Below are 54,587 nucleotides of genomic sequence, written 5' to 3'. Positions count from 1 at the left end.
CTTGGCCCGGTGGACATCCTGGTGAACAACGCCGGCGTCACCCACCTGCCAACCCCGCTGGACGAGGTGTCCGAGGAGGACTTCGACCGGGTCTACGCGGTGAACATGAAAGCCATCTACCTGGCCTCGAAGATCATCGTGCCCGGCATGAAGGCGCGCGGCTCGGGCGCCATCTGCAATATCTCCTCGACCGCGGGCATCTCTCCGCGTCCGAACCTGACCTGGTACAATGCCTCGAAGGGCTGGGTGAACACTGCCACCCGTTCGATGGCGGTCGAGCTCGCCCCCCAGGGCATCCGCGTCAACGCGGTGAACCCGGTGGCGGGCGAGACGCCGCTGCTGACCAGCTTCATGGGCGAGGACACCCCCGAGATCCGCTCGAAGTTCCTGTCGACCATCCCCATGGGCCGTTTCACCACGCCCAAGGACATCGCCGATGCGACGCTCTTCCTCTGCTCCGAGGAAGCCGGCATGGTCACCGGCATGTGCATGACCGTCGACGGCGGCCGCTGCATCTGATCGGGCAGGGGGGCGCTGCCCCCCGCGCTTTGCGCTCCCCCCGCAGTATTTTCAGCCGTCGGATAGATACAAGAGCCCCTTGCTTACATCCGATGGCCAAAAATACTGCGGGGGAGTCAGGCGCAGCCTGGCGGGGGCAGAGCCCCCCCTCCCCGGCGGCAATCCATCGCCTGCCTTGATATGGGCCATCACCGCAATACCCTTTCAAGCCAAGCGAACATGGGGTATGCACCCCCGTCCCGATTGAAAGGAGTCTTTACTCATGGGCTATAAAGTCGTCGTCGCAGGTGCCACCGGCAACGTGGGCCGCGAAATGCTGAACATCCTGGCCGAGCGCCACTTCCCGGTGGACGAGATTGCCGTGCTCGCATCCCGGAAGTCGCTGGGGACCGAAGTCAGCTTTGGCGACAAGACCCTGAAGACCCAGGACCTTGCCACCTTCGATTTCACCGGCTGGGACATGGCGCTCTTTGCCGTGGGCTCGGGCCCGACCAAGGAGTTCGCCCCCAAGGCCGCCGCCGCGGGCTGCATCGTGATCGATAACTCGTCGCTCTACCGCTACGACCCGGACGTGCCGCTGGTGGTGCCGGAAGTGAACGCGGACGCGGTGCTGGGCTATTCCAAGAAGAACATCATCGCCAACCCGAACTGCTCGACCGCGCAGATGGTGGTGGCGCTGAAGCCGCTGCATGACCGCGCCAAGATCAAGCGCGTCGTGGTCTCGACCTACCAGGCCGTGTCCGGCTCGGGCAAGGACGCCATCGACGAGCTCTGGGACCAGACCAAGTCGATCTACAACCCGACCGACGATTACGAGGCCAAGGTCTATCCCAAGCAGATCGCCTTCAACGTGATCCCCCATATCGACGTCTTCCTGGATTCCGGCGACACCAAGGAAGAGTGGAAGATGGTCACCGAGACCAAGAAGATCCTCGACCCCTCGGTCAAGGTCACCGCGACCTGCGTGCGCGTGCCGGTCTTCGTCGGCCATTCGGAATCGATCAACATCGAGTTCGAGGACTTCCTGGACGAGGACGAGGCCCGTGACATCCTGCGCGAAGCGCCGGGCATCATGGTGATCGACAAGCGCGAGGACGGTGGCTACGTCACCCCGATCGAATGCGTCGGCGACTTCGCCACCTTCATCAGCCGCATCCGCCAGGACGTGACCGTCGAGAACGGCATCAACCTGTGGTGCGTTTCGGACAACCTGCGCAAGGGCGCGGCCCTGAACGCCGTGCAGATCGCCGAGACCCTGGGTCAGAAGGTGCTGAAGAAGGGCTGAGCTCTCACTTCATCGTGAATGGCAAACGGCGCGGAGATCCCGCGCCGTTTCGCGTTTCCGGGGGGAACCCGCTCATGGCGGGGGTTTTCGGCGGCGCCCCGCCGGTGCGCGGCGCGGCGCGGGAAATGAACGAGAAGTTCACTTGGACTCGCCGCGCCAATGGGTTTCCCTTTTGGTCAAGCACCCAAGGAGGACCGTATGCGCCGCATCACCCATATCTCGACCCTCGCCCTTGTCGCCGCCATGGCCGGCACCACGGCCTGGGCGGATGTTTTCCCCACCGACAGCGCCGTCACCGCCGCCACGCTCTACCCGCAGGGCGCCACCATCCAGCGTTCCGCCAGCTTCGACCTGCCCGCCGGGCGGCACCAGGTGGTGCTGACCGGCATGCCGCTGATCGACATCGACACCCTGCGCCTGCAGGCCGAGGGGCTGGTGATCGGCACGATTTCCTACCGCGACCGCGCCGTGCCGCCCTCGGGCGCCGAGGAATCCCCCGAGATCGCCGCCGCCCGCCAGGCCGTGCGCGAGGTCGAGGCGCAGCTGCAGGCGGTCGAGGACCGCGCCCGCGCCGCCGAGCTGAAGGCGGAAGCCGCCCGCGACCGTATCGACTTCCTGACCCGCCTCGGCGGCACCGAGGCCGCCGGCAGCGCCGATGCCGACCGCCTGGAAGAGCTGCTGGACCTCGTGGGCGGCGAAGGCCTGAAGGCCCGCGAAGCCGCCCTGGCCGCAGAGCAGGAGGCCCGCGCCATCCGCGAGGAACGCCGCCCGCTGGAGGAGGACCTGGAAGAGGCGCAGGCCGCGCTGGAGGCGCTGCTGACCGCCTCGGAGGAGCAATCGGTGCTGGTGATCGAGGTCGAGGCCCCCGAGGCCGCCTCGGGCGAGCTGACGCTCAGCTACGCCAGCTGGCAGGCCTCCTGGCGGCCCGCCTATGACGCCTATCTGACCACCGGCGACGCGCCCGCGCTGGCGCTGGCGCGCGGGGCCTATCTGCAGCAGTCGACCGGAGAGGACTGGCAGGATGTGGCGGTGACCTTCTCGACCGCGCGGCCGGCAGGGCAGATCGCTCCGGGGCAGGTGATGGGCGACAGGCTGAGCATCTTCGATCCCGACGAGATGCCGCGCCCGGTGCCGCAGCCGCGTCCGATGGCCCGTGCCGAGGGCGCGGACATGGCGCTGATGGCCGAGCCCGTGATGGAGGAGAAGGCCGTGGCGGGCTTCGACGGCATCAACGTGACCTATGCCGCGCCGCAGCCGGTGACCGTCGCCAATGGCGCCGACGCGGTGAAGATCTCGCTCGGGCAGGTGGAGCTTTCGCCCGAGGTCTTCGCCCGTGCCGTGCCGCTCTATGACGACAGCGCCTTCCTGGTGGCCAGCCTGACCAATGACAGCGGCGAGCTGCTGCTGCCGGGCATGGCGCAGCTCTTCCGGGATGGCACCTACGTCGGCCGCAGCCATATCGAGCTGGTGCCGGCGGGCGAGGAGACGGAATGGAGCTTCGGCCCCATCGACGGGCTGCGCCTCAGCCGGCAGAAAGACCGCATGGAGGGCGACCGCGGGGTGATCTCGCGCTCCAACACCCGGCAGGAAGCGGTGACCCTGCGGGTCGAGAACCGCACCGACCAGGCCTGGGACCTGCGCCTGCTGGACCGGGTGCCCTATTCCGAGCAGGAGGACCTGCAGATCGAATGGAGCGCCGACCTGGAGCCCGACGTGGTCGATTTCGACGACCGCAAGGGCGTGCTGGAATGGCAGTTCACGCTGGACGCCGGGGCCGAGCAGGAGATCCGGCTGGAGCACGAGGTCACCTGGCCCGATGGCAAGGTGCTGCGCTGAGCCATCACGGCCCGAAGCTTTGGGCCGCCTGCTCCCTACAGAAACTGGCCCCTGAAGGAAAATGCCCGCCGGAGACCTCCGGCGGGCATTGCTTTTCCAGGTCGGGCGCAGGGCCGGATCAGATCGGGCTGAAGGCCTTCTCGGTGGCCAGGTATTGTTCCAGCGCGCCATTGGCGATGTCGTGCCAGAGACCATGGACCGAGAGCTCTCCGGCCTCGACGCGGTCGCGCACGAAGGGGAAGGTCATCAGGTTCTCGAGCGAGACCAGCACCGCCTCGCGCTCGAGCGCTGCGCGCTGCGCGGGCTCGCCCTCGATATCCTTGATGCGCTCGTAACCGGGGCGCAGAATGTCCATCCAGCGACCGACGAAGCTGGATTTCTCCTCCAGCTCGGGGGCCTGGCCCGAGCACATGGCATGGCAACCCGCCACGCCCCCGCAGGAGGAATGGCCCATCACCACCACATGCGCCACCTTCAGCGCGTTGACCGCGTATTCCACCGCCGCCGAGGTGCCGTGCTGGTTGCCGTCGGGCTCGTAGGGGGGGACCAGGTTGGCGATGTTGCGGTGGATGAAGAACTCTCCCTGGTCGGCGCCGAACAGCGAGGTGACATGCACCCGGCTATCGCAGCAGGAGATGAGCATCGTCTTCGGGCGCTGTCCCTCTTCGGCCAGGCGTCGATACCAGCTCTTGTTCTCGGCAAAGGTGGTGGCCTTCCAGCCGTGGTAGCGCTGGACCAGCAGGTTTGGCAGGGGCTTGGCTCGATGCATCCGGGACTCCGCTGATGATTTTACGTTTCGGCGAATATAGGCGGACAGGCGGGCGCGGCAAACGGGAATGGGTCGATTGACGGCGAATTGAAGGAAAATGCCTGAAGCTTTCCCGGCAGTTCGTGACGCCAAAGCGCACCGGATCAAGGATTTAGGAACTTCCACGGGCGATTGTGCCCTCTGCCGTGGGGGCAATGGTGGAAGGGGGTGAGATCGTGGACCAGATCCTGGTTCTGACGCAGGAGGAGCCGGTCCGGCTTGATGCGGACAGGCTGAGGGACCTGTACATGCGGCTTGGCGACGTGGGCGCCGAGGATGTCGTCTGTCGCGCGATGGAGGAGATCGCGGTGCGGCTGTCGCATACGGAACGGCTTTACCGGCAGGACCGGATGGTCGACATGCGCAAATCGGCGCGGTCTCTGGTGGCGATTTCCGAGCAGGTGGGGATGCGGGCGCTCTGCGCCGTGGCCGAGGACGTGACAGGCTGCATCGACGCTGGTGACCAGGTGGCGCTGGCGGCCACGCTGTCGCGGCTGCTGCGGGTGGGAGAGCGCTCTCTCACCGCGATCTGGGACCTGCAGGACGCGACACTCTAGCGGGGTCACGCCGAGACAGCCATGGATTGCACTTGCGGGCACGGCGCGCTGGACTAGGCTGGGGCAAAGCTGACCTTTCCAAGAGTATTCCGATGACCCCCGACATCATGACCTTCCTGCCGTCCGAGACCGAGGCCCTGCCGCTCTATCTTGTCGAGGCCGAGGGGCTCGAGGCGCTCTTGCAGGACAAGCCCGAGGCCGCGGCCTGGGCCAGCGCCATGGGTTTCACCGGCGCGCTTGGCCAGGCCCTGGTGGTGCCGGGCGAGGGCGGGGCCCCCGCGCTGGCGCTGGCCGGATATGGCGACGGCGCCGCGCGTCTGCGGGGGCGCTTCTGGCTGGCCGCCGCCGCGGCGCAGCTGCCCGCCGGGGCCTATCGGCTGCACAGCGATCTCTCCCATGAGCAACTCGAGGTCGAAGCCCTGGGCTGGCTTCTGGGCAGTTATACCTTCGACCGCTACCGCACCCAGCCGGCCAGGGGCGCGCGTCTCGTGGCGCCCGAGGGTATCGACGCCGCGCGGGTCGAGGCGATTGCCGCCGGCGAAGCCCTGACCCGCGACCTGATCAACATCCCCGCCGAGGACATGGGCCCCGCCGACCTGGAAGCGGCGGCCCGCAAGCTGGCCGAGAGCCATGGCGCCAGCATCGAGGTCACCGGCAGCGAGGCGCTGCTGGAGCAGAACTTCCCGCTGATCCATACCGTCGGCCGTGCAGCCGCGCCGGATCGCGCGCCGCGGCTGATCGATATCCGCTGGGGCGATGATGGCCCGGCGTTGACCCTGGTCGGCAAGGGCGTCTGCTTCGACACCGGCGGGCTGAACCTGAAGCCCGGCGCCTCGATGGGGTTGATGAAGAAGGACATGGGCGGCGCGGCCAACGTGCTGGGCCTGGCCTCGATCATCATGGCGCGCGGGCTGCCGATCCGGCTGCGGGTGCTGATCCCGGCGGTCGAGAATGCCGTTGCGGGCCCCGCCTTCCGTCCCGGGGACATCCTGACCGCCCGCAATGGCCTGACCGTCGAGATCAACAACACCGATGCCGAGGGGCGGCTGGTGCTGGCCGATGCCCTGGCCTACGGGGCCGAGGAAGAGCCTGACCTGATGATCTCCTTCGCCACGCTGACCGGCGCGGCGCGGGTGGCCGTGGGGCCTGACCTCTCGCCCTTCTTCACCGATGACATCAATGTCGCGCATGGGCTGGAGGCCGCCGCCGGGGTAGTGGCCGATCCGGTCTGGCGCCTGCCCTTCCACGAGCCCTACGAGACCATGATCGAACCCGGCATCGCCGATCTCGACAATGCGCCGAAGGGTGGTTTCGCCGGGGCGATCACCGCGGCGCTCTTCCTGCGCCGCTTCGCCGGGCAGGGCACGCGCTACACGCATTTCGACATCTACGGCTGGGTGCCCTCGCCCCTGCCGGGCCGGCCCAAGGGCGGCGCGGGCATGGGCATCCGGGCGCTGCACGCCGCCCTGCCGGGCCTGCTGAGCCTGTGAGCGCGGCGCGCGACCGCCGCTGGCCCGCCAACGCCCGTGTCGCCGCCGAGCGGCTGCGCGGGCAGGCGGGGGACGTGACCTACCTGCAGGGCGAGGCCCGCCTGCTGGGCGCCGAGGCCGCCGATCTGCTGGATGCGCCGGGCGGTGCCCGCGACCGGCAGCTGCTGCGCGGTGCGGCGCTGCGGGTCTACGAGTTCCACCAGGGCTTTGCCTTCGTCGAGGCCGAGGCCGACGGCTACACCGGCTATCTGGACACCGCGGCGCTGGCGCCCGCCGTCCAGCCCGCCCCCAATGCAAGCGTGGCCTGCCGCGAGACCCTGGTCTGGGAGGCGCCGAACGCGCGCTCCATGGCGCGGTCCCGGCTGAGCTTCGGTGCCGGGGTGCATGTGCTGGAGGAGGCGAAGGGCTGGGCGCGCTGCGACATCGGCCATATCCCCGCCAATCACCTGAACATCGGGCGCCGCCCGCAGACGGACCCGGTCGAGGTCGCCGAGAGGCTGCTGGGGATGCCCTATCTCTGGGGCGCGAACGGGGCCGGGGGGATCGATTGTTCCGGCCTCGTGCAGCTGGCCTGCCATGCCTGCGGCATCGCCTGTCCGGGCGACAGCGACATGCAGGCGGCGGAGCTGGGTCAGGCCCTGCCCGAAAGCGCCCGCCTGCAACGCGGAGACCTGCTTTTCTGGAAGGGCCACGTGGCCTGGGTCAGCGGGCCGGACCAGATCCTGCACGCCAATGGCTACAGCATGAACGTCGCCTACGAGGGTCTCTCGGCGGCGATGGCGCGCATGGACGACGCGGTCATCGCGCGGCGCCGGCTCTAGTCCTCGACCGAGCGGATCAGCTTGCGTTCCAGCACCCGCAGCACGGTCTTCAGGTCATGCCCCCGGCGCAGCACCTGCCCATCCATGCCCACCACCGCGTACATGCCCTGCTTGTTGCGCAGCTTCGGGCGTTTCTCGATCCGGTAGAGGGGGAATTCTGCAGAGCGGCGGAAGACCGAGAAGACGGCCATCTCGCGCAGCGAGGAGATCCCATAGTCACGCCACTCGCCCGCGGCCACGAAACGACCGTAGAGAGAGAGGATCACGCTCAGCTCGGTGCGGTGAAAGGCCACCTGGTCGGCCGAGACCCCCGGTATCGGGGCTTGGGGCTGCATGTTCATGGGTCAAGCCTGCGCCTGCCGAAGGGCAAAATCAAGGTGGTTTTGCCGGGCCGGGTACGGCGGTTTCCCGGTCGGGGATTTCTCGGGCAGCTGGCCCGTCCATCGGCGGATGCTTACCGAAAAAGGCTGAACAATTCGTGATACGTCAACAGCCCGCTTGGCGGATAGGCTTGCGGCAGTAGTCTATGAACAGATCGCAACGTGGAGCATTTCCAATGAAGCTAAGACTTGCAGCAATTATCGCCGTGTGCGGCATTACCGGCACGGCATTCGCCCATGCCGAGGTGACCAACGAGGTGGTCAAGGAACGCATGGAGCTCATGGGCACCATCCGCGCCAATTTCGCCGTGATCGGTGGCATGGTGCAGGGCAAGGTCGATTTCGACGCCGCCAAGGCAGGCGAGGCACAGGCGGCCCTGGCCGCCGCCGCCGCCATGATCCCCGAGAAGTTCGAGGCCAACGAGACCGACCCCGAATCCGAGGCCTCGCCGGCGATCTGGGACAACTGGGACGAGTTCACCGGCTTCGCCGCCAACCTTGAAACGGCCGCGCTGGCGCTTGAGACCGACAGTGTCGACAGCCTGAAGGCCGGCTTCGGCGGTATCGGTGGCGCCTGCGGCGCCTGCCACAAGGCCTATCGCGTGGATTGATCCGCGGGACGCGGCGGGTCCCTGGGGGCCTGCCGCTCTCTGGGTCAGCCGCAACGCAGCTGGCTGACCCGTCCCTCGTCATCGAGGTGGATGTTCAGCCGCGCCGGGCGGTGATCCATGGTCGCCACGCTGCCGGGGCGCAGAACCCGCACCGGGGCGTCACGCTCGGGCAGCAACTTATCGGACCATTGCTGGCCCACGAGGTCTTCGTAGAGATCCGCGCCACAGGGCGTTTCGGGCGCGCGGGACATGGCTGCCAGCGCCATGAGCAGCGCAGCGGGCAGGATAAGGCGTTTCATCAGCTTTCCTTTTTCGGACCATAGCGGGCCAGGAAGGTCTCGACCGCCTCGCGGGCGACCAGCTCGGCTTCGGCCTCGGGGACGTGGTCGATAATGCCGAACAGCAGCTTGGGCATCAGCCCGGCCTTGCAGAGTTCGGCGAATTGCGCCGCCGCCATCTCGGGGTTGGCGATGTCCAGATCGCCGCGCTCGGCGGCGCCGCAGAGATAGGAGGTCAGCATCCGCTGCGCCAGCTGCGGCCCGTTGGCGTAGAATTCCTTCGCCAGCTCGGGGAAGCGCCCTGCCTCGGCGGCGGCGACGCGGAACATCGAGATCATCATCGGAGAGCCGAGGTTGCCGACGATCTTGCGCGCCGCGCCCATGAGCAGGGCCTCGACGGGAAGATCCGGCACCACCACCCCCTGCGAGGCTTCGGCCTGGCGGGAACATTCGCTGCGGGCGATCTCGAAGAACAGCAGGCGCTTGTCGGGGAAGTAGCTGTAGAGCGTGGCCTTCGACACCCCCGCCTCGCGGGCGATCTCGTCGACGTTGGCATTGTCGAACCCGTCCTTCAGGAAGACGCGCCGCGCCCCTTCGAGAACCTGGTCATATTTGCGCCCGCGCCGTGTCGGCGCTGTCTGGGTGTCCATGTGGCCTCCGCCAAGATACGGACGGATAATGCAGCCTGGACGGCGGCGCGGCAAGGGGGGGCCATTGACGCCCCCGTGCGACCTGCGATGATCGCCGCCGCACTACGGAGGAGGCCCCCATGTACAGCACAGGCAAGATCGCCTACGAGCCGCTGCCCCTGCCCGCACGGGAGGAAAAGAGCGACGCCCAGATGCTGGAGGCCGCCCAGGCCTTCCACGCGCTGATGAAGACCCGGCACACGATCCGCGATTTCAGCGACCGCCCCGTCGATGCGGAGGTCATCCGCGAATGCATCGCGGCCGCCGGTCTCGCCCCCTCGGGTGCCAACCACCAGCCCTGGCATTTCTCGGCCATCGCCGCGCCTGCGCTGAAGGCGCAGATCCGCGCCGCCGCCGAGGCCGAGGAAGAGAAATTCTACGCCGGCGGTGCCGGGGACGAGTGGCTGCAGGCGCTGGAGCCCATCGGGACCGGCGTCGACAAGCCCCACCTGGAAGAGGCCCCCTGGCTGATCGTCATCTTCGCGCAGCGCTACGGGCTGACCGAGGATGGCGTGCGCTACAAGAATTACTACGTCCCCGAGAGCGTCGGCATTGCCACGGGCTTCCTGATCACCGCGCTGCACAACGCGGGCCTCAGCTGCCTGACCCATACCCCCAATCCGATGCGCTTTCTCAACGAGCTCTGCGACCGCCCCGAGCATGAAAAGCCGGTGATGATCCTGGCCGTGGGCCATCCCTCGCCCACGGCGACGATCCCGGCGGTGGCAAAGATCAAGAAGCCGCTGGACGATATCCTGACGATGCTGACATGACCGCCATCTACATCGACGCCGATGCCTGCCCGGTGAAGACCGAAGCCGAGACCGTGGCCACCCGTCACAAGGTGACGGTCTGGATGGTCTCGAACGGCGGGTTGCGGCCCTCGCAGAACCCCTATGTGCGGCACCAGATCGTCGACGCGGGGCCGGACGAGGCCGACAAGTGGATCGCGGAACGCGCCGGGCCGGCGGACGTTGTGGTGACGGGTGACATTCCGCTGGCGGCCAAATGCGTCGCCGCGGGGGCCACCTGCCTGCGCCACAACGGCGAGAGGTTCACCGAGGCGAACATCGGCCAGCAGCTTGCCATGCGCGATCTGATGGCGGACCTGCGCGCCGCCAATCCTCTGGGCGCCGGCGGCGGGGGCAAGGGCTTTACAAAGGCCGACCGCTCTCGTTTTCTGAGCGCTCTGGAAACCGCACTGCGCAGCGCTGCGAAAAAGGGAAACTGATCTTTCAATGACGCAAGCCCCCATCAAGGCAGTGGTCTTCGACATCGGCAACGTGCTGGTCGAATGGCATCCCGAAGCGCATTACGACCGGAAATTCGGCGAAGAGCGGCGGCGCGAGATCTTCGCCAATGTCGATCTGCACGCGATGAACGACCGCGTCGATCGCGGCGGCGACCTGGAGGAGCTGGCCGCCCGGCTGGCCGAGGATCACCCCGAGTACCGCGAAGAGATCCTGACCTGGCACGCCGACTGGCTGACCATGTGCGCCCCGCCGATCCCCCACAGCTGGCGTCTGCTGCGCGCGCTCCGGGCCAAGGGCATCCCGGTTTTCTCGCTGACCAATTTCGGCAAGGGCACCTACCGGACCGCCGCCGCCGAATATGAGGTGCTGAACGAATTCGACCAGGATTACATCTCTGGTCACATGGAGGTCATCAAGCCCGATCCCCGCATCTACGAGATGCTGGAAGAGGGCTCTGGCCTGTCGGGGGCCTCGCTCATCTTCACCGATGACCGGGCCGACAATATCGCCGCCGCCGCCGCGCGTGGCTGGCGCACCCATCTCTTCGAGGGCCCCGAAGGCTGGGCCGCGCGCCTTGTCGCCGAAGGGTTGCTGACCGAAGAAGAGGCCGCATGAGCATTCCCCAGATCTCCTTCGACGAGGGCGAAAAGATCCTCGACTGGCTGAAGCTGACCGATGCGCTGGCCGCAGCGCATGAGCTGCCCAGGGCCGAGATCGGGGATACCTTCCTCTACCGGCGCGACGACACGCTGCTGACCCGCTCGGCCTGGATCGACGGGCTGGGCGTGGCGGTGAAGGCGGCGACGATCTTTCCCGGCAACAAGGCGCAGGGCCTGCCCGCGGTGAACGGCGCGGTGAACCTGATGTCGGACAGCACGGGCCAGCTCGAGGCCATCGTGGATTTCCACCTGGTCACCAAGTGGAAGACCGCCGGGGACAGCCTGCTGGCCGCGCGCCGCCTGGCCCGCCCCGACAGCCGCGTCATCCTGATCGTCGGCGCGGGCACCGTCGCCGCCTCGCTGCGCGAGGCCTATGGCGCGGCCTTCCCCAATGCCGAGTTCCTGGTCTGGAACCGCACGCCGGCCGGGGCCGAGGCCCTGGCCGCCCGCTATCCGGGCATCGAGGTCGTGGCGGATCTGGCCGAGGCCGTGGGTCGCGCCGATATCGTCACCTGTGCCACCATGTCGACCGAGCCGGTGCTGAAGGGCGAATGGCTGCGCGCCGGCCAGCACGTGGACCTCATCGGCGCCTATCGCCCCGACATGCGCGAGGCCGACGACACGGCGCTCGAGCGTGCCCGTATCTTCGTCGACAGCTTCGACACCACCGTGGGCCATATCGGCGAGATCCAGATCCCGCTCGACAGCGGCGCGATCACCCGAGACGATCTGGTGGCGGATTACTACGGGCTGAAGGACTTCATCCGCGCGCCCGAGGACATCACGCTCTTCAAGAACGGCGGCGGGGCGCACCTGGACCTGATGGTCTCGCGCTACATCTTCGACGCCTGGCGCGCGGCGCAGTGAGCGCGGCGCCGCTGCTCTGGCTGCTCTGCGCGGGCGGAGCGGCGGCCTGGGGGCCCTTCCTGCGCGAGGACATGCGGCCCAAGGTCAGTGAGCGGCGGGCGCAGACACCCGGCGAGATCGCCGAGCTGCCGCAGGGCCGCACCCATTTCCGCTGGTACGGAGAGCCGGGCAACCCGGTGCTGGTCTGCGTCCACGGGCTGACCACCCCCGGCTATGTCTGGTCCCGCGCGGCCCCTCTGCTGGCGGACATGGGCTATCACGTGCTGACCTACGACCTGTTGGGGCGGGGCTGGTCCGACCGGCCCATGGGGGCCCAGGACGCGCAGTTCTTCACCACCCAGTTTTCGGATCTGCTGGAGGCGCTGGATATCGAGGGGCCGGTGACGCTCTTCGGCTATTCCATGGGCGCGGCCATCGCCAGCGCCTTTGCCGCCGAACGGCCCGAGCGGATCGAGAAGCTGGTGCTGGTGGCGCCTGCGGGCATGGGCGGCTACCCCACCGGGCTGATCCGCTGGATGCGCGACGCGGGCGTGAGCGGCAAGTGGCTTTTCAACCTGCTGTACCCCTGGCTGCATGGGCGCACGGCCCGTGGCGGCATCGCCGAAGGCGTGCCCGAGGCCAAGGCCCGGATGCAGGCGCAGGAGCCCATGTGGCGCGGCTTCACCCCCGCCGTGCTGGCCGCCCTGCGCGGCATCCTGCGCGATCCGCAGGAGCTGGAGCATCGCAAGATCGCCAAGGCCGGGCTGCCGCTGCTGTCGATCTGGGCCGAAGAGGACCAGGCCATCCCGCTGGATGGCATGGGGGTGCTGTCGCGCTGGAACCGGGCCTCGGTCAGCAAGCAGGTGCCGGGGGCGGGCCACTGGCTGCCGCTCTCGCATCCCGAAGAGCTGGTACGGGCCTACCGCAGCTGGCTCTGGGAAGACGGAGAGATCTAGGCCGCCAGCGGGCGCTCGCTGCGATCCTCGCGTACCGGCAGGTGAATCAGGGCCGAGAAGGCGCCGACACCGACGCCAATCCACCAGACCAGCGTGTAATCGCCGTGGATGTCGTACATCTTGCCGCCCAGCCAGACCCCCATGAAGCCGCCGATCTGGTGGCTGAGGAAGACGATGCCATAGAGCGTGCCCATGTAGCGCATGCCGTAGATATGCGCGATCAGACCGCTCGTCAGCGGCACCGTTGCCAGCCAGAGCCCACCCATCAGGGCGGAGAACAACAGCACGGAACCGGGCGTGATCGGCATCAGGATGAAGACCCCCGCCACGATGGTGCGCAGGGTGTAGATGCCTGCCAGCAGGTACTTCTTGGGCAGCGTCTTGCCCAGGTAGCCCGCCAGCAGCGTGCCGCCGATGTTGAACACCCCGATCAGCGAGATGGCGATGGCGCCGAGCGCCGAGGTGGTCTCGATCCCGATGTTGGCCAGGATGCTGCCCGAGGCAATGGGGCCGCAGAGCTCGGTCACGAAGGCGGGGAAGTGGGCGGTGATGAAGGCCAGCTGGTAGCCGCAGGAGAAGAAGCCGAGGAATATCATCGCGAAGGTCGGGTCCTTGCCGGCGCGCAGCAGGATCTGGCCCAGGCTCTCTTCCAGCTCTGCCTTGGAGGCAGGCGGCGTCTGGGTGCGCATCATCGGCAGCAGCAGAAGCACCGCCAGGATCGCGGCGGCGAAGACCAGGAAGACGTTCTGCCAGGGCATCATGCCCAGCAGGAATTCCGCCACCGGCGCGCCGACGACCTGGCCCGCGCTGCCCGCCGCCGTGGCGATGGCCAGCGACATGGATCGGTTCTCGGCCGAAGAGGCGCGGCCCACCACCGCGAGGATGACGCCGAAACCGGTGCCGGCGATGCCGAAGCCCACCAGGATCTCGAGGCCCCAATGCGCCTCGGGCGTCACCGCGAAGGAGGACAGCACGAGGCCTACGGAGTAGATCAGCGCGCCCAGGATGATTGCCAGCCGGTCGCCCAGCTTTTCAGCGAAGGCACCGAAGAGCGGCTGGCCGATGCCCCAGGCCAGGTTCTGGATGGCGATGGCCAGGCTGAAGTCGGCGCGCATCCAGTTGAACTCTTCCGCGATCGGGATCTGGAAGACGCCGAAACTGGCGCGGATGGCGAAATTGACGAGGATGATCAGACAGCCCGCGATCAGCACGGGGGTGAAAAGGCGAGCTGAGGCTTGCATTGGGGGTCCTCCGAAGGTTGCGGGCAGATTAGGCAGGAATGCTGCCACGTCAATTCAGCCTTTGTGAAAGCCGCCATTCCGCATTGTGCGCTTTCCCGGCGGGCGGTGGCGTATTATCACCGCCGCATGAAGCGCCTTTCCGACCTCTACCACGCCCGTGTCGCCAGCGGAGAGATCCGCCCCGATCCCGCGCAGGAGCATGTCCTGCCCGAGTTCGACCGTATCGCCGAAGGGCTGAAGGCCCCGGTGAAGCGCGGCTTCTTCGGGCGCAGGAAAGCCCCCGAGGCGCCGAAGGGCCTCTACCTGTGGGGCGGTGTCGGGCGCGGCAAGTCGATGCTGATGGATCTCTTCGTCGAGGGGCTGGACGTGCCGGTGCGCCGGGTCCACTTCCACGCCTTCATGCAGGAGATCCACGAGGGCATGCATGCCGCCCGCAAGGCCGGCGTCGAGGACAGCCTGAAGCCGGTGGTCGACAAGATCACCGCCGAGCTGCGCGTGCTGGCCTTCGACGAGATGCAGATCACCGACATCACCGATGCAATGATCGTCGGTCGCCTCTTCGAGGCGCTCTTTGCCGCCGGCGTGGTGGTGGTGACCACCTCGAACCGGGTGCCGGATGATCTCTACAAGAACGGGCTGAACCGTCAGCTCTTCCTGCCCTTCATCGCGCTGATCAAGGAGCAGCTGGTGGTGCATGAGCTGGCCAGTCCGCATGACTACCGCCAGCACCGGCTCTCGGGCGCGCAGGTCTATTTCCACCCCGCCAACAAGGCGGCGCGGGAACAGCTGGATGCCTATTGGCACGACCTGACCGGAGAGCAGGGCGCGGGGGAGCCATTGGTGCTGAAGATCAAGGGCCGCGAGGTGGTGCTGCCGGCCTATCGCTCGGGCGTGGGCCGGGCGCGGTTCCATGACCTCTGCGGGGCCATGCTGGGGCCGGGCGACTACCTGGCGATTGCCGAGGCGGTCGAGGTGCTGATCCTCGAGGACATCCCCTGCCTCGGGCGCAGCAATTTCAACGAGGCCAAGCGTTTCGTGACGCTGGTCGATGCGCTCTACGAGGCGAAGGTGCGGCTGATCTGTTCCGCCGCCGATGAGCCCGAAAGCCTCTACCTGGAGGGCGAGGGTGTGTTCGAGTTCGAGCGTACCGCCAGCCGTCTGCGCGAGATGCAGGACAAGGATTGGGGCGCCGAGGAGGCGTAGCGTCGGAAGGTGGGTTGGCGGGGTGAACCCCGTCCTTCGAGCCGCCCCCGAAATGCAATGGGTCGAAACTGCAAAGGTCCGAAAATGCAGAAGGGGGCCGTTCTAGCGACCCCCATGGTTCTGCCCGATAGATCCCAAGCCTGCGACATGGTGCGAAACGCGGTGATAGGCTGCTGTGCGGCCCGTACCATGCGGATGAATGCCTGATCTAAAAGGACTTTATGCGAATCATCTCGAATCGGTCAATGGCAAACGAATCAGGTTTCCGGCACTTTTGACTGGCCGGTCAACTGGCGATTCGGAAAGGTGATTCGGATCAACCCTTTACGAGTCGCTCTTCATGTGCGGAAAAAACGCCCAACCAGCGCTCAACCCTGCGCTGAAAGGGCCTCGTCGTCCCGTCGCAGCACGTGACCGGCGAAATAGAGCGATCCGCAGAAGAGGATACGCGCCGCGGGCTCCTTTGCCACAATGGCGGCCAGGGCCTCTTCGACGCTGCTGCCCTCATGGGTCTCATGGCCGCTTTCGTACGCCTTTGCGGCGAGTTCGGCGGCCGTGACGGCGGCGGGCTCATCGGGGATGGTCAGCGTGGTCAGGCTGGCGGCATGGGGGGCGAGGGGGCGCAGGTAGCCGCCCGCGTCCTTGGTGTTGATCATGCCGCAGATCAGATGCGTGGGCCGCTCGGGCAGGCTGCCGAGGAACTCGGCCAGCGCCTCGCCCGCAGAGGGGTTGTGACCGCCATCCAGCCAGAGTTCTGCCTCGGGCGCCAGACGGGCCAGGCGGCCCTCGGTCAGGCGCTGCAGGCGGGCGGGCCATTCGGCATCGGTCATCGCCGCCTCGCAGGCGGTGTCGTCGAAGCCGAGCGCGCGCAGGGCGGCCAGCGCCGCACCGGCGTTCTGGATCTGGTGCGGGCCGCGCAGGGCGGGCAGGGGCAGATCCAGCAGGCCGTTCTCGTCCTGGAAGACGAGGCGTCCGCGCTCTTCGCTGACATGCCAGTGCTGGCCATAGACCAGCAGCGGGGCGCCAAGGCGGTTGGCGGTTTCTTCGATCACTTCCAGCGCCTCTTCGGGCTGGGGGCCGACGACGCAGGGCACGCCGCGCTTGATGATCCCGGCCTTCGACCAGGCGATCTTGGCCAGCGTATCGCCAAGGAAGCCTTCGTGGTCCTTGGAGATCGGGGTGATGATGGTCATCGCGGGCTGATCGACCACATTGGTGGAATCGTAGATCCCGCCCAGGCCGGTTTCCAGCAGCACGTAGTCCGCGGGCTGGCGGGCATAGGCCAGGAAGGCGGCGGCATTGGTGATCTCGAAGAAGGTGATCGGCTCGCCGGCGTTGGTGTCCAGCACCTCTTGCAGCAGCGAGGTCAGCGCCTCTTCCGAGATCAGCTTGCCGGACAGGCGAATGCGCTCGTGGAAGCTGACCAGGTGCGGCGAGGTATAGGCATGGATGCTTTGCCCCGCGCCCTCGATACCCGCGCGCAGCATGGCCAGGGTCGAGCCCTTGCCATTGGTGCCCGCCAGGTGGATCACCGGCGGCAGGCTGGCCTCGGGATGGCCCAGCTGGCCCAGCAGGGTGCGGATACGGTCAAGCGAAAGGTCGATGACCTTGGGATGCAGCTGCATCATGCGCGCCAGAAGCGCGTCGGAACCGGTCTGGGTCACTTTTTCTCAGGGCTTTCCTGGGGCGCCTCACCGGGCGCGGCTTCGGAGGCGGTCTTTTCTGCTCCGGCCTCGGGGGTCTCGGGCAGCTCGTCGACCATGGAGGCCGGGGGCGGCAGATCGCCCATGACCGCCGGAGGCAGACCCAGCAGCATGCGGGTGATGGTGATCAGCTCTTCGCGCATCTTGGGGCGCGGGGTCACGCGGTCCAGCATGCCGTGGTCCAGCAGGTACTCGGCGCGCTGGAAGCCCTCGGGCAGCTGCTCGCGGATGGTCTGCTCGATGACGCGCGGACCGGCGAAGCAGATGAGCGCATTGGGCTCGGCGATCTGCACGTCGCCCAGCATCGCGTAGGAGGCCGTCACGCCACCGGTGGTGGGGTGGGTCAGCACGACGATATAGGGCAGGCCCGCTTCCTTCAGCATCTGCACCGCCACCGTGGTGCGGGGCATCTGCATCAGCGACAGGATGCCTTCCTGCATCCGCGCGCCACCGGCGGCGGAGAACAGGATCAGCGGGCATTTCTTCATCACCGCGCGCTCGGCGGCGGCGATGATCGCATTGCCCACGTACATCCCCATGGAACCGCCCATGAAGCTGAAGTCCTGCGCGGCGGCGACGATATGCGTGCGGCCGATCTCGCCTTCGGCAACCAGCATGGCTTCATGCTCGGCCGTCTTGCGGCGGGCCTCGCGCATGCGGTCGGGGTATTTCTTCTGGTCACGGAAGTGCAGCGGGTCGGCGACCGGCTCGGGCACTTCGACCTGGGTGAAGATGCCGCCGTCGAAGAGCGACTTGAAGCGGGCGCGCGGAGAGATCCCCATGTGATGCCCGCAGGAGGTGCAGACGTTCAGGTTCTCTTTCAGCTCCCGGTGGAACAGCATCGTCCCGCAGCTGTCGCATTTGGACCAGAGGTTCTCGGGCACTTCCCTGCGAGAGAAGATCGAGTTGATCCGCGGCCGGACGTAATTGCTGATCCAGTTCATCGTGGGCTCTTTTTGGCGTTTCCGTCGCGCCCTGAGATATGCGGGCTTGAGGCAGAATGCAATCAGCGCCTGACCGCAAGCCTTGCGGAAAGCCAGGCAAGGGCCAGGACGGCCAGCTCCATGAGCAGCTGGAGCGTGATGATCGGCCCGCCCGGATCGCCGCCGCCGGGGGCGTCCGGCATGTCGGGGATCTCGGGGAAGAGGAACAGCGCGAGGCCCGAGTCCATCCCGCGCACTTCGCCGAAGAATATGAAAGCAAAGGCATTATTGGCCAGGTGCAGCCCGATGGCCGTGACCAGCCGGCCCGAGCGCGCCACCAGGTCAGAGCAGGCCAGGCCGAAGCAGAAGGCCCAGATGACATATTGCCAGTTCTCGGCCCAGGTGGCGGTTTCGGACCAGTGGACGCTGGCGAAGACGATATTGGGCAGCACCATCCAGATGGCGGGATTGTCGAAGCGCGCGGCGATCTGGCTTTGCAGGTAGCCCCGGTAGAGCAGCTCTTCCGAACCGGTCTGCACCAGCAGCGCCAGCAGCCCGAAGGGCAGGGTAAGGGTCCAGGCCACGAGGCTGCGACGCTCTTCGACCGCGGCGAAATCGCCCCAGGGCGGCAGGAACTGGATGACGATGTAGAACAGCATCGCCCCGCCGAAGGCCCGGCGCAGCCACCAGCGGTTGCCGCCCTTGGGACCGAAGAGATCGCCTGCCTGGCGATCATGCAGCTTCTCGACCACGAAGAGCGTCGCCGCTCCGAGGAAGCCGTAGGAGGTCAGTTGCAGGATCAGCCCCAGGGGCGTGTCGCCGCGATAGATCTGGTCCGACAGCCGGGGCGAGAGCATCATCATCGCCTCGTCGAACCCGTAGATCGCCAGGGCGAAGGCGGCCTCGCAGATCGCCAGGCCCAGCACCAGCCGCCAGAGCTGGGCGCTGGCGCGGGCCGGGGCGATGAGCGCCTCGTAGGGCTCGTAGCCCTGCGGCGGCGGGGGCAGTTGCAGGCTTCTCATCTTCCGAGCGCCACCCGTCCGGCCAGCCAGAGCACTCCGGTCGAGGCCAGCTCGATGGGGATCATCTGCAACAGCGCCGGGTCATCGGAGGACAGCGGCAGGTGGAAAAGCGCCAGCCCGCCCAGTTCGTCGGGGAAGGACAGCAGGGTCAGGGCGATGGCATTGTTGAGGAAATGCAGCGCCAGTGCCGGGCCAAGCGTGCCGGCCCGCGCGGTCAGATCGCCCGCGGCGAGACCGAAGAGCGTGGCGTAGAGGACGAACCAGGGGGCGTTGTCTCCGGCAGAGAGGTCGAAGTGCAGGACGCCGAAGAGCAGCGCCGGCAGACCGATCCACAGGCCCCGGTGGCGGAAACGCGCCTGCAACCGGCTTTGCAGGTAGCCGCGGAAGAGGAATTCCTCGGCGGCGATCTGGATGGCGACCCCCAGGAGGGCCAGCGGCAGAAGCGACAGCCAGCGCCCGGTCTCGAGGTTGCGCGAGGGGGTGAAGGCCTCGGGCAGGGGCACCAGGGCCACCACCGCGATCACCGGCAGCACGTAGAGCGCCACCCGCAGCGCCTGCCGCAGAAGGAGGCCCGGCGCCCCCGCGACCGTGCCCGGTCCGCGCCCGTGCAGCAGCCACATCACCAGCGCCAGGGCCAGCAGCGCGGTGGCGAAGGAATAGAGCATCAGCAGGCTAAGCGCCTGCGGTCCGGGCAGCAGCCGGGCCAGCGGTGGCGTGGCGGCCACGAACCACAGCCCGATCAGCACCGAGTAGAGCACCGCGAAGAGGCAAAGCCCCGCGCCGGTACGCCAGAGGGCCGGTGGATCGTCTTGCCAGCGCGGCGCGGAGGTGGGGTCGTCGGGGCTCATGCGCCGCAAGCTAGCGCCGCGTCATCCTGCCCGCAATCGCCCATCGTTGCCGCAGGGGCGGGTGAGGAGTGATCGCCCACCCGATTGCCCGCCCGATTGCCTCGCCGTGTGTCGGCGCGCGCGTTCGGCCGCCCGGGACGGCGGCATTGCCCCGCGGCCACGGGCCGTGCAATCGCCGCCGTGCAATCGCCCTTGTGCGGCGCCCATGCGTCATTTATCCCCATGCCAGCCAAAAGATCTCGGGGGAGCCGCTTCCATGACGAAGTTCGACAAGTCCAAACTGCCCAGCCGTCACGTGACCGAAGGTCCGGCGCGGGCACCGCATCGGTCCTATCTCTATGCCATGGGCCTCTCGGAGGACGAGATTCACCGCCCCCTGATCGGTGTCGCCACCTGCTGGAACGAGGCCGCGCCCTGTAACATCGCGCTCAACCGCCAGGCCCAGGCCGTGAAGCTGGGCGTGAAGGCCGCAGAGGGCACGCCGCGCGAATTCACCACCATCACCGTCACCGACGGCATCGCCATGGGCCACGAGGGCATGCGCTCTTCGCTGGCTTCGCGCGAAGCCATCGCCGACACCGTCGAGCTGACCATGCGTGGCCACTGCTACGACGCCGTGGTGGGCCTGGCGGGCTGCGACAAGTCGCTGCCGGGCATGATGATGGCCATGGTGCGTCTGAACGTGCCTTCCGTCTTCATCTACGGTGGCTCGATCCTGCCGGGCAAGGCGCCCCAGGTCGACGAGATCCCCGAGGATTTCCGCACCCGTGACCTGACCGTCCAGGACATGTTCGAGGCCGTCGGCCGTCACCAGAACGAGCAGATGTCCTCTGCCGCGCTGGACATGCTCGAGCGCGTCGCCTGCCCCTCGTCCGGGGCCTGCGGTGGCCAGTTCACCGCCAACACCATGGCCTGCGTCTCCGAGGCCATCGGCCTGGCGCTGATGAACTCTTCCGGCATGCCCGCGCCCTACGAGAGCCGCGACCAGTATGGTGAGGCCTCTGGCCGAGCCGTGATGCACCTGATCGAGAAGAACATCCGCGCCCGTGACATCGTCACCAAGGAAAGCCTGATCAACGCGGCCCGCGTCGTGGCCTGCACCGGCGGTTCGACCAATGCCGGTCTGCACCTGCCGGCCATCGCGCATGAGGCCGGGATCGACTTCGACCTGACCGACGTCTGCGACATCTTCCGCGAGACCCCCTACTTCGTCGACCTGAAGCCCGGCGGCACCTATGTTGCCAAGGATCTCTTCGACGCCGGCGGCGTGCCCGTGGTGATGAAGGAGCTGCGCAAGGCCGGCCTGATCTACGAGGACTGCATGACCGCCTCGGGCCGCTCCCTTGGCGAAGAGCTGGACCTGATCACCCGCGAGGCCGACGGCCGCGTCATCTTCCCCATCGACAAGCCGATCACCAAGACCGGTGGCGTCGTGGGCCTGAAGGGCAACATCGCCCCCGAAGGCGCCATCGTGAAGGTGGCGGGCATGGCCGAGGACCAGCAGGTCTTCACCGGCCCGGCCCGCGTCTTTGAATGCGAGGAAGACGCCTTCGCCGCCGTGCAGAAGCGCGAGTACAAGGAAGGCGAAGTCATCGTCATCCGCAACGAGGGCCCCTCGGGCGGCCCCGGCATGCGCGAGATGCTGGCCACCACCGCGGCCCTCTCGGGCCAGGGCATGGGCAAGAAGGTGGCGCTGATCACCGACGGCCGTTTCTCGGGCGCGACCCGCGGCTTCTGCGTCGGTCACGTCGGCCCCGAAGCGGCCCATTGCGGCCCGATCGCCCTGCTGAAGGATGGCGACATGATCACCATCGACGCCATCAAGGGCGCCATCGACGTGGATCTGTCCGAAGCCGAGCTGGAAGCCCGCAAGGCCGAGTGGAAAGGCCCGCGCGACACCATCTATGCCTCTGGCGCGCTGTGGAAATACGCTCAGCAGGTGGGCAGCACCTACCTGGGCGCGGTGACCCACCCCGGCGGCAAGGCCGAGAAGCATGTCTATGCCGATCTCTGATCAGAACCGGGCCGGGCGCGAGAGCGCGCCGGCCCGTTTCCTGCCCGAAGCCATGGCCGGCCGCGAGAGCGCGCCGGCTCGTTTCGTGACCCGTCTGCGTGCGTTGCGTCCGGCGGCGCGGCCGCTTGCGGCGCTTGCGGCCTGTCTCGCTCTTTCCGGCTGCCTCGATACGCCCGGTGCGCCGGGCGGCGGGGCCTTCCGAAAGGTCGAGAACGGCGGCGGCCTTGGCATCTTCTCGTCGCTGCGCCGCCCCATGGGGCCGGTGCTGGTCACCGCCCAGGCGGCAAGTGGCAACGTGGTGATCCGCGGCCCCGAGGACTATTGCATCGAAGGCCGCAGCCTGAAGAGCGACAGCAAGCGCACCTTCGCGCTGCTGGCCCGCTGCGACATCCTCTCGGGCGGCGAGATGGGCAGCCCGGTGGCGCTGGCCCTGCTTACCGCCACCGTGACCCCCTTCGACGGAGAGCTCCCCGACGCCCAGGCGCTGGCCCGCGACATGGCGGCGCTCGAGGTGCTGGAATATCTCGACCGCGGCGAGGTGCGGCTTCTGCACCTGGGCCAGGGCGGCGATGCGCTGGTGCGCGGGGCCGACCCCCGGCAGTGGCGCGCGGTCTTCACCCTGAACGGCCAGGCGGTGACGCTGGCGGCCTATGGCCCCCAGGACAGCTCGGTCGCCGGGCTTGGCGGCCGGTCGCTGCTGCTGGCCATGGCGCGGGCGATCCGCGCCGCCAGCCCCGACGGGCCCGCCAACCAGGAGCTCACCGCCGCCGCGCCGGCGCTCGAGGATCAGACGCCGGGGCTGGGCTCGACCCTGAATGCCCCCTCCATGGCCGAAGGTGAAGATCCGGCGGCGGAATGAGCCGCCCGCATCTTGTTTCGCGCCGGGCATCAGATAGGCTTTCGCGGCATAGGCAGGCTTGAAGACAGGACCCATGGCAGGATTGCGCAAGACATTCCTTGGCAGGCTGGTGAACCGCAGCGAGTTGTCGCGCTGGCGCAGCCGCGCCCGGCGCGTGGCCGAAGCGCCCCTGTCCGAGCTGCGCGGCCAGCGCACCCAGGCGCGCGAACTGCGTGCCCAGCTCGACCAGCTGATCCATGTCGCCGACAGCCGCCTTGGCCTGCCCGCCATCGGCTCGACCGCCTTCCCGGTGCCCCATGGCACCGACTGGTCCTGGCGTCCCCAGGCCTGGCGCGGCCCGCTGGCGCGGCCGGGGCTGACCGCCGTGGCCTCGGGCGAGCAGCTGGGTGAAGAGCTGACCCTGTTCCATGATTGCAAGACCTCTGAGCTGACCCTGCGCCAGCTGCGCAACCTGCGCGCAAGCGACCTGGCCCCCTATGCGCTGCGCATGGATGTCTTCGGCTTCGACGGCTCCTTCCTGTCGCTGGTGGTGAACCTGCCCGAGGCCGGGCTGAAGGGGCTGACCCGGAACCACCTGATCCGTCTCGATCCCATGGTGCAGGTGGAAAAGCCGCTCGAGATCTTCGCCCGCCTCAACATCAAGCACGGCCCCAACACCGAGCAGCTGGTGCGCGAGCTGCCTCTGCACGAGAGCGAGCACATGGTCGAGTTCGACCTGGCCTATTCCAACATCAACGAGAAGCGCATCGAGCGGGCCTGGGTCGACCTGATCTTCGAGAGCCCGCAGATGAACGAGGTCACCCTGCGCGACCTCACCTTCTCTCGCCGCCCGCGGGCCGCCCTGTGACCGGAGCACGCCGATGACCAGCCAGACCACCCTGACCAAGACGCGCCTGCTGGACGGCAAGTGGGAGGGCGTGCTGACCGTGCCCGAAACCGCGCCCGCGCCGCAGATCGAGGTGCTGGTCGATGACCACCGTATCGAGAATGTCGAGGTCCATGCCGCCGAGGGCACGGGCCGCTGGACCCTGCGGGTGCCGATTCCCCCCGAGGCGATCTCGGACGGGATGCAGGTCTTCGTGATCCGCGACCGCGCCGACGAGAATCGGGTGCTCAATTCCTTCTGCATCCTTGCCGGAGAGATGCTCTCGGACACCCTGCAGGCCGAGGTCACGCTGCTGCGCGCCGAGCTCGACATGCTGAAGCGCGCCTTCCGCCGTCATTGCGTGGAAAGTGGCGACGCCTGAGTGCATCTTTCTGCCTTGGGTTGCGCGATCAGGCGGGTGCTCAACCGGAAACTTGTTTCCTCGCAATAAACGATACGCGACAAAACCCCGATATTGTCGGCAGTCTGCCCCTTTTGTGCCTTGATCGACGCCAATAAACGTCGCTGTGCAGGAAGTGTGACGGAACGCGAAATATGGATCGTCTTACCGAAATGGAGGCTTTCGCCACGGTGGTGGACCAGGGTGGGTTCACCGATGCGGCGAAGAAGATGGGGATTTCCAAGTCCGCCGTCTCCAAACATGTGTCTTCTCTGGAGGCGCGCCTTGGTGCCCGCCTGCTCAATCGCACCACCCGCCGCGTCTCGCCGACCGAGATCGGCCTGGCCTACTACGACCGCGCCCGCCGCGTGCTGAACGACGCGGGCGAAGCCGATGCGCTGGTGACCTCGATGCAATCCGCGCCCTCCGGGCTGCTGCGGATCTCGGTCGCCACGGATTTCGGCGTCAATCACCTGTCCCCGGTGCTGGGAGAGTTCCTGCGCGAATTCCCCGAGATCACCGTCAACATGGTGCTGAACAACCGCTACGTCGAGCTGATCTCGGAAGGCTTCGACATGGCGATCCGCATCGGAGAGCTGGAAGACAGCTCGCTGCGCGCCCGCAAGCTGACCGAGACCGCCTTCCGCATGATCGCCAGCCCCGCCTATTTCGAGAAATACGGCCGCCCCTCCAAGATCGACGACCTGAACGAGCACAAGCTGCTGCACTACTCGTCGCAGGCCTCGGGCAATGTCTGGAAGCTGACCGCGCCCTCGGGCGAGAAGCGCCAGATCCGCACCGCCGGCTGGCTTTCGGTGAATGACGGGCAATCGCTGCTGAACGCCGCGATCTCGGGCCTTGGCATCGCCTACCTGCCGTCATTCCTCTACCACGAGGCCCTGCGCGACGGGCTGGTCGAGGACGCGATCCCCGATCTGCCGGTCGAGGTGCAGGGCATCTACGCCGTCTACCCGCCGGGCCGCTTCACCCAGCCCAAGGTCCGCGCCTTCATCGACTTCCTGGTCGATGCCTTCCAGGACAAGGGCCCGCTCAGCTGGTAGCTCCGGCCTCCAGTTTCCTCCCCCGTGTCTCAGTCACGGACCTCGTACCCCGGCCCCAGAGGTCGGGGTTTTCTTTTGTGCAGGCTTGGTCTTCAGGCCCCCGCAGGCAACAGCACCGCTTCCACCCGCCGGTTGGCGCGGCGGCCCTCTTCGGTGGTGTTGGGCGCGCGGGGGGCGAGGTAGCCGACGCCATGGGCCTCGATCCGCTCCGGCGCGGCGCCGAGGGTGATCAGGCGCTGCCGCACGGCCTCGGCGCGGCGTTGCGACAGGGCGCGGTTGGTCTCGAGGTCGCCTTCGCTGTCGGTATGGCCGACCAGCAGCAGGCGCAGGCTGGGGTCATTGGTCAGCAGGGCGGCAAGCGCGGTGAGCGAGGCCGGGGTTTCGGCCGCAAGCTCGGTGGCGCCGGTGGCGAAGCGCAGGTCTTCCAGCACCGCGCGCCCCTCGGTCAGCAGATGCGGCAGCAGGGCCTCGGGGTCACCGGGGGGGCTTTGGGGCAGGGGGTCTGCGGCGATTGCCGGGTCGGGTATGGGGCCAGGTTCGGTGCCGGGGGCGGGCAGGGGGCTGGGCCCGGCGGGGCCGGCATGGACCATCTGCACAAAGCCCGTGCCCGCGCCGCGGCTGATCAGCAGCAAGAGACGCTCGTCGCCGCGACGGGCCGAGAGGGCGCGGAAGTCGAAAAGATCGACGTTCATCGCCGGGGCCGGCAGGACCTCGACGGCGAAGCGGAAGTTGAAGCCGCCGCAGGCGCGGGTCTTGCAGTCGAGCAGGATCTCCCAGCCCTCGGCAAGCAGCGCCTCGCGCAGGGGGCTCAGCAGTTGCAGCGTGGTGTTGGCGCCGGTGACCTGCCAGGCGCGGCGGGTGATGCGCCCCTCTGCCCGCGCCATGGGCGGGGGCTGGCGGCCCTCGGCGGGACCCGTGGGGAAGTCGTAGCTGTCGGGGCTCTCGGTCTCGTCGAAGGCGGCGGTGGCGGCATAGGGCAGGGGGCCGAAGGGCTGGGCGGTGCCCGGTCCGGCCAGGCAGCCGGCGCCGAGCAGGGCCGCGCAGAGAAGGGACCGCCCCGCCCCCATGTCAGCGCGCCATGCCGTGGTATTCCGGGTTCGGACGCATATCCACCGCGCTGGCGATCCGGTTGGTCATGTTGAAGAAGCCTGCGACGTTGGCGATGTCCCAGATGTCGCGGTCGCTGAAACCGTGGTCGCGCAGCACCTGCCGGTCGGCTTCCTCGATGGTGGAGGAGGCCTCGGTCACCTGCACCGTGAAGGCCAGCATGGCGCGCTGGCGGGCGGGCAGATCGGCCACGCGCCAGTTCATCACCATCATCTCGCCCAGCTCGGGATCACCCATCTCGCGCACCGCCGCGCCATGGGCGGTCAGGCAGTAGAAGCAATGGTTGATGGCGCTGACCGTCACGGCGATCATCTCGCGTTCGAGCTTGGAAAGCCCGCTCTCGCCCAGCATCAGGTCGTTGTAGAGCGCGGTGAAGGCTTCCAGCTTGGGGATGTCGAAGGCATGGGCCTTCAGCACATTGGGCACCATTCCCAGCTTTTCCTGGCAGATGTCGAAATACTTCTGCGTCCGGTCCGGCAGCGGCTCCTGCATCGGCAGGTCGAGGGCTGTCACCTGGTCTGTCATGGTCTGGGTCTCCTCCCGTTCATGAGAGCAGACGGTAATGGTACTGCCCCACCTGTTCCATGCCGAGCGAGCGGTAAAGCGCATTTCCGCCAGTGTTTTGCCGGGTCACCACGACCGAGAATTCCTGCGCGCCCTGCGCCACCGCCCATTTCGCCGCGTCGATCATCATCGCCCGGCCCATGCCGCGGCCGCGCGCCTCGGGCAGCACCTCGAGCGCGTGCAGCATGGCGATCCCGCCCGAGAGCGCCACGAAGGCCGTGCCGCCCGGCGCATTGTCGAACCGCCCGATGAGAGAGGTCTTGGCCCCGCTCACCCGCTGCATCACCGCGATCCGCGAGGGGCCGATGCCGCCCGCCGCCCAGATCTCTCGCTGCATGGCCAGGGGTTCCCAGGCGGGGACGCTGACGCGCTCTTCGCCACGCTTGGGCAGGGCGGCCAGGGTGGCGGCGGGGATGACGTAGATCCAGACCGGGTCGACCACCTCGTAGCCGCGCGCCTGAAGGGCTGCGTCCAGGGCCTCGTCTCCGGGGCGGATCGAGAAGAGCGGCTGTTGCGCCATCGCCCGCATGGCGGCCTCGGCGGCGTCGATCTCTGCCTGCGTGATCCCGTCGCGCATGGCAGAGGCCGAAGAGACCCGCTTGCCGCCACCCCCGCCCCGGCGCAGCACGAAGGGGCTGGCCTCGATTGTCTCTGCCGGCGGCCAGGTGGCATCCACCACGGCCATCAGCTCTGGCGTGCGATCGGCGCTCATGCGGGGAAGAGGTCGGCCAGTTCGGCCATGGCCGCGTCGACCTCGGCACCCTCGGTGCCACGGATGACGATATTGGCCCCGTAGACCCCGTCGCGCTGGAACGGATAGGAGCCGATGGAGAGCTGCGGGTGGCGCTTGGCCAGGGCGGACAGCGGGCCGGCGATCTCGCCTTCTCCGCGCTCGATGCGCAGGGACTGGCTGAGCAGCGGCTTGCCCCCGGTCAGCTGCGGCAGCACCGTGGCGACCATGGCCTCGAAGACGCTGGGGACACCGGCCATGACATGGACGTTCTCGATGGTGAAGCCCGGCGCGATGGAGACCGGGTTGTCGATCAGCCGCGCGCCTTCGGGAATGCGCGCCATGCGCAGCCGGGCCTCGTTGATCTCGACGCCGCGGGCGTTCCAATGGGCCTCGAGCAGCGCGCGGGCATCATCGCGCACGTCGATGGGGCGGTCGAAGGCGCGGGCCACGCAATCGGCGGTGATATCGTCGTGGGTGGGCCCGATCCCGCCCGAGGTAAAGACATGGTCGCAGCGCTGCGAGAGCTCCTGCACGGCGCTCACGATGGCCGCTTCGTCGTCCGAGACAAAGCGCGCCTCGCAGAGGTCGATGCCCATCTTGGTCAGCGCCTGGGCCAGGTGGTGCATGTTCGCATCCCGCGTGCGGCCCGACAGGATCTCGTCGCCGATCACGATCATCGCGGCTTTCGGGTTGCCCATGTCACCTCTCCCTGTTCTGGTGGTTGCTCAAAGCTATAGGCCCGCCACATGCGCTTTCAAACCCCTCTTGTGCCCGCCACGCTGTTGCGCCGCTACAAGCGCTTCCTTGCCGATATCCGGCTGGAGGATGGCAGCGAACACGTGGCTCATTGCGCCAATCCCGGCTCGATGATGGGGCTGGCGGAGCCGGGGATGCGGATCTGGGTCGAGCCCAATGACGACCCGAAGAAGAAGCTGAAATTCGGCTGGCGCCTGGTCGAGCATCCGGGTGGGCATTTCACCGGCGTCGATACCTCGGTGCCGAACCGTGCGCTGCGCGAGGCGCTGATGGCGGGGCAGGTGCCGGGGCTTGAGGGCTATGCCCAGGTGCTGCCCGAGCAGAAATATGGCGAGAAGAGCCGCATCGACTTCCTGCTGAGGGACCCGGCCCGCCCGGATTGCTATGTCGAGGTGAAATCCATCACCCTCTCGCGCCAGCCGGGCCTGGCCGAGTTTCCCGACAGCGTGACCGCGCGCGGGCTGAAGCATCTGCGGGAGCTTGCGCAAGTGGTGTCCGAAGGCCGGCGCGCGGTGATGCTCTACCTCGTGCAACGCTCGGATGCCGAGGCCACGGCGCTGGCCGCCGACATCGACCCGGCCTATGCCGCAGGCTTCGCCGCCGCGCGCGCCGCCGGGGTCGAGTGCCTGGCCTTCGGCTGCAACATCACGCCCGAAGAGATCACCCTTGGCGCCGCGCTGCCCGCGCCGCCGGTGCCCGCGTAGCGTCAGGGCGTCGCAAGCTGCCCCTTGGCTGGCCTTTCCCGCCAAAAGCTATTATTTCTGCCCCTGACGCGCATCGTGCCCCGCGCCGCCCCTCCGGGCTGGATGCCAGTGGCCCGCGCGCCCTTTGGGCAGGTTTTCAGGGAACATGGCTTTGGAACAGGAACATAACGGCCGCATGACGCGGGAAGGCATCCGCATTCACGAGAGCGGCGACTTTGACGGCATGCGCCGCGCCGGTGCCGTGGCAGCGCAGATCCTCGATGACGTGATCCCGCTGATCGAGCCGGGCCGCACCACCGCAGAGATCGACAAGTTCATCGAGGAAAAGGTGACCGAATACGGCACCACCTCGGCGACCATCGGCTACAAGGGCTACCGCCACGCCTCCTGCATCTCGATCAACCACGTGGTCTGCCATGGCATTCCGGGCGAGAAGAAGCTGAAGGACGGCGACATCCTGAACATCGACGTGACGGTGATCCTGGATGGCTGGTTCGGCGACAGCTCGCGGATGTATGTCGCGGGCAAGCTGTCCCGCAAGTCCGAGCGGCTGATCCAGGTCACCCATGACGCGCTGATGATCGGCATCGAGACGGTGAAGCCGGGCAAGACCTTCGGAGACATCGGCCACGCCATCCAGGCCTATGTCGAGGGTCACCGCATGTCGGTGGTGCGCGACTTCTGCGGCCATGGCCTGGGCCGCGTGTTCCACGCGCCGCCGAACGTGCTGCACTACGGCCGTCCGGGCACCGGCGCCGTGCTGGAAGAGGGCATGTTCTTCACCATCGAGCCGATGGTGAACCTGGGCCGCCCCGAGACCAAGGTGCTGTCGGACGACTGGACCGCGGTGACCCGCGACAAGTCGCTCTCGGCCCAGTTCGAGCATTCGATCGGCGTGACGGCGGACGGCTGCGAGATCTTCACCCTCTCGCCCGGCGGGCTCTATCACCCGACCTATCGCGGCGAGTGAGATGGCGGACCCCGGTCGCCTCTCCGAACGGCTGATGCTGATGGATGAGGCCGCCTGGGCGCGCCATGCGAACCCCTGGTCGGGCTGGAGCCGCCTTGCCACGCTTCCGCTGCTGTCACTGGCGATCTGGTCGCGGGTCTGGATCGGCGCCTGGGCCTGGGCACCGGTGGTGCTGGTGCTGCTCTGGACCTGGCTGAACCCGCGCCTCTTCCCGGTGCCGCGCCGCACCGACAACTGGATGTCGCGCGGCGTGCTGGGCGAACGCCTCTGGCTGGCGCGTCGGAAGGCGCCCATCCCCGCCCATCACGCGCGCGTGGCGATGATCCTATCGGCGTTCTCGGGTCTCGGTGCCGTGGTGCTGGGCTTCGGCCTCTGGGTGCTGTCCCCCGGCTGGACCGCCGCCGGGCTGGTCCTGGCCATGGGCGCGAAACTGTGGTTCCTCGACCGCATGGTCTGGCTGCGGCAGGACATGGCAGGCGAGACCTGAAGGCCGGACCCTGGGTTTCACCCACCTTCCCGCTTACGCCTTCTCCAGGAAATTCATCCAGCTGTCGCCGAAGCGGCGACGGTCGAGCAGATCCCAGCCTACGGGCGGGGTGATCTCGGCGCTTTCTTCCCAGACGATCAGGGCGTCAACGGCGACCCAGCCCTGCGCCAGCGCGGCGGCGAGGGCGGGTTCGCCCAGCCCCTTGCCATAGGGCGGGTCGAGGAAGACCAGCGTGGCCGGGGGCTCGGTCGCCGGAGGCAGGCGGGTGGCATTGGTGCGCAGCACCCTGGTGCGCGCCTTCACGCCCAGCTCGCGGATGTTCTCGGACAGCAGGCGCCCGGCGGTGCGGCCATCGTCGACGAAGGTCGCCGTAGCGGCGCCGCGCGACAGCGCCTCGAGGCCGAGCGCGCCGGTGCCGGCGAAGAGGTCCAGCACCACCGCGCCCTGCAGCGGATCGCCGAAGCGGCCGCCAGCGAGGATCGAGAAAAGGCTCTCGCGCACCCGGTCGGTGGTGGGCCTCAGGTGGGCCCCGGCGTCACCCTTGCCGAGGGCGGCAAGGCGGCGGCCACGGAAGTCTCCGGCAATGATCCGCATCAGCCCTTCATCAGCTCCTTGAGGTCCACCGAGGGGTCCGCGATCCTTGCCGGGTCGGCGGTGCGCCCGGCGTCGATCAGGCGCTTGCCGACCATGTAGCCGCGCGGGTCGTTCATCGCGTCCACCGCCAGCAGCTGGTCTCCGGCAAAGTACCAATGCGAGCGCGCGCCCTTGTCGTCGCGGCGGGTGACCAGCCGGTCGTAGCCGGTGTTCAACCCGGCGATCTGAAGTTTCACGTCGTATTGGTCGGACCAGAACCAGGGCTTGGGGTCGTAGTCGCGTTCCAGCCCCAGCATGTTGTCGGCGGCGCATTCCGCCATGTCGATGGCGTTCTGCACGCTCTCAAGCCGCAGCCGTCCGCCCCGCCAGGGGAAGGAGGCGCAATCGCCCGCGGCCCAGATGGCCGCATCCGAGGTGCGGCACTGCGCATCGCAGGCGATGCCGTTCTCGATCCTGAGGCCCGCGTCCTCGGCCAGGCCCTCGTCCGGCAGGATGCCGGTGCCGACGACGACGAAATCCACGTCCAGGTGGGTGCCGTCGCTGAGGACCGCGCCGGTGACATCGCGGTCGCCCAGCAGGCGTTCCAGGCCGGTGCTTTCGAGGATCGTCACCCCGTTGGCCTGGTGCAGGGCGCGGAAGTAGTCCGAGGTCTCGGCGGCGGCGACCCGTTGCAGGATGCGCGGCGCCATCTCGATCAGTGTCACCTGGACACCCTTCGAGGCGGCCACGGCGGCGGCCTCGAGCCCGATGTAGCCGCCGCCAATGATCAGCGCGCGGGCGCCGGGACGGACGTGGGGTGCCATGATCTCGATGTCGGCGAGGTTGCGGACCCCGAAGACATTGCCCAGGTCTCCGCCGATGGCGGCGGGCAGGTGGCGGGGCAGGGCGCCTGTGGTCAGCGCCAGCTGGTCATAGTGCAGCACCTCGCCGCCCAGGACGATCTCGCGGGCGGCGGGCATGAGCGCCTCGACCGCATCGCCCATGCGCAGGGTGATGCCGTTCTCTGCGTACCAGGCGGCGGGCCGCAGGTAGAGCCGTTCCTCTGCCATTTCGCCCAGCAGGAATTTCTTCGACAGGGGCGGGCGCTGGTAGGGGGGCACCGGCTCGGCCCCGATCAGGGTGATCTCTCCGTCGAAGCCCTTGGTGCGCAGCCTTGCCACCAGCGAAGCGCCTGCCTGTCCGGCACCGATCACGGCAATATGAGGCATTTTGGGATCTCCCGCTGGCTGTTGGTTCGCGGGAAGCTATATGCATTCGACAGCGAAACGCAAACCAGCACAGGACATACCGATGAGTGTTAAGACCGGAGACAAGCTTCCCGAGGCGACCCTGCTGACCTGACCGCGGAAGGCCCCGCGCCGGTCGCTCTCGCCGAGAAGACCAAGGGCCGCAAGGTTGTGATTTTCGGCCTGCCGGGAGCCTATACCGGCGTCTGCTCGACCGCCCATGTGCCCAGCTACATCCGCACCGCTCCGTCCTTCGCCGAGAAGGGCGTGGACGAGATCATCTGCGTCTCGGCCAATGACCCCTTCGTCATGGGGGCCTGGGCCGAGTCCACCGGCGCGGCGAAGGCCGGGCTGACCTTCCTCGGCGATCCGAGCGCAGACTTCATCAAGGCCATCGGCCTCGACTTCTCGGCACCGCCGGTCGGGCTGATCGACCGCTCGAAGCGGTTCTCGATGGTGGTCGAGGACGGCGTGGTCACCCTGCTGCACGTGGAAGAGAGCCCCGGCACCTGCGAGATCTCGGCCGGCGAGGCGCTGCTCTCGGCGCTCTGAGCTGTTCCGCTGCGCGCCCCTTGCGGGGGCCCGGCGGGAAGAGTGTGGCGTCCGGAGCCTTGCGGCCCCGGACGCCGAAGCCCCGCTGTCCCGAGCGGCGCTTCTTAGCCTGCACCCGAATGCACCGATACCGGCAGGAATTTCCGGTTAACACATCGGCGCGGGGGTACATGCGGGCCAGCCCGGTCCCATCGGGATGACCCGTGGGTCACCTAGCTGTATACATGTTGGCGGTCAATGCCTTGCCGGGTGGCAAGGGCGGATTGGCTTACGCCGGGTCGCCCCGGCGAGAGGCGGATGACTCGCCCTTAGCGTGTATCTTCGCGTTGCCACTGCTCCTAAAGCTTCATATAACCCCCCGGTAGCGAAACATACCGACCCGGTCGCGCCATACGCGTCCGGCAGGGCGAAGTAGTGAGACATATGCGCAAGACCAACGACGAGATCGCGACCGTCATCCGGGAAAGAATCTGCCTGAACGGGCAGGACAGCAACATCGTGCTTCACGAGGGCCAGCTGGCCACCGAGTTCGGTGTCTCGAGAACTCCGATTCGCCAAGTGTTACAGATGCTGTCCTACGAGAACCTGGTCGAGACGCGCTCGGGCGTGGGGACCATCGCTCCGCCGCTGGTTGCCGCCAACCGCAGGAGCGATGTCCGCGCCTTCCGCGCCCTGCTGGGGGCTGCTGCGCAATGTCCTATCCCCGATGTCTCGGTGCCGCCGCAGGTGCTGGACCGCATTCGCGACGCCATTCGCCTGCTTGAGCTCTCTGGCGAGCCCGATACCTACCTGGTGCAATCCCTGGCCGCGCAACTCGAGGCGATGATGATGCTGGTCGCGGACCATATCGTCGCCAAGGCCCTGCGTTCTGCCTATTGGCGCCATGTGCGCTGGTGCCTGCACCCGAACTTCAACGCCCTGTCCGAGGCGCGGGTGGAATATGAGACCCTGCTGCAGGAGAGCCTGCAACTGGCCGAGGAAGGCGCGGTGCAGCCGCTTCTGGACCGGATGACCAAGGTGGTCGTCGGCGGCGCGGCGGGCTGGGGGGACTACTGAGCCCGTCCTGCAGGCCGCTGGCAAACCGCCGGACCGGACAGGCTGAGGGCTGGACAGGCCTGACGTAAAAAGGGGTCGCCTTGGCGACCCCTTTTCTTTCAGCTCTCTGCCTTGCCCATGTCGGGCTGCAACAGCGTTCGCGTCGGGAAGGGGATGTCCACTCCGCCCGCGTCCAGCGCCTCTTTCACCTTGCGCTTCATGTCATTGGTGAAGGCGAAGTAATCGCCGCTGTCGCACCAGACCCGCACCAGGAAATCGACCGAGAAATCGCCCAGGTTGCTGACCTGGATGAAGGGCTCGGGTTCCGCGTGGGCGCGGGCATCGGCCATGATGGTATCCCGGATGATCGTCTCGGCCTGCTTGAGGTCGGCATCATAGCTCACCCCGAAGGTCCATTCGGCGCGCCGTGTGGGGTAGATTGAGTAGTTGGTGATCGTGTTCCCCCAGACCTCGCTGTTGGGAATTATGATCTGGGAGTTCGTCAGGCTGGCCAGTTCGGTGAAGTTCAGGTTGATGTTCTTCACCGTACCCATCTGCCCCGCGACCTCGACGAAATCGCCGTTCTTGATCGGGCGGAAGAAGATGATCATCACCCCCGCCGCGACATTGGACAGGGTGCCCTGAAGGGCCAGGCCGATGGCCAGGCCGGCGGCACCGATGACGGCGACGACGCTGGTGGTCTGCACCCCGAAGGTGTTCAGCACGAAGAGGAAGGAGAAGGCGATCACCGCGTAGCGCAGGATCGAGCCGAGGAATTCAAACAGAGTATCGTCGAGCTGCTCGTAGCGTTCCGAGATATTCGTGATCCGGCGCTTGGCCCATCCGGCCAGGGTGAACCCCAGGAAGAGGATCAGCAGGGCTGCCAGCACGTTGCCGGCGAGACCCGCCAGGAAGTCCAGTGTCAGCAGGTCGCCCAGGGTCTTGCCGTTCCAGATTTCGGTCGACAGCAGGGAGTCTAGTTCTTCGTTCATCAGCAGATCTGGTCCATCTTGCGTGCAAGTTTCGCATCGGCGGCGGTGAGGCCGCCCATGTCATGAGTTGTCAGTCGCACAGTGACACGAGAATAGCTGTTGCTCCAGTCCGGGTGATGATCCCATTTCTCTGCCCAGAGCGCAGCCCGTGCCATGAAGCCGAAGGCCTCGGTGAAATCCTGGAAGGTGAAGGTCTTCGCCAGCACGTCGCCGTCCTCTTCCAGGCTCCAGCCGGTTTCAAAAAGCGGACCCAGCAGGGTGTCGCGGACGATCGGATCGAGGGTATCGTTCATTCCTGTTCCTCCTGACGGTCGCGGCGGAAGGGGCCATAGGCGGTCAGTACCTCGACCTCCTCGTCGATGGCCCGCGCCTCCGCGTCCAGGTATTGCCGCACCGCGCGGGCAAAGCCCTGATCGGCGATCCAGTGCAGCGAATGGGTGAGGCTGGGCATGTAGCCGCGCGCCAGCTTGTGCTCTCCCTGGGCTCCGGCCTCGACGCGGGCAAGGCCCTCGGCGATGGCGAAGTCGATGGCCTGATAATAGCACAGTTCAAAATGCAGGCAGGGGTGATGCTCCAGCGCGCCCCAGTAGCGGCCATAAAGCGCCTCGCGGCCGATGAAGTTCAGCGCGCCGGCGATGTTGTCCCCGCCATGGCCCGCCAGCACCAGCAGCATGTCGTCCCGCAGGGTGTCATGGGCGATCTCGAAGAATTCCCGCGTCAGGTAGGGGGTGCCCCACTTCCGTGCGCCGGTGTCCTGGTAGAAGGCCCAGAAGTCGTCCCAGTGCTCGAGGCGGATGTCGTCACCCGTGAGCGCCCGGATCTCGCCGCCGAAGGCCTGGGCCTGCTGGCGCTCCTTGCGGATGTTCTTGCGCTTGCGCGACGAGAGCCCGGCCAGGAAACCGTCGAAATCTGCGTAGCCCTGGTTCAGCCAGTGGAACTGCTGGCTGGCGCGGCGCATCAGGCCCATCTGTTCGCCGGCAATCGCCTCGGCCTCGGTGCAGAAGGTGACATGCAGGCTGGACAGGCCGTTGTCGGCCGCGATCTGCACCGCGCCCTGGGTCAGGGCGGCAATCGCCGCGGCCTCGTGGCCCGGTCGCGCCAGGAAGCGCCGCCCCGTGGCCGGTGTGAAGGGCACAGCGATCTGCAGCTTGGGGTAATAGCGCCCGCCTGCGTTCTCGTAGGCATGGGCCCAGTTGAAATCGAAGATGTATTCGCCCTGGCTGTGCGACTTCGCATAGAGCGGCGCCACGCCGATCAGCTCGCCGTCCTGGCGGGCCAGCAGGTAATGCGGCTCCCACCCCGTGGCAGAGCCGGTCGAGCCGCTGTCCTCGAGCGCCTTCAGGAACCGCCATGTGGTGAAAGGGTCGTCGGGCCGTCCGCCGTCCGCTGCCTCGGGGCAGGCGCAGGCATCCCACTCCGCCTGGGAAATGGCCGAGAGACTGTGGATCGTGCTGATCTCGATCGCGGCATCGCCGCCATCGGAGCTGTCGTCGGAGGAAGGGGGGGAGGGGCGTTCCATGTCGTCGATAATCTGGTCCGCCCCGCCCCTTGATCAAGAGCGTTTCTGCCCTGGGTTACGCAGGAAGTGCCGAGAGGTAGCCCTCGAAGGTCACATTCTCGGCAAGCGCGCGCGCGCGGACCTCGTCCTCGGGGCTGCGCAGGGTCCAGCAGAGCACCGGCAGACCACGGGTTCGCAGGGCCTGCACGCTGTCGCGGGCCAGGTCCTTCCACTCGTGGCTGATGAAGCTGGAGCCCGTGCGGTCGAAATCGCCAAGCGCCTGCAGATGCGCCTTCGCCTCGGGGCTCAGGTGCTCGAAGTGCTCGCCTTCATAAGAGCAGGTGGTGAGTCCGCGCGGCACGTCGGGTGCCAGTTCGGCCATCCGGGCAACCATCTCGGGGTTGAAGGACATGAAGGCCAGAGGGCCCTTGTAGCCCGCGACCGCCGCGGCGGCCTGCGCTTCCAGGGTGCCGGACGGATGGGTGCCGCGCTTGTCCTGGTCCTTCAGTTCCACCAGCAGCGGGACCCGGCCCGCGACCAGCGCCAGAACCTCGGTGAAGGTCGGGATCGTGGCCGTGCCGCCGGTCAGCGGAATGGCCTTCAGCTGGGCTTCCGAGCGGGCGTCGACGGGGCCGGTCTCGCCGGTCACCCGGTCGAGCTCGTAGTCGTGAAAGACCATGGCCTTGCCGTTGGCAGAGAGCTGCAGGTCGATCTCGATCCCGTAGCCTGCGTCAACCGCGGCAAGGATCGCCTCGACGCTGTTCTCGGGGCGGCCATCGGTCAGGTCATGCAGCGCCCGGTGGGTGACGGGCAGGCGCAGGAAGTCCCCCGGCAGCGCGGGGGACATCAGTTCAGCGGACATGGTTCACTCGACCTCGAAGATACCTTCGATCTCGACCGCCACGCCGAAAGGCAGGGAAGCGGCAGAGACGGCGGAGCGGGCATGGCGACCCGCGTCGCCCAGCACTTCGACCAGGAAGTCGGAGGCGCCGTTGACGACCTTGGGCTGGTCGGTGAACTCGAGCGTGGAATTGACGAAGCCGGTCAGCTTCACAACGCGCTTCAGCTTGGACAGGTCGCCACCGCAGGCGGCCTTGGCCTGGGCCAGAAGGCCGATGGCGCAGAGCTTGGCGGCGGCGGCGCCGGCCTCGAGCTCCATGTCGTGACCCAGCTTGCCCTTGACCAGGCCGTCAGCATCCTGGCTGACCTGGCCCGAGACATGGACCAGGTTGCCCACCTTGACGAAGGGCACGTAGTTGGCGGCGGGGGCGGCGGCTTCGGGCAGGGAAATCCCCAGCTCGGCCAGGCGGGTTTCGATGGCGTTGGACATGCAAAGCTCCTTTCGACTGTTGCGCGCGACGCTAGTGTCTGGCCGTGCGAATGCAAGCGCGAAGGGATGGGGTCAAGCGGCTTTCACAAAGCTGTCGCAAAGCCGGGCCAAGCGCCGGTCGCCACGGGGCCCTGCCCCGGCGCGCGAGATCTTCGCGGCCCCTACGCGCCGGAGGCCCTGCCGTCGAGAGGGGGCATGGGTCCTGCCGACGCCCGCCCATGAGTGCCGTCCCGGCGATCGCCCACAGGGGGTCATTCCCGGAATGCCCTCGCCACGTAGTCTCCGAAGGGTTTGACCAGATAGGCCAGCGGGGTGCGGTCTTCGGTGCGCAGGAAGGCCTCGACCGGCATGCCGGGGATCAGGGTCAGACCCTCGGGCAGGCGGGCGATCTCGCCCTCGGCGAGGCGGATCTCGGCGCGGTAGTAGCTGCGGCCCGTGGCCTCGTCGGTGAAGGCATCGGCAGAGAGCCGGGTCAGCTGGCCCGCAAGCTCCGGCGTGCTCTGCCGGTCGAAGCCCGAAAAGCGCAGCCGCACCTCCTGGCCGATGTGCAGCGCATCCACGTGGATCGGCTCGACCCGCGCGGCGATCAGCAGCGGGCGGTCCTGGGGCACGAGGTAGAGCAGCGGCTCGGCGGGTTGCACCACCGCGCCGGGGCCGAAGACGCGCAATCCGTGGACCACGCCCGAGACCGGCGCCGTCACCTCAAGCCGGGCCAGCCTGTCGCGCAGGGCGCGGCGGCGCTCGGCCAGCTCCATCTCGCGCAGGCGCAGGTCGCGCAGGGCGGCAATGGCTTCCTCGCGCCTGGCGGTGGCGCGGGCCAGCACCTGCAGCTCGATCTCGGTGATCCGCCCCTCGGCTTCGGCCTGGCGCGCGGCGAGATCCCCCAAGAGCCCCTCCTGTCGTGCGGCCTCGCGGCGCAGGGCCAGGAGCCGGGGCAGCTGAGCAAGCCCCCGGTCATAGAGCGCCTGCTGGGCCGAAAGCTCTTCCGCGATCAGCCCCGCCTGTTGCTGCAAGGCGTCTGACTGGGCGGCAAGCCCCGCAATCTGCGCCCGGATCTGGGCCTGCCGTTTTTCCAGTTGCGCAACCTCCTGCGCCTCGGCGCGGGCGCGGGTGTCGAAGAGCCTTTGCTGACCGGCCATCAGCGCCTCGGCACCCGCACCGGCGCCTGCAAGCTCGGGCTCGAAGGTCAGCGCGCCCGCGCCATCGCGCTCGGCCTCCAGCCGGGCGCGGCGGGCCATCAGCTCAAACAGCTGGCCTTCGACGATCGCCAGCTCGGGCCTCAGCGGGGCCGCGTCCAGCCGCATCAGCAGATCGCCCCGCGCCACCTGCTGACCCTCCTCGACCAGCAGCGCCGAGACCCGGCCGCCGTCGCCGTGCTGCACCACCTGGCGGTTGCTTTCGACCTCGATGAGGCCCGGTGCGATCACCGCCCCCGAGATCCGGCTGAGCGCAGACCAGCTGCCGAAGCCGCCGACCAGCATCACCAGCGCCGTGAGCCCGGTGAGCACCGGGCCTCGGGTGGAGAGGGCCTTCACCTTATGCCCCCGGCACCGGCGTTGGCGCTGCGGATCTGGTCGTGGTTCTGCACCACGCGGCGCAGCACCTCGTCACGGGGGCCGAAGGCCACGCGCTGGCCGTGATCCAGCATCAGCAGCAGATCGCATTCCTGGATGGCCGCCGGCCGATGCGCCATGATCAGCACCGAGGCGCCTGCCTCGCGCAGCGCGCGGATCGCGGCGTTCAGCGCCCGGCTGCCCTCGTTGTCGAGGTTCGAGTTGGGCTCGTCCAGCACCAGCAGCACCGGATCGCCATAGAGCGCGCGGGCCAGGCCGATGCGCTGGATCTGCCCGCCGGACAGCCGACCGCCATGGGGGCTGACGCGGGTGTCGTAGCCTGCGGGCATCTTCAGGATCATCTCGTGGGCATCGGCGCGGCGGGCGGCGGCGACGACCTGGGCGTCGTCGGGGCGTTCGGCCAGCCGGGCGATGTTCTCGGCGATGGTGCCCTCGAAGAGCTCGACCCGCTGCGGCAGGTAGCCGATCAGGCGGCCCAGCTCTTCGGGATCGTATTGGTCGAGCGTCGCGCCATCGAGCCGGATCGCGCCACCGGCGCAGGGCCAGGCATTGGTCAGGGTGCGCGCCAGGGTCGACTTGCCTGCGCCCGAGGGGCCGATGACGCCGCAAGCCTGTCCCGGGGCGAGGCTGAAGGTGACCATGCGCAGCGCGGCAAGGCTTTCGCCAGGCGGGACGACGCTGGCCTGTTGCACCTCCAGCTTGGCGGCGGGGCGGGGCAGGGTGGTACGCCGCGGCAGTTCCGGCTGCGCCTCCAGCAGCCGGGCCAGGGCCTGCCAGCCGCGCCGGGCGCGGGAGAGCAGGGGCCAGTTGCCGATCAGCAGCTCGACCGGGGCCAGGGCGCGACCCATCAGCACCGATCCGGCGATCATCGCCCCCGGAGAGAGCGCCTCGTGCAGGACCAGCCAGGCACCGAGGCCCAGCATCGCCGATTGCAGGAAGAGCCGCAGCGCCCGGCTGAGCGCCGTCAGCGCAGAGGTCGCATCGGTGGCGCCGGTCAGCGCTTCCAGCGCGTCGCGCCGGGCATGTTGCCAGCGGCGGAAGGTGGCCGGACCCATGCCCATGGCGCGCACCACCCCGGCCTCGGCGCGGATCTGGTCGGCCTGTTGCCGGGCGGCGAAGGCGCTGGCGTAGCCCTGCGCCAGCCGTCCCCGCCCCAGGGCCTGCCCGATGGCGGCCAGCGCCACCAGCGCGGCCCCGCCCGAGAGCGCCAGCAGCCCGAGCGCGGGGTGAAACAGCGCCAGCCCGGCAAGGAAGACAGGCACCCAGGGCAGATCTGCCAGTGCCCCCGGCACCGCAGAGCCCAGCACGGCGCGAATTGCCTCGAGATCCTGCAGGGCCGTCTCGCCGCCGGGTTTGGCGTCAGAGCTCTGGCGGAGCGCGGCCTCGTAGACCCGTCGGTCCAGCCGCTCCTGGAAACGCGCGCCGATCCGCGACAGCAGCCGGGCGCGGGCCCCGTCCAGAAGCCCCATCATGGCAAAGAGAAACGCGACCAGCAGGGTCAGCGCGATCAGCGTCTCGACAGAGCGCGAGCTGAGCACCCGGTCATAGACCAGCAGCATGTAGAGCGGACCCGTCAGCACCAGCAGGTTCGAGAAGATCGAGAAGAGCGCCGCCAGCCAGTAGAGACCTCGGCTTTCGATCCGCGCGGCGCGCAGCTCTGCCACTCCGGCCTGTGGCGCGGGCCCCCTGGTACGGAGGCGCGGGGCGTGTGCCCCCTGTCCTCGGGTGGAGCCCGTGCCGGGGCCAGGCCCGTTGCGTTCCCTCTCCTGATCCCGCGGCGGTTCGGACACGTGCACTCCTTCCCGCGCGGGGCGGGTGATTCCCCATTTGCGGAAATTGCGTCCCGCAAGCGCGGGGCTTTCCCGGTGCCTGTTGCCCGATGCAACTTTCCCAGCGGCAGGTTGTCGCTTCTTGGCCACAAAGGGCAGGGCAGGGCTTGCCTGCTATGGCACGGTTGCCATTAAGGAATAGATAAAGGCCAAAGGGCATGATGGTGCGGACCCACTCAGGTGGAGACAGCTCTTGCTCTTTGTCTCCGACCCGAAAGAAAGTTCGCCATGACCTCGCTTTCCTTCATTCCTGCCGCCCTGCGCCGGGTTGCGCTCGTGGGACTGGTTGCGCTTGCCGGTGCCTGTACGACCCCCGCTCCTGGCGAGGTCAGCCGCGCCGATCAGCCCTTCGATCCCTACGAGGCGCGCAACCGGCAGGTGCATGAGCTGAACGTGGCGCTCGACCGCGCGGTGCTGCGGCCTGCGGGCACGGTCTATGCGGCGGTGGTGCCGCAGCCGGTCAATGACCTGGTCGGCAATTTCTCTCGCAACCTGGGCACCCCCTCGGACGTGGTGAACAACCTGCTGCAAGGGCGGCTGAAGGATGCGGGCGTCAATACGGTGCGCTTCGTGATGAACTCGACCATCGGGGTGGGCGGGCTGATCGATGCCGCAGATGCCTTCGGCATCGCCCCCCGCACCACGGATTTCGGAGAAACACTGGCGGTCTGGGGCGTGCCCGAGGGCGCCTACCTGGAGATGCCGGTGATCGGTCCCTCGACCGAGCGCGCCTCGGCGGGGCGCATCGTCGATCTCTTCACCAATCCACTGGATCCGCTGATGGACCGCTCCGAGCGCGGCCTGAAATGGGGCAGCGCCGTCGCCCATGGGGTCGGAGAGCGCGGCTACCGACGCCAGACGGTGGATTCGGTGCTCTATGATTCCGCCGACAGCTATGCGCAGCTGCGGCTGATCTACCTGCAGAGCCGGCGCCATGCTCTTGGCGACGACGGCGGGGATGCCTATCTGGACCCTTATGGAGACACCGGGGCGGACGCCAATGACCCGTATATCGATCCCTATGCCGAATAGGCTTTCCCGCCGCGCGGTCCTCGCCGGACTCGGCGGGCTGGCCGCCACGCTGATGCTGCCGGTGCCACAGGCCCGCGCCATCTCGGCCTCTGCGGCCACCGCGCTGGTCGACAAGGTGGTGAAAGAGATCAACCAGGTGATCAACTCGGGCCGCCCCGAGGCGCAGATGATCGCCCAGTTCGAGACCATGCTGCGTCGCTACGCCGATGTTCCGACCATCGCGCGCTCCTGCCTCGGCCCGGCCGCGCGAGAGGTCTCTTCGGCGCAGCTGGCAGCCTATACCGATGCTTTCGCGGGCTATGTGGCGCGCAAGTACGGCAAGCGCTTCCGCGAGTTCCTGGGCTCAGAAATCCGGGTGACCGGCGCCAAGCCCTACAAGGATCGCTATATCGTCCAGACGGTCTTCGAGCTGCGCGGCCAGGCCCCCTTCGACGTGGATTTCCTGGTCACCGACCGCAGCGGTGCGATGCTGTTCTACGAGATGGTGATCGAGGGGGTCTCGATGCTGGCCACCGAGCGGGCCGAGATCGGCGCCATGCTGGATGCCCAGCGGGGCGATGTGAGCAAGCTGACCGCCGCGCTGCGCCGCGCCGGCTGAGGCCGCGCGCCCGGTTCGGCAATTCCGTGCAACAGGGCTGTGCCCCGTCATGACCCTGCGCCTTGGGGGAACGCCCCGGCGCAGGTCGTACCGTTGTCCGTCACACCATGCTTGGCTTCGGGTCCGGAGCATGAAAAAGGCCCACCCTCGGGGAGGGCGGGCCAGTTAGGGATGGGAGAAGTTGTCGGATCAGTCCGCCAGGCCTGCGTTCCACAGGTAGACCTTCTCGTCCGGACGCGGGGTCCAGTCGAGACGCTTGCTGACGCCGTAGAAGTCGGGCTGGAAGTAGAGGTGCAGCCAGGGGCCGTCTTCGTAGAAGACCTCGAGCATCTCGTCGATGATCACGCGGCGCTCTTCCTCGGTTTCGGCACCGTTCAGGTCATCCCAGCGGTCGAACCAGCGCGGGTCGTCCCAATGGGTGTAGTTGGTGCCTGCGTCGACGGCCGAGAGGTCAGCCATGTCGTAGAGCGGGGACCACAGCGCGCCGCCCGAACCGATGAAGTAGAGCGGACCGGCATTCCGTTCACGGATGAGCGGGATGTAGACGCTGGACCATTCCATGATGTCCAGTTCGACGTCGAGGCCGACATCGCCGAGGTACTGGGCGATCGCCTGAATGACGCTGGCGTCGTTCAGGTAGCGGCCCGGACCTGCCTGGAAGCGGATCGGGAAGCGGGTGCCGTCATCGCCACGCGGCCAGCCGGCTTCGTCCAGCATCTCTTCGGCCTTGGCGGGGTCGTAGGGATAGGGTTCGAGGTCCTGGTTGGCATTGGGCGGGTTGACGATGCCGGTCATCCGCTCGCATTCGAAGTTCAGCAGCTGCTTGCAGATCGTCGGCACGTCGACCGCGTATTGCAGGGCGCGGCGGACCATCGGATCCTGGATCGCGTCGCCGCCGGGCTGTTCGGCCATCGCATCGGAGAGGTTGAAGCCCACGTACATGCGGCGGGTGCCCTGGACGGGGTCGACCTCGGCATTGCCGCGGCTGTTGATGGCTTCCATCTGGTCGGGGGCGACATTGGTGATGATGTCGACGTTGCCCGCGATCAGTTCTGCCGAACGGGTCGAGGCCTCGGGGATGATGCGCCACTTGATGTGCTCGAAGCCCGCTTCGGGATCGACACGGTCCATGTTGATCTCGGAGCCGCGAATCCACTCGGCCATCTTGTAGGGGCCGGACCCGATGGGATTGGACGAGGCTTCGTCCAGGGTCATGGCTTCATAGCTGTCCTTGCAGTGAATGAAGACCTCGTCGATCAGGCCGAAGGCGATCGGGTTCGGTGCGACGAGGTTGATGTCGACGGTCAGCTCGCCGGTGGCTTCTGCGCTCTCGAAGGCGATGGACGAGAAGACGAAGCCGGGGGTGTTGCCGGTGAAGCCGTTCTCGGGGTCTTTCGCGCGGTTGAAGGAGTAGGCGACGTCCTCGGCGGTCAGCGCTTCGCCATCATGGCAGGTCAGGCCTTCCTTGAGGGTGTAGGTGTAGGTCAGCCCGTCTTCGGAAACGTCGTAGCTTTCGGCCAGGTCAGGCTGTTCCTTGCCTTCGCCGTCGATCGTGAAGAGCGTGCCGAAGACGTGGCGGGCCACGTTGGAGTTGTCGCGCGACGAGATCGCGGCAGGGTCCATGGTGGTGATGTCGGCGCTCAGGCCGACGATGATGGTGTCATCTGCCGGGGCGGCCATGGCGGCGGTGCTGCTCAGCAGCACGCCGGCTATGCCCAAGCCGGTCAGCGTATTTCGGATAAACATCAACTGAGTCCTTTTCCTGTTGGTGGTTGGGGCGGTCGCTGATTTCTTTCTGAGGAACAGTCGACCGATCACCGGCACCCGCCTCAGGAGCGGGACGGGGCCGGAATTCAGGGTGTCGTGGCGATCGTCTCGGGATCGATTTCGTTCAGGTTGCGGGTATGCGCCGAGATCAGCGCGACGGCGCGGTCCATGTCCTTGGCTTCCAGCGCATCGACGATGGGCGGGTGGTTGCCTGCGACTTCCTGGAGCTTGGGCCGCTCGCGGTTCCGCAGCGCCATGATCTGGTGGATGCGCAGGTAGAGGTTCTTCCAGGACGCCAGCAGCAGTTCGTGGTCGGCGATCTGGATCAGGGTGTGGTGGAAGGCTTCGTCGGCGGCCACGAGCGCTTCCAGGTCGTCGGCCTTGGCGGCGGCCAGCATCGCATCGCATTGGGCGCGCAGCGGCGCCACGGAGGTCCCGCGTTCGATGATCCGGCGCACGGCCATCACCTCGAAGGCTTCGCGCAGGCTGTAGATCTCTTCGACTTCGCGGGCGGTCAGCGGCTTAACGCGTTTGCCCTTGTAGGCGATGGTTTCGACCAGCCCGTCATTCTCGAGGATCTGGATCGCTTCGCGGATCGGGGCACGGGACACGTTCATCTGTTGCGCCAGCGCGGTTTCGATCAGCGGCTCTCCCGGCCGAAGGCGGCCGCTGACGATCGCAGCGCGCAGGCGGGTGGCGACCTGGACGCGCAGCGGCACGTTTTCGATCGGTCCGATATCCTGAAGAGGGGTGGCCGCGGGGGCGGGGTCTGCTTGGGTCATCTCGAATTCCTTTTTTTCAACGGTGTCAGAGCCGCGATCGTAGCGCGGGTGGCATCCTTAAGACCATGACCGGTCCCGAAAGCAAGGATGATAGACATTATGGTTGCCGATTGAAGACAATAGACACTGCGCGAGAGGGCGCGCGAAGGGTTGTAATCTGAATGTTGTCGACAATCCATAAGTTGACAATGTGAATGTAGGGCTTGTCTGTCAAGTCCGTTGGTCATCTGGGGGAGAAGGATCCGGCGCAGCTGCCCATTTCGCGGGCGCTGCTATGCCGGTGGTTTCAGGTGGTCTTGATGCAGGCGCTCTTGTGCCCGTTGCCCAGGTCCTTGAGGACGGGCACGACCTTGGCGCATTCGGCGTCCGCGAGGGGGCAGCGCGTGCGGAAGACACAGCCCGAAGGCGGATTGATGGGGCTGGGGATGTCGCCCTTCAACACGATTCGGTCCTTGCGCCGTCCGGGCTTCGGCTGGGGCACCGCGGACAGAAGCGCTTGCGTATAAGGGTGGTTGGGGTTGGAATAGAGGTCGACCGACCGCCCCATCTCGACCACCCGGCCCAGGTACATGACGATGACCCGGTCGCAGAAATGCTCGACCACGCCCAGGTCGTGGGCAATGAAGAGCATGGTCAGTCCCAGGTCCTGGCAGAGATCCTCGAGGAGGTTGATCACCTGGGCCTGGATCGACACGTCGAGCGCCGAGACCGGCTCGTCCGCCACGATGAACTGCGGCTCGACGGCAAGGGCGCGGGCGATCCCGATTCGCTGACGTTGACCGCCCGAGAATTCATGCGGAAAGCGATCCAGCTGATCGGCGCCAAGGCCGACCTTCTCGAGCAGCGAGACGACGCGATCCGTCCGGTCCTCGCGGCTGCCGATGCCGTGCAGTTTCAGGGGATGAGACAGGATGTCGCGCACCTTTTCGCGCGGGTTCAGGCTGGCATAGGGGTCTTGGAAGATGATCTGCATCTGCTTGCGGAAACTGCGCAGCTTCTCTGGCGGCAGATCAAGCACGGATGTGCCGTCGAAGTTCACCGTGCCCGAGGTCGCCTCTTCCAGCCGCAGCAGCGTGCGGCCGACCGTCGTCTTGCCAGAGCCGCTTTCTCCGACGAGGCCGACGACCTCGCCGCGGGCGACATCGAAGGAGACATCGTTGACGGCGTTCACCTCGGCCTTGATCCGGCCAAGCAGGCCGCCGGGAATGGGGAAGGTCTTTCGCAGGTTCGAGACCTGAAGCAGGGGCGTCGTCATTCTGTGTCCATGATGTCGAGGGTGATGTCGCGCCAGCGGGCGCAGCGGACGGCATGGCCGGGGCCGACCTCTTCCAGGGCGGGGGGCGTCGCGCGGCACAGCTCGGTGGCATGGGCGCAGCGCGGGTTGAACCGGCAGCCATGAGGCAGGTCCGACAGCGGCGGCACGGTTCCGGGGATCGCCCTTAGCCGTTCCTTGCGCCGCGACGCACCGATTCGCGGGATCGAGTTCATCAGACCGGCCGTGTAGGGCATGCGCGGGGCCTCGAAGATCTGCTCGACCTCGCCACTTTCTACGACCTGGCCGGCGTACATGACCACGACCCGGTCGGCGACTTCGGCCACCACGCCAAGGTCATGGGTAATGAAGATGATCGCCATCCCCATGCGGTCCTGCAGGTCCTTCATCAGTTCCAGCATCTGCGCCTGGATGGTCACGTCCAGCGCCGTTGTCGGCTCGTCCGCGATCAGGATGCGGGGTTCGCAGGACAGGGCCATCGCGATCATCGCGCGCTGGCGCATGCCGCCGGACATCTGGTGGGGATAGTTGTCCACGCGGCGCGCCGGTTCGGGGATGCCGACGAGGTCCAGCATCTCGATGGCGCGGCGATAGGCAGCCCGCCGCGAGAGTTTCTCGTGGTGCATGACCATTTCCATGATCTGCCAGCCGACGGTCTTCACCGGGTTCAGCGAGGTCATCGGTTCCTGGAAGATCATGCCGATCTGCTTGCCGCGCACGGCGCGCATCTCTTCCTCGCTGAAGCCGCGCATCTCAAAGCCGTTCAGGCGCATGCTGCCGCCGGTGACGGAGCCGGTGTCCTTCGGCAGCAGGCCCATGAGCGAGAGGCTGGTCACGGATTTGCCGGACCCCGACTCTCCCACGATGGCGAGCGTCTCTCCGGGGTCGAGGTCAAAACTGACTCCGTCGACCGCGCGGACGCTCGAATTTCCGCCGGTGCGGAACGTCGTCTGAAGGTCCTTGACGCGTAGCAGGGTTCTGGCCTCGGCGGGCCTTGCCGTTGCCGGAATGCTGTCTATTAGTGCGGCTGGCATTTCCTGGGCGTTCTCCGTGCTTGTTTCTCCTGCCGTGCCCGATCGCCGCTTCTGCACCATATCGCCTTGTTTTTCGGCAGTTATGCAGCCTTGCGTCAGGTTGACGACGAGATTTCTTGGTGGTCTACTGTCGACAATATATAGACTACCTTGAGGCGACGATCTAAGCCTTGTCAAGCGGATCGCGTCCCCGAAAGCCAAGAACACGACGCTAATAGCAGCGGAGACCTAAAGAATGACCAGCCGACCCGAGCAGCCTGCCCGTACCAGCGCGCCTTTCCATTCCAGCCGGACCTAGGGGACTCAGATGTGGACTTTCCTTGTTCGGCGCCTATTGCAGAGCGCCATCGTGATCATCGGCGTGACCATGATCAGTTTCATCTCGTTGCAGATCGGGGGCGACCCGACCTACTTGTTCGTCTCCGAGAACGCGAGCGCCGAGGAAATCCAGCGGGCCCGTGAAGCGCTTGGCTTCGACGCGCCGCTGCACATCCAGTACCTGCGCTACATCTGGGACGCGCTGCATGGCGACTTCGGCAATTCGCTAAGCTACCGGCAGCCGGCCATGGGGGTTGTCCTCGACGCGATGCCGGCGACCATCGAGCTGACCGTCTTCTCACTTGTCCTGGCCATCGCCCTGTCGATCCCGCTGGGGGTCTACTCGGCCCTGAAGCGGGGCACGCCGATTGATGGCGGCATCATGACCTTCGCCATGCTGGGCCAGTCGATTCCCAACTTCTGGATGGGGATCATGATGATCATGTACTTCGGCCTTTACCTCGGCTGGTTCCCGATCTCGGGACATGTGCCCGTGCTGGAGCCGCTGCTCGAGGGCGATTTTTCGACCGCGATCGGCAACATCCCCCAAAGCATCTACTACATGACGATGCCCGCCATCGCCGTCGGATCCTACACGCTGGCGCGCAACGCCCGCCTCGTGCGGTCGTCCATGCTGGAGGTCCTGCAACAGGATTTCGTGCGCACGGCACGCTCGAAGGGCATCCGGGACTGGCAGGTCATCACGCATCATGCCCTGCGCAATGCCTGGCTGCCGGTGGTCACGATGATCGGCCTCGAGTTCGGCTTCCTGCTGGGCGGGGTCGTGGTGGTCGAGACGGTGTTCTCCTACCCCGGTATCGGTCGCCTCGTGTTCAACGCGATCAACCAGCGGGACATTCCCGTCGTCCAGGCCTCGGTGATCCTGCTGGCGATGATCTTCATCGTGCTGAATCTCGTCGTCGACCTGATCTATTCGCGGCTCGATCCGCGCGTCAAACTTTGAAGGAGACCGGCATGGCCAATGTCGAACCCCAATCGCAACCGGCGTCGCAGAAGAGCGCGGCCGCTCCGGTGTCCTACCGGCGCCGCGAGATGCAGCGCGCGTTGCGCAGCATGGTCGCAAGTCGGTGGGCGCTTGTCGGGATGATCATCCTGACCGCGGCGGCCTTCATCGCGATCTTTGGCCCCCTGTTGTCGCCGATGGACCCGAACCGGCAGAACATCATGATGCGGCTGCTGCCGCCGATGGCCGAGGGGCCGCGGGGGGCGACCTTCTGGCTGGGCTCGGACCATCTGGGCCGGGACGTGCTGTCGCGGCTGCTATACGGGGCACGGGTTTCGTTGCTGGTCGGTATGGCGGCGATTGTCGTGGGCGGCTCGATCGGCACCCTTCTGGGGCTGATCTCGGGCTACTTCGGCGGATGGATCGACGACGTGATCATGCGCCTTGGCGATATCCAGCTGGCCTTCCCCTTCATCCTGCTGGCGATCATGTTCCTTGTCGTGCTGGGGCCGGGGCTGGTGAACATCATCCTGGTGCTGGGGATCGGTCAGTGGATCACCTATGCGCGCATCGTCCGGGCCCAGACCCTGAGCCTGCGCGAGAAGGAATACGTCGAGGCCGCCCGCGCCATGGGCGACGGGCTGTTCTCGATCCTGTTCCGCACCATCCTGCCCAATATCGTCGCGCCGCTGACGGTCATCGCATCGTTCAACGTGGCGAGCGTGATCCTGTCCGAGGCGGCGCTGTCCTTCCTGGGTCTCGGGGTGCCGCCGACGGTGCCGACCTGGGGCAGCATGTTGTCCGAGAGCCGCGATCACCTGTTGTCGAACAAGTGGTGGCTGGCGGTCTTCCCCGGCCTGGCCATCGTGCTGACCGTGCTGGCCTTCAACATCATCGGCGACTGGCTGCGAGACTTCCTGGACCCGCGCCTGAAGGAACGCAGCTGAGGCACCCGCCTCGCCTGCTTTCGACAGCTGCAAGCATGAGACAGGAAAAGGGGGCCGAAAGGCCCCCTTTTCAATGCGTTGTACCCTGGTTGAATCAGGGGGTGACGAAGCGGCCGCCGCCTTCGCGCCCGGTCACCTGGCGTCCGTCCCAGACCGTGCGCCCGGCCAGAAGGGTGCGCGCGACCCGGCCGCGGAAGCGGCGCCCGTCCCAGAGGTGGGCCACGTCGCGGGCATGGCTGACCAGCCCGCCCAGGCGGACCTCGGTCTCTCCGGCCAGATCGACCAGCGCGATATCGGCATCCGCTCCGGGCAGCAGGCTGCCCTTGCGCGGGGCCAGTCCGTAAAGCGCCGCGCCATTGGCGCAAATCAGGTCATGGGCCTGTTTCAGCGACAGCCGCCCAGCCGACACCGCATCCAGCATGGCCGGCAGCATCGTCTCGATCCCCGGACTGCCCGGAGGCGCGGTGAAGAAATTCCCCTCAGAGGCCTGTTTCTCGGCCTTGGCGAAAGGGGCGTGATCGGTGGTCACATGGGTGATCGTGCCGTCGGCGATGGCTTCCCAGAGGGCATCCTGGTCCGCCTGGGTGCGGATCGGAGGGTTCACCTTGGCGTAGATGCCGGCCCGGTCCACGTCCGCTTCGGTGGCGAAGAGGTACTGCGGGCAGGTCTCGGCAGTGAAATCCGAGGTGCCTTTGAAGGCGCGCAGCACGGCGACGGTCTCGGCGCTGGTGACATGGGCGATGTGCAGCTTGGCGCCGGCGGTGATGTTCATCGCCAGAAGCTTGGCTACGGCGGTGCTTTCACAGACCGCCGGGCGCGACAGGTTGTGGCTGTAGCCCGAGCTCGGGTCCAGGGTGTTGCGCGCCATGGTCTCGAAGTGCGCCAGCAGGGCGGCGCTTTCGGCATGAACCACCACGGGGCGGCCGGTCCCTGCCAGGACCTTCAGGGCGCGGAACTGATCGTCCTCCTCTGGGAAGGCCAGGCCGTCGAACTCGTCTCCGCGTCCCGCCGGGGCGGGGGTGGTGAAGATCTTGAAGGCAATGGCCCCCTGTTCCAGGAAGCGGTCCCGCGTCGCCTCGGTCAGGTCGCCGGGAGCGGCATAGAGACCGAAGTCCACCACCGCGTTCTCGGCGAAATGGGCCCGGCGGTCCTCGAAGATCTCGGGCGTGGCGCAGCAGGGCTTGGAGATCGGCATCTCGAAGAGGGTGGTGACACCGCCGGCGGCGGCGGCGCGGGTCTCCGAGGCGACGGTGCCGCGCTCGGGATAGGCCGGGGCGCGGACGTGGAAGTGGATGTCCACGATGCCGGGCAGGGCGGTCAGCCCGGTGGCGTCCAGCGTCTCGGGGGCGGCGGGGGCGCTGCCGGGCGCGTGCAGGCCCGCGATGCGCCCATCCTTGACCGAGAGGTCGACGCGGGCGGGACCGGAGGGAAGCAGAACCTCCCCCCCGGTGATCGTCAGGTCCGTCATGCCTTCAGCCCCAGTTCGGTCAGGGCCTGGGCGACACCATCGAGGTTGGACAGGTGCATCGAGGCGTAGTTGGGCGACAGGACGACGCCATGGCCGCCGGCGCGATAGGTCGCCATGACCGAGCGGTAGGCGATATCGGGCGTGCACTTCGCCTGGTCCGCCTGGACGCGGGGCGCGTCGATGCCGATGCCCATGTAGACCTTGGCCTTGTCATGGACGCCGCGCAGCGCGTCGGCGCATTGGCCGTAGACGTAGACATCGGGGTCCATCCCCTCCTGGATGGCGGTGTCGAGCGGCGGGGCGCCGAGGCCCAGCACGTTGGACATCACGGCGGCCGCCGTGGCCGGATCGAAATCGCGCAGGATGGTCTTCTGGAAGAAGCCGAACTCCTTGGCCCAGATCTGGCCAGACTGGTGCTGATAGGTGATCGGCTTGACCCAGTCGGCGTACATCGTCTGCTCTTCCCAGGGCCACTGGGCGCGGCGGAAGATGTTGAAGTGGTTGCGGTTCCAGACGTTGAGCCCGAAGGGCAGACCCGGCTTGCACCACTTGACCAGCCCGAAGAGCTCGCGGTCGAGGTCCTTGTTGCGCTCCAGCCAGTAGCGTTCCCAGATCAGGATCTCGGGGTTCTCCATCAGCACGCGCAGGAAGGTCAGGAAGGCGCCGTCGTCGAACTCGTCGCCGGCCAGCGCGGCCTGCATGAATTCCCACATCTTGATCAGCGCCCGCCGGCAGGCCTCGGTGTCGATGCCGCGGCGCCGCGCCTGTTCCAGCGAGGCCTCCGAGAAGTCACCCGGCGCCTGGCCCTGGATCAGCTGGTCCAGCGGCGAGTTGCGCTCGTTGCACCACATCAGCCCGTCGACGTCGTAGTTGCGCACCTGGTCCTCGATCATCGAGTGCATCCAGGTCCGGTAGTCGGGGTTCGAGGTCGAGGGTTCGTCCTTCATCCGGCCGAAGACGTCGATCTCCATCACCTGCGGCAGGTTCGGGACCTCGATGGTATTGGCGGAGCCGTGGCCGGCGTACTTGAAGAAGGGCTCCATCAGCTCGGGATAGACCTTCATGCCGCGCTTCCTGGCCTCGGGGATCACCAGGTCGAGGATGTCGATCCCCTCCATCTCGGGGTCCGTGGCGCGGAAGTCCTTGATCATGGTGTTGGCGTAGAAGCGGGGGTCGGGGTCGAAGTAGGCGCCGCCCTTCATGGTGAAGGGCTCGGGCACGCCATGATCGGGCCAGCCGTCCAGCGCGTGGCTGATCGAGCGGCCGGTCTTCAGGCCCAGCCAGGACACGGTGCCCAGCATCAGGACGTTGACCCCCACGCGGTCGTGCAGGGTGTCGAGCACCGCATCGGTGCCCTCGTCGACGAAGCTGATCGGGCTGACCTGGATGCCGACGAACTTCTCGGACGGGTCGGGTTTCTGGAACGCGGTCATGCGGCCCCTTTCTTCTTGTCGGCCACGAAGCCCGCGATGCGGCGCATGGCCTCGCGGATCATGTCGAGCGGCTGCAGGTAGGAAATGCGGATGAAATCGCTGTCGGGATCACCGAACATGTCGCCGGGGAAGACCATGACGCCGGTGGCGCGCAGCAGCCCTTCGCAGAAGTCCTTGGCCTTCATGCCGGTGCTGGAGATATCGGTGTAGATGTAGAAGGCGCCACCCGGTGCGCCGTAGCGCAGGCCCGCATCCTCCAGTGCCTGGGTCAGCCAGGCGCGACGCTCGGCGTATTCGGCGTGCATCTGGTCGATGGGGGCCTGCGGCCCGTTCAGCGCGGCCAGGGCCGCGTGCTGGCTGACCGTGCAGGTGTTGATCGACAGCGTGTGCCGCGGCTCGGTCATCTTTTCCACGAAGTCCAGCGGCGCGGCCAGGTAGCCGACGCGCCAGCCGGTCATGGCGTAGGTCTTCGAGAACCCGTTGAGCGTGATGGTGCGCTCCTTCATGCCGGGCAGGGTCGCGATCGAGAGGTGCTCGTGGCCGTCGTAGATCAGTTTGGCATAGATCTCGTCGGCGATGATCAGCAGGTCGTGGCGGATCGCCAGCTCGGCGATGCGGCGGATCACCTCGGGAGGGGTGACGGCGCCGGTCGGATTGTTGGGCGAGACCAGCACGAACATCCGCGTCTTGTCGGTGATGCGCTTCTCGATCTCGTCGGGATCGAGGGCGAAGTCGTCCCGCAGGTAGGTCGGCACAGGCACCGGCACGCCGCCGCACAGATGCACCGCCGTGTCGTAGGTGGTGAAGCGCGGAGAGGTGATCAGCACCTCGTCGCCGGGCGCGCAGAGGCCCAGCATCAGCAGGGTGATGGATTCCTGCACCCCGGCGGTGACCATGATCTCGTCCGGCGTATAGTCCAGGTCGTATTCGTTGGTCAGGTTCTCGGAGATCGCCTGGCGCAGCTCCGGCAGGCCGGTCGGGCCGGTGTAATGGTGCTGGTTGGCATCCAGGGCGGCCTTCGCCGCCTCGACGATATGCGCCGGGGTGTGGAAGTCGGGATCGCCGCGGCCGAGGGCGATCACGTCGTCCATCTGGGCGGCGATGCCCAGCATCCTGGTGCGGAAGGCCCCGTCCTCTTCGACGATACGGGGGGCGATACGGTCATGCAGCAGGGACATCAGTGCAGCCTCTTTCCATCAATGAAGGTCATGCGGACGTTTTCCAGCGCCGCCAGGTCCTGGTCGGGCTTGCCGTCCACGACGATCAGGTCGGCACATTTGCCGGCCTCAAGGGTACCCAGGCTGTCGCCCAGCCCGTTGAGCACCGCCGCGCGGGCGGTGATCGCCCGCAGGGCGTCCATGTTGTCGGGGCAGACCCCGACCTCGACCATGAACTTCAGCTCGGGCACGATGCGGTCGTGTTCCACCGCGGGGCTGCCGGCATCGGTGCCGAAGACGATCGGCACCCCGGCTTTCGCCGCCCGCACCAGCCCGTCGAAGCGGGACTTGTCGGCGACGGCCTTCTGGCGCTCCTCGATCTTCCATTCGGGAATGCCGAAGGCGCGGGCGATCTCGGGATCGGCCTGGATCACCAGGGCCGAGAAGGTGGTGACGATCGGTATCTTCTTGTCCAGCAGCAGCTGGATCGTCTCGTCCGACATCGAGCCGCCATGTTCGACGCAGTCGATGCCGAATTCCGCCACGCGGCGGATACAGGCGTCATAGGTGGCATGAGCGGTGATCGGCAGGCGGTTCCGGTGCGCCTCGTCGATGACGGCGTGCAGTTCCTCGTCGGTGAATTCCAGCGTGTCATGGCAGGCCATGATCTTGATCAGGTCTGCCCCGCCCTTCACCTGGTCACGCACGGCGCGACGCATCTCGTCGGCGCCGCTGG

Annotated in this window: 56 protein-coding genes and 1 pseudogene (2 of these 57 cut by a window edge); 27 read left to right on the top strand and 30 right to left on the bottom strand. The window is 67.3% G+C overall.

Annotated features, from left to right (window positions below; translation table 11 throughout):
* From CRO50_RS00545 to CRO50_RS00535, 3 genes are all read left to right on the top strand, one after another.
* Nucleotides 1-519: the 3' portion of an SDR family oxidoreductase gene (locus tag CRO50_RS00545; protein ID WP_097143926.1), read on the top strand. It extends 222 nt beyond the left edge of the window; the window shows 519 of its 741 coding nt (coding positions 223-741); its start codon lies beyond the left edge, outside the window; its stop codon occupies nt 517-519.
* A 262-nt stretch (nt 520-781) separates the two neighbouring features.
* Nucleotides 782-1,804: an aspartate-semialdehyde dehydrogenase gene (locus CRO50_RS00540; protein ID WP_097143925.1), complete on the top strand. Its 1,023-nt coding sequence runs from the start codon at nt 782-784 to the stop codon at nt 1,802-1,804.
* A gap of 198 nt (nt 1,805-2,002) precedes the next feature.
* Nucleotides 2,003-3,640 carry a DUF4139 domain-containing protein gene (locus tag CRO50_RS00535; RefSeq protein WP_157791754.1) on the top strand — a complete coding sequence of 546 codons (1,638 nt, stop codon included), beginning with the start codon at nt 2,003-2,005 and terminating at the stop codon, nt 3,638-3,640.
* Between the two features lie 118 nt (nt 3,641-3,758).
* On the opposite strand, the gene CRO50_RS00530 is transcribed toward CRO50_RS00535, so the two are convergent.
* A complete protein-coding gene (locus CRO50_RS00530; RefSeq protein ID WP_097143923.1) occupies nt 3,759-4,409 on the bottom strand; it encodes a carbonic anhydrase in 651 nt (216 codons plus the stop codon).
* A 194-nt stretch (nt 4,410-4,603) separates the two neighbouring features.
* On the opposite strand from CRO50_RS00530, the gene CRO50_RS00525 reads away from it, so the two are divergent.
* From CRO50_RS00525 to CRO50_RS00515, 3 genes are all read left to right on the top strand, one after another.
* Entirely contained in the window at nt 4,604-5,005 is a 402-nt protein-coding gene (locus tag CRO50_RS00525) for a hypothetical protein (protein ID WP_097144661.1), read from the top strand.
* A 92-nt stretch (nt 5,006-5,097) separates the two neighbouring features.
* Entirely contained in the window at nt 5,098-6,495 is a 1,398-nt protein-coding gene (locus tag CRO50_RS00520) for a leucyl aminopeptidase family protein (RefSeq protein WP_179747178.1), read from the top strand.
* Nucleotides 6,492-7,316, top strand: coding sequence for a C40 family peptidase (locus tag CRO50_RS00515; protein ID WP_232617785.1), 825 nt, complete (start codon nt 6,492-6,494; stop codon nt 7,314-7,316). Before CRO50_RS00520 ends, CRO50_RS00515 begins: the two co-directional genes overlap by 4 nt.
* On the opposite strand, the gene CRO50_RS00510 is transcribed toward CRO50_RS00515, so the two are convergent.
* A complete protein-coding gene (locus CRO50_RS00510) occupies nt 7,313-7,657 on the bottom strand; it encodes a DUF2794 domain-containing protein (protein WP_097143922.1) in 345 nt (114 codons plus the stop codon). The two genes, CRO50_RS00515 and CRO50_RS00510, sit on opposite strands and share 4 nt — an antisense overlap.
* 215 nt (nt 7,658-7,872) lie before the next feature.
* Between CRO50_RS00510 and CRO50_RS00505 the strand changes: the two genes are divergently transcribed.
* A complete protein-coding gene (locus tag CRO50_RS00505; protein WP_157791755.1) occupies nt 7,873-8,307 on the top strand; it encodes a c-type cytochrome in 435 nt (144 codons plus the stop codon).
* Between the two features lie 44 nt (nt 8,308-8,351).
* On the opposite strand, the gene CRO50_RS00500 is transcribed toward CRO50_RS00505, so the two are convergent.
* Complete coding sequence (locus tag CRO50_RS00500; RefSeq protein ID WP_097143920.1) at nt 8,352-8,606, bottom strand: I78 family peptidase inhibitor; 255 nt, start codon at nt 8,604-8,606, stop codon at nt 8,352-8,354.
* A complete protein-coding gene (locus CRO50_RS00495; protein ID WP_097143919.1) occupies nt 8,606-9,235 on the bottom strand; it encodes a TetR/AcrR family transcriptional regulator in 630 nt (209 codons plus the stop codon). Before CRO50_RS00495 ends, CRO50_RS00500 begins: the two co-directional genes overlap by 1 nt.
* A gap of 119 nt (nt 9,236-9,354) precedes the next feature.
* Here CRO50_RS00495 and CRO50_RS00490 point away from each other — a divergent pair, with 119 nt between their 5' ends.
* Genes CRO50_RS00490 through CRO50_RS00470 form a run of 5 tightly spaced genes read left to right on the top strand, consistent with a single transcriptional unit; the run spans nt 9,355 to nt 12,988 of the window.
* Nucleotides 9,355-10,047 carry a nitroreductase family protein gene (locus CRO50_RS00490; protein WP_097143918.1) on the top strand — a complete coding sequence of 231 codons (693 nt, stop codon included), beginning with the start codon at nt 9,355-9,357 and terminating at the stop codon, nt 10,045-10,047.
* Entirely contained in the window at nt 10,044-10,505 is a 462-nt protein-coding gene (locus CRO50_RS00485) for a YaiI/YqxD family protein (protein WP_097143917.1), read from the top strand. Before CRO50_RS00490 ends, CRO50_RS00485 begins: the two co-directional genes overlap by 4 nt.
* A 7-nt stretch (nt 10,506-10,512) precedes the next feature.
* The gene (locus CRO50_RS00480) at nt 10,513-11,142 is read left to right on the top strand and encodes an HAD-IA family hydrolase (protein WP_097143916.1); all 630 of its coding nucleotides are present in this window, start codon (nt 10,513-10,515) and stop codon (nt 11,140-11,142) included.
* Nucleotides 11,139-12,053 carry an ornithine cyclodeaminase family protein gene (locus tag CRO50_RS00475; RefSeq protein ID WP_097143915.1) on the top strand — a complete coding sequence of 305 codons (915 nt, stop codon included), beginning with the start codon at nt 11,139-11,141 and terminating at the stop codon, nt 12,051-12,053. The genes CRO50_RS00480 and CRO50_RS00475 overlap by 4 nt, the downstream gene beginning before the upstream one ends.
* Entirely contained in the window at nt 12,050-12,988 is a 939-nt protein-coding gene (locus CRO50_RS00470; RefSeq protein ID WP_097143914.1) for an alpha/beta fold hydrolase, read from the top strand. The genes CRO50_RS00475 and CRO50_RS00470 overlap by 4 nt, the downstream gene beginning before the upstream one ends.
* Here the strand turns inward: CRO50_RS00470 and CRO50_RS00465 are convergent.
* Nucleotides 12,985-14,229: an MFS transporter gene (locus tag CRO50_RS00465; protein WP_097143913.1), complete on the bottom strand. Its 1,245-nt coding sequence runs from the start codon at nt 14,227-14,229 to the stop codon at nt 12,985-12,987. The two genes, CRO50_RS00470 and CRO50_RS00465, sit on opposite strands and share 4 nt — an antisense overlap.
* Before the next feature lie 126 nt (nt 14,230-14,355).
* Between CRO50_RS00465 and zapE the strand changes: the two genes are divergently transcribed.
* Nucleotides 14,356-15,432 carry a cell division protein ZapE gene (gene zapE, locus CRO50_RS00460; protein ID WP_097143912.1) on the top strand — a complete coding sequence of 359 codons (1,077 nt, stop codon included), beginning with the start codon at nt 14,356-14,358 and terminating at the stop codon, nt 15,430-15,432.
* A 368-nt stretch (nt 15,433-15,800) separates the two neighbouring features.
* Here zapE and CRO50_RS00455 read toward each other — a convergent pair whose 3' ends face one another.
* The 4 genes from CRO50_RS00455 to CRO50_RS00440 all read right to left on the bottom strand — a co-directional run bounded on the left by CRO50_RS00455 (nt 15,801) and on the right by CRO50_RS00440 (nt 19,928).
* Entirely contained in the window at nt 15,801-17,096 is a 1,296-nt protein-coding gene (locus CRO50_RS00455; RefSeq protein ID WP_097143911.1) for a bifunctional folylpolyglutamate synthase/dihydrofolate synthase, read from the bottom strand.
* Nucleotides 17,093-18,079, bottom strand: a complete 987-nt coding sequence (gene accD, locus CRO50_RS00450) for an acetyl-CoA carboxylase, carboxyltransferase subunit beta (RefSeq protein WP_097143910.1) — start codon at nt 18,077-18,079, stop codon at nt 17,093-17,095. The genes CRO50_RS00455 and accD overlap by 4 nt, the downstream gene beginning before the upstream one ends.
* Before the next feature lie 62 nt (nt 18,080-18,141).
* Nucleotides 18,142-19,080 carry a CPBP family intramembrane glutamic endopeptidase gene (locus tag CRO50_RS00445; RefSeq protein WP_097143909.1) on the bottom strand — a complete coding sequence of 313 codons (939 nt, stop codon included), beginning with the start codon at nt 19,078-19,080 and terminating at the stop codon, nt 18,142-18,144.
* A complete protein-coding gene (locus tag CRO50_RS00440) occupies nt 19,077-19,928 on the bottom strand; it encodes a CPBP family intramembrane glutamic endopeptidase (protein WP_097143908.1) in 852 nt (283 codons plus the stop codon). The genes CRO50_RS00445 and CRO50_RS00440 overlap by 4 nt, the downstream gene beginning before the upstream one ends.
* Nucleotides 19,929-20,184: 256 nt before the next feature.
* Here CRO50_RS00440 and ilvD point away from each other — a divergent pair, with 256 nt between their 5' ends.
* From ilvD to CRO50_RS00415, 5 genes are all read left to right on the top strand, one after another.
* Nucleotides 20,185-21,942: a dihydroxy-acid dehydratase gene (gene ilvD, locus CRO50_RS00435; protein WP_097143907.1), complete on the top strand. Its 1,758-nt coding sequence runs from the start codon at nt 20,185-20,187 to the stop codon at nt 21,940-21,942.
* Nucleotides 21,929-22,801: a hypothetical protein gene (locus CRO50_RS00430; protein ID WP_097143906.1), complete on the top strand. Its 873-nt coding sequence runs from the start codon at nt 21,929-21,931 to the stop codon at nt 22,799-22,801. Before ilvD ends, CRO50_RS00430 begins: the two co-directional genes overlap by 14 nt.
* Nucleotides 22,802-22,874: 73 nt before the next feature.
* Entirely contained in the window at nt 22,875-23,648 is a 774-nt protein-coding gene (locus CRO50_RS00425; RefSeq protein WP_097143905.1) for a DUF6478 family protein, read from the top strand.
* A gap of 13 nt (nt 23,649-23,661) precedes the next feature.
* Nucleotides 23,662-24,048, top strand: coding sequence for a hypothetical protein (locus CRO50_RS00420; protein WP_097143904.1), 387 nt, complete (start codon nt 23,662-23,664; stop codon nt 24,046-24,048).
* Between the two features lie 173 nt (nt 24,049-24,221).
* Nucleotides 24,222-25,127 carry a LysR family transcriptional regulator gene (locus tag CRO50_RS00415; RefSeq protein ID WP_097143903.1) on the top strand — a complete coding sequence of 302 codons (906 nt, stop codon included), beginning with the start codon at nt 24,222-24,224 and terminating at the stop codon, nt 25,125-25,127.
* 92 nt (nt 25,128-25,219) lie between these two features.
* Here CRO50_RS00415 and CRO50_RS20440 read toward each other — a convergent pair whose 3' ends face one another.
* From CRO50_RS20440 to CRO50_RS00395, 4 genes are read right to left on the bottom strand one after another with little or no spacing between them, the layout of a single operon-like run.
* Entirely contained in the window at nt 25,220-26,194 is a 975-nt protein-coding gene (locus tag CRO50_RS20440) for an OmpA family protein (protein WP_097143902.1), read from the bottom strand.
* 1 nt (nt 26,195) lies between these two features.
* A complete protein-coding gene (locus tag CRO50_RS00405) occupies nt 26,196-26,759 on the bottom strand; it encodes a peroxidase-related enzyme (protein ID WP_097143901.1) in 564 nt (187 codons plus the stop codon).
* A gap of 19 nt (nt 26,760-26,778) precedes the next feature.
* Nucleotides 26,779-27,510 (bottom strand): GNAT family N-acetyltransferase, encoded by a 732-nt coding sequence (locus tag CRO50_RS00400; protein ID WP_097143900.1) that lies wholly within the window; start codon nt 27,508-27,510, stop codon nt 26,779-26,781.
* Entirely contained in the window at nt 27,507-28,229 is a 723-nt protein-coding gene (locus tag CRO50_RS00395) for a competence/damage-inducible protein A (protein WP_097143899.1), read from the bottom strand. The genes CRO50_RS00400 and CRO50_RS00395 overlap by 4 nt, the downstream gene beginning before the upstream one ends.
* Nucleotides 28,230-28,277: 48 nt before the next feature.
* Between CRO50_RS00395 and sfsA the strand changes: the two genes are divergently transcribed.
* The 3 genes from sfsA (at nt 28,278) to CRO50_RS00380 (ending at nt 30,448) form a co-directional block, all read left to right on the top strand.
* A complete protein-coding gene (gene sfsA, locus CRO50_RS00390) occupies nt 28,278-28,991 on the top strand; it encodes a DNA/RNA nuclease SfsA (RefSeq protein ID WP_097143898.1) in 714 nt (237 codons plus the stop codon).
* Nucleotides 28,992-29,166: 175 nt separating this feature from the next.
* On the top strand, nt 29,167-29,961 hold the full coding sequence (gene map, locus CRO50_RS00385; protein WP_097143897.1) for a type I methionyl aminopeptidase: 795 nt from the start codon (nt 29,167-29,169) through the stop codon (nt 29,959-29,961).
* Nucleotide 29,962: 1 nt separating this feature from the next.
* Nucleotides 29,963-30,448: a DUF6653 family protein gene (locus CRO50_RS00380; RefSeq protein ID WP_097143896.1), complete on the top strand. Its 486-nt coding sequence runs from the start codon at nt 29,963-29,965 to the stop codon at nt 30,446-30,448.
* A 33-nt stretch (nt 30,449-30,481) separates the two neighbouring features.
* On the opposite strand, the gene rsmD is transcribed toward CRO50_RS00380, so the two are convergent.
* Both rsmD and CRO50_RS00370 read right to left on the bottom strand, forming a co-directional pair.
* Complete coding sequence (rsmD, locus tag CRO50_RS00375; RefSeq protein WP_097143895.1) at nt 30,482-31,042, bottom strand: 16S rRNA (guanine(966)-N(2))-methyltransferase RsmD; 561 nt, start codon at nt 31,040-31,042, stop codon at nt 30,482-30,484.
* On the bottom strand, nt 31,042-32,250 hold the full coding sequence (locus CRO50_RS00370) for an NAD(P)/FAD-dependent oxidoreductase (protein WP_097143894.1): 1,209 nt from the start codon (nt 32,248-32,250) through the stop codon (nt 31,042-31,044). Before CRO50_RS00370 ends, rsmD begins: the two co-directional genes overlap by 1 nt.
* Nucleotides 32,251-32,332: 82 nt before the next feature.
* Between CRO50_RS00370 and CRO50_RS00365 the strand changes: the two are divergent.
* Both CRO50_RS00365 and CRO50_RS00360 read left to right on the top strand, forming a co-directional pair.
* Nucleotides 32,333-32,820, top strand: a pseudogene (locus tag CRO50_RS00365) (redoxin family protein).
* Between the two features lie 423 nt (nt 32,821-33,243).
* Entirely contained in the window at nt 33,244-33,876 is a 633-nt protein-coding gene (locus tag CRO50_RS00360) for a GntR family transcriptional regulator (protein ID WP_097143893.1), read from the top strand.
* A 98-nt stretch (nt 33,877-33,974) separates the two neighbouring features.
* Here CRO50_RS00360 and CRO50_RS00355 read toward each other — a convergent pair whose 3' ends face one another.
* The 7 genes from CRO50_RS00355 to CRO50_RS00325 form a co-directional block, all read right to left on the bottom strand.
* The gene (locus CRO50_RS00355; protein WP_097143892.1) at nt 33,975-34,847 is read right to left on the bottom strand and encodes a mechanosensitive ion channel family protein; all 873 of its coding nucleotides are present in this window, start codon (nt 34,845-34,847) and stop codon (nt 33,975-33,977) included.
* Nucleotides 34,847-35,140, bottom strand: coding sequence for a 4a-hydroxytetrahydrobiopterin dehydratase (locus CRO50_RS00350; protein WP_097143891.1), 294 nt, complete (start codon nt 35,138-35,140; stop codon nt 34,847-34,849). The genes CRO50_RS00355 and CRO50_RS00350 overlap by 1 nt, the downstream gene beginning before the upstream one ends.
* Nucleotides 35,137-36,366: a GNAT family N-acetyltransferase gene (locus CRO50_RS00345; protein ID WP_097143890.1), complete on the bottom strand. Its 1,230-nt coding sequence runs from the start codon at nt 36,364-36,366 to the stop codon at nt 35,137-35,139. Before CRO50_RS00345 ends, CRO50_RS00350 begins: the two co-directional genes overlap by 4 nt.
* Before the next feature lie 55 nt (nt 36,367-36,421).
* The gene (locus CRO50_RS00340) at nt 36,422-37,192 is read right to left on the bottom strand and encodes a glycerophosphodiester phosphodiesterase family protein (RefSeq protein WP_097143889.1); all 771 of its coding nucleotides are present in this window, start codon (nt 37,190-37,192) and stop codon (nt 36,422-36,424) included.
* 18 nt (nt 37,193-37,210) lie between these two features.
* The gene (locus tag CRO50_RS00335) at nt 37,211-37,675 is read right to left on the bottom strand and encodes a RidA family protein (RefSeq protein ID WP_097143888.1); all 465 of its coding nucleotides are present in this window, start codon (nt 37,673-37,675) and stop codon (nt 37,211-37,213) included.
* A 251-nt stretch (nt 37,676-37,926) separates the two neighbouring features.
* Nucleotides 37,927-39,210: an HlyD family type I secretion periplasmic adaptor subunit gene (locus CRO50_RS00330; RefSeq protein ID WP_269778118.1), complete on the bottom strand. Its 1,284-nt coding sequence runs from the start codon at nt 39,208-39,210 to the stop codon at nt 37,927-37,929.
* Nucleotides 39,207-40,913, bottom strand: coding sequence for a type I secretion system permease/ATPase (locus tag CRO50_RS00325; RefSeq protein ID WP_097143887.1), 1,707 nt, complete (start codon nt 40,911-40,913; stop codon nt 39,207-39,209). The genes CRO50_RS00330 and CRO50_RS00325 overlap by 4 nt, the downstream gene beginning before the upstream one ends.
* Before the next feature lie 393 nt (nt 40,914-41,306).
* On the opposite strand from CRO50_RS00325, the gene CRO50_RS00320 reads away from it, so the two are divergent.
* Nucleotides 41,307-42,110 carry an MlaA family lipoprotein gene (locus tag CRO50_RS00320; RefSeq protein ID WP_097143886.1) on the top strand — a complete coding sequence of 268 codons (804 nt, stop codon included), beginning with the start codon at nt 41,307-41,309 and terminating at the stop codon, nt 42,108-42,110.
* A complete protein-coding gene (locus tag CRO50_RS00315; RefSeq protein ID WP_097143885.1) occupies nt 42,079-42,708 on the top strand; it encodes an MlaC/ttg2D family ABC transporter substrate-binding protein in 630 nt (209 codons plus the stop codon). The genes CRO50_RS00320 and CRO50_RS00315 overlap by 32 nt, the downstream gene beginning before the upstream one ends.
* Before the next feature lie 189 nt (nt 42,709-42,897).
* Here CRO50_RS00315 and CRO50_RS00310 read toward each other — a convergent pair whose 3' ends face one another.
* From CRO50_RS00310 to CRO50_RS00295, 4 genes are all read right to left on the bottom strand, one after another.
* Nucleotides 42,898-44,454 (bottom strand): ABC transporter substrate-binding protein, encoded by a 1,557-nt coding sequence (locus tag CRO50_RS00310; RefSeq protein ID WP_232617787.1) that lies wholly within the window; start codon nt 44,452-44,454, stop codon nt 42,898-42,900.
* A gap of 107 nt (nt 44,455-44,561) precedes the next feature.
* Nucleotides 44,562-45,257 (bottom strand): GntR family transcriptional regulator, encoded by a 696-nt coding sequence (locus tag CRO50_RS00305; RefSeq protein WP_097143884.1) that lies wholly within the window; start codon nt 45,255-45,257, stop codon nt 44,562-44,564.
* Between the two features lie 286 nt (nt 45,258-45,543).
* Nucleotides 45,544-46,512, bottom strand: a complete 969-nt coding sequence (locus CRO50_RS00300; protein ID WP_097143883.1) for an ABC transporter ATP-binding protein — start codon at nt 46,510-46,512, stop codon at nt 45,544-45,546.
* Nucleotides 46,509-47,564 carry an ABC transporter ATP-binding protein gene (locus CRO50_RS00295; protein ID WP_097143882.1) on the bottom strand — a complete coding sequence of 352 codons (1,056 nt, stop codon included), beginning with the start codon at nt 47,562-47,564 and terminating at the stop codon, nt 46,509-46,511. Before CRO50_RS00295 ends, CRO50_RS00300 begins: the two co-directional genes overlap by 4 nt.
* Nucleotides 47,565-47,871: 307 nt before the next feature.
* Here CRO50_RS00295 and CRO50_RS00290 point away from each other — a divergent pair, with 307 nt between their 5' ends.
* Complete coding sequence (locus CRO50_RS00290) at nt 47,872-48,846, top strand: ABC transporter permease (protein ID WP_097143881.1); 975 nt, start codon at nt 47,872-47,874, stop codon at nt 48,844-48,846.
* An 11-nt stretch (nt 48,847-48,857) separates the two neighbouring features.
* Complete coding sequence (locus tag CRO50_RS00285) at nt 48,858-49,793, top strand: ABC transporter permease (protein WP_179747177.1); 936 nt, start codon at nt 48,858-48,860, stop codon at nt 49,791-49,793.
* 94 nt (nt 49,794-49,887) lie between these two features.
* Here the strand turns inward: CRO50_RS00285 and CRO50_RS00280 are convergent, their stop codons facing one another.
* The 4 genes in view from CRO50_RS00280 to CRO50_RS00265 are tightly spaced (each overlapping or abutting the next) and all read right to left on the bottom strand, a layout consistent with a single transcriptional unit that may run on beyond the window.
* A complete protein-coding gene (locus CRO50_RS00280; protein ID WP_097143880.1) occupies nt 49,888-51,261 on the bottom strand; it encodes a dihydroorotase in 1,374 nt (457 codons plus the stop codon).
* Nucleotides 51,258-52,694: a hypothetical protein gene (locus tag CRO50_RS00275; protein ID WP_097143879.1), complete on the bottom strand. Its 1,437-nt coding sequence runs from the start codon at nt 52,692-52,694 to the stop codon at nt 51,258-51,260. Before CRO50_RS00275 ends, CRO50_RS00280 begins: the two co-directional genes overlap by 4 nt.
* The gene (locus CRO50_RS00270; protein WP_179747176.1) at nt 52,691-53,872 is read right to left on the bottom strand and encodes a pyridoxal phosphate-dependent aminotransferase; all 1,182 of its coding nucleotides are present in this window, start codon (nt 53,870-53,872) and stop codon (nt 52,691-52,693) included. Before CRO50_RS00270 ends, CRO50_RS00275 begins: the two co-directional genes overlap by 4 nt.
* Nucleotides 53,872-54,587: the 3' portion of an amidohydrolase family protein gene (locus CRO50_RS00265; protein ID WP_097143877.1), read on the bottom strand. 511 nt of this gene lie beyond the right edge of the window; the window shows 716 of its 1,227 coding nt (coding positions 512-1,227); its start codon lies off the right edge, out of view; its stop codon occupies nt 53,872-53,874. The genes CRO50_RS00270 and CRO50_RS00265 overlap by 1 nt, the downstream gene beginning before the upstream one ends.

It is taken from the genome of Pseudooceanicola antarcticus, assembly GCF_900215355.1.
GTDB classification, from domain to species: domain Bacteria; phylum Pseudomonadota; class Alphaproteobacteria; order Rhodobacterales; family Rhodobacteraceae; genus Pseudooceanicola; species Pseudooceanicola antarcticus.
Note: the sequence above shows the minus strand (reverse complement) of the source record. Positions and strands in the feature narration are given on the sequence as shown.

Bases quoted from the DNA above. Each gene is read 5' to 3' on its own strand.
- CRO50_RS00540 (WP_097143925.1), top strand. From the start codon at position 782: ATGGGCTATAAAGTCGTCGTCGCAGGTGCCACCGGCAACGTGGGCCGC.
- CRO50_RS00535 (WP_157791754.1), top strand. From the start codon at position 2,003: ATGCGCCGCATCACCCATATCTCGACCCTCGCCCTTGTCGCCGCCATG.
- CRO50_RS00530 (WP_097143923.1), bottom strand. From the start codon at position 4,409: ATGCATCGAGCCAAGCCCCTGCCAAACCTGCTGGTCCAGCGCTACCAC.
- CRO50_RS00525 (WP_097144661.1), top strand. From the start codon at position 4,604: ATGGTGGAAGGGGGTGAGATCGTGGACCAGATCCTGGTTCTGACGCAG.
- CRO50_RS00520 (WP_179747178.1), top strand. From the start codon at position 5,098: ATGACCCCCGACATCATGACCTTCCTGCCGTCCGAGACCGAGGCCCTG.
- CRO50_RS00510 (WP_097143922.1), bottom strand. From the start codon at position 7,657: ATGAACATGCAGCCCCAAGCCCCGATACCGGGGGTCTCGGCCGACCAG.
- CRO50_RS00505 (WP_157791755.1), top strand. From the start codon at position 7,873: ATGAAGCTAAGACTTGCAGCAATTATCGCCGTGTGCGGCATTACCGGC.
- CRO50_RS00500 (WP_097143920.1), bottom strand. From the start codon at position 8,606: ATGAAACGCCTTATCCTGCCCGCTGCGCTGCTCATGGCGCTGGCAGCC.
- CRO50_RS00495 (WP_097143919.1), bottom strand. From the start codon at position 9,235: ATGGACACCCAGACAGCGCCGACACGGCGCGGGCGCAAATATGACCAG.
- CRO50_RS00490 (WP_097143918.1), top strand. From the start codon at position 9,355: ATGTACAGCACAGGCAAGATCGCCTACGAGCCGCTGCCCCTGCCCGCA.
- CRO50_RS00485 (WP_097143917.1), top strand. From the start codon at position 10,044: ATGACCGCCATCTACATCGACGCCGATGCCTGCCCGGTGAAGACCGAA.
- CRO50_RS00480 (WP_097143916.1), top strand. From the start codon at position 10,513: ATGACGCAAGCCCCCATCAAGGCAGTGGTCTTCGACATCGGCAACGTG.
- CRO50_RS00475 (WP_097143915.1), top strand. From the start codon at position 11,139: ATGAGCATTCCCCAGATCTCCTTCGACGAGGGCGAAAAGATCCTCGAC.
- CRO50_RS00465 (WP_097143913.1), bottom strand. From the start codon at position 14,229: ATGCAAGCCTCAGCTCGCCTTTTCACCCCCGTGCTGATCGCGGGCTGT.
- zapE (WP_097143912.1), top strand. From the start codon at position 14,356: ATGAAGCGCCTTTCCGACCTCTACCACGCCCGTGTCGCCAGCGGAGAG.
- accD (WP_097143910.1), bottom strand. From the start codon at position 18,079: ATGAACTGGATCAGCAATTACGTCCGGCCGCGGATCAACTCGATCTTC.
- CRO50_RS00445 (WP_097143909.1), bottom strand. From the start codon at position 19,080: ATGAGAAGCCTGCAACTGCCCCCGCCGCCGCAGGGCTACGAGCCCTAC.
- CRO50_RS00440 (WP_097143908.1), bottom strand. From the start codon at position 19,928: ATGAGCCCCGACGACCCCACCTCCGCGCCGCGCTGGCAAGACGATCCA.
- ilvD (WP_097143907.1), top strand. From the start codon at position 20,185: ATGACGAAGTTCGACAAGTCCAAACTGCCCAGCCGTCACGTGACCGAA.
- CRO50_RS00430 (WP_097143906.1), top strand. From the start codon at position 21,929: ATGCCGATCTCTGATCAGAACCGGGCCGGGCGCGAGAGCGCGCCGGCC.
- CRO50_RS00425 (WP_097143905.1), top strand. From the start codon at position 22,875: ATGGCAGGATTGCGCAAGACATTCCTTGGCAGGCTGGTGAACCGCAGC.
- CRO50_RS00420 (WP_097143904.1), top strand. From the start codon at position 23,662: ATGACCAGCCAGACCACCCTGACCAAGACGCGCCTGCTGGACGGCAAG.
- CRO50_RS00415 (WP_097143903.1), top strand. From the start codon at position 24,222: ATGGATCGTCTTACCGAAATGGAGGCTTTCGCCACGGTGGTGGACCAG.
- CRO50_RS20440 (WP_097143902.1), bottom strand. From the start codon at position 26,194: ATGGGGGCGGGGCGGTCCCTTCTCTGCGCGGCCCTGCTCGGCGCCGGC.
- CRO50_RS00405 (WP_097143901.1), bottom strand. From the start codon at position 26,759: ATGACAGACCAGGTGACAGCCCTCGACCTGCCGATGCAGGAGCCGCTG.
- CRO50_RS00400 (WP_097143900.1), bottom strand. From the start codon at position 27,510: ATGAGCGCCGATCGCACGCCAGAGCTGATGGCCGTGGTGGATGCCACC.
- CRO50_RS00395 (WP_097143899.1), bottom strand. From the start codon at position 28,229: ATGGGCAACCCGAAAGCCGCGATGATCGTGATCGGCGACGAGATCCTG.
- sfsA (WP_097143898.1), top strand. From the start codon at position 28,278: ATGCGCTTTCAAACCCCTCTTGTGCCCGCCACGCTGTTGCGCCGCTAC.
- map (WP_097143897.1), top strand. From the start codon at position 29,167: ATGACGCGGGAAGGCATCCGCATTCACGAGAGCGGCGACTTTGACGGC.
- CRO50_RS00380 (WP_097143896.1), top strand. From the start codon at position 29,963: ATGGCGGACCCCGGTCGCCTCTCCGAACGGCTGATGCTGATGGATGAG.
- rsmD (WP_097143895.1), bottom strand. From the start codon at position 31,042: ATGCGGATCATTGCCGGAGACTTCCGTGGCCGCCGCCTTGCCGCCCTC.
- CRO50_RS00370 (WP_097143894.1), bottom strand. From the start codon at position 32,250: ATGCCTCATATTGCCGTGATCGGTGCCGGACAGGCAGGCGCTTCGCTG.
- CRO50_RS00360 (WP_097143893.1), top strand. From the start codon at position 33,244: ATGCGCAAGACCAACGACGAGATCGCGACCGTCATCCGGGAAAGAATC.
- CRO50_RS00355 (WP_097143892.1), bottom strand. From the start codon at position 34,847: ATGAACGAAGAACTAGACTCCCTGCTGTCGACCGAAATCTGGAACGGC.
- CRO50_RS00350 (WP_097143891.1), bottom strand. From the start codon at position 35,140: ATGAACGATACCCTCGATCCGATCGTCCGCGACACCCTGCTGGGTCCG.
- CRO50_RS00345 (WP_097143890.1), bottom strand. From the start codon at position 36,366: ATGGAACGCCCCTCCCCCCCTTCCTCCGACGACAGCTCCGATGGCGGC.
- CRO50_RS00340 (WP_097143889.1), bottom strand. From the start codon at position 37,192: ATGTCCCCCGCGCTGCCGGGGGACTTCCTGCGCCTGCCCGTCACCCAC.
- CRO50_RS00335 (WP_097143888.1), bottom strand. From the start codon at position 37,675: ATGTCCAACGCCATCGAAACCCGCCTGGCCGAGCTGGGGATTTCCCTG.
- CRO50_RS00320 (WP_097143886.1), top strand. From the start codon at position 41,307: ATGACCTCGCTTTCCTTCATTCCTGCCGCCCTGCGCCGGGTTGCGCTC.
- CRO50_RS00315 (WP_097143885.1), top strand. From the start codon at position 42,079: ATGACCCGTATATCGATCCCTATGCCGAATAGGCTTTCCCGCCGCGCG.
- CRO50_RS00310 (WP_232617787.1), bottom strand. From the start codon at position 44,454: ATGTTTATCCGAAATACGCTGACCGGCTTGGGCATAGCCGGCGTGCTG.
- CRO50_RS00305 (WP_097143884.1), bottom strand. From the start codon at position 45,257: ATGACCCAAGCAGACCCCGCCCCCGCGGCCACCCCTCTTCAGGATATC.
- CRO50_RS00300 (WP_097143883.1), bottom strand. From the start codon at position 46,512: ATGACGACGCCCCTGCTTCAGGTCTCGAACCTGCGAAAGACCTTCCCC.
- CRO50_RS00295 (WP_097143882.1), bottom strand. From the start codon at position 47,564: ATGCCAGCCGCACTAATAGACAGCATTCCGGCAACGGCAAGGCCCGCC.
- CRO50_RS00290 (WP_097143881.1), top strand. From the start codon at position 47,872: ATGTGGACTTTCCTTGTTCGGCGCCTATTGCAGAGCGCCATCGTGATC.
- CRO50_RS00285 (WP_179747177.1), top strand. From the start codon at position 48,858: ATGGCCAATGTCGAACCCCAATCGCAACCGGCGTCGCAGAAGAGCGCG.
- CRO50_RS00280 (WP_097143880.1), bottom strand. From the start codon at position 51,261: ATGACGGACCTGACGATCACCGGGGGGGAGGTTCTGCTTCCCTCCGGT.
- CRO50_RS00275 (WP_097143879.1), bottom strand. From the start codon at position 52,694: ATGACCGCGTTCCAGAAACCCGACCCGTCCGAGAAGTTCGTCGGCATC.
- CRO50_RS00270 (WP_179747176.1), bottom strand. From the start codon at position 53,872: ATGTCCCTGCTGCATGACCGTATCGCCCCCCGTATCGTCGAAGAGGAC.